We start from the raw sequence: 41,480 nt of genomic DNA, 5'->3' as shown, positions 1-41,480 counted from the left end.
GCACGCGCGAAAACCTCATGCAGGGGGCCACGCAGATCAAGCTGATGGCAGGCGGCGGCGTCACTTCAGCATATGATCCAATCCACACGATCCAGTTCACGGACGACGAATTTAAGGCCGCTGTCGAGGCGACGGAAGCCTGGGGCACCTATGTTACTACGCACGCGATCAACAATGAAGCCGTTGTTCACTCTATTGAAAACGGAGCAAAAAGCGTCGAGCACGCTCATATGTCGACGCGCGAGACGTTGCAGCTCTTCAAGGACAAGGACGTGTGGCTCAGCATGCAGCCCTTCCTTGACGACGAAGACGCACCTGCCCTGAACGAGTTCCAGAAAGCCAAGTACAAGTTCGTCACCGACGGGACCGATTTTGTCTATCGCACCGCCAAGGAACTGGGCCTCAAGATCGCCTTCGGCACCGACACGCTGTTCAGTGCGGACCTCGCGAAACGGCAGGGGGCCGTGCTTGCCAAGATGCAGCGATGGTTCACTCCCTACGAGACGCTCAAGATGGCCACCTGCGACAACGCCGAATTGCTGAAGATGTCGGGTCCGCTGACGCCGTATCCGCTCGGCCCGCTGGGCGTCATCGAGGAAGGCGCCTATGCAGACATGATCCTCGTGAACGGCAACCCGCTGGAAAATCTCGACCTGATCAGCGACGCGAAGGCGAACTTCGGCATGATCATGAAGGATGGCGTCATCTACAAGTACGACATGGAGTAGCGCCTGTTTTTTGGCCAGACTCAATCATCTTCGGATCGTTTCGGCGACTTTGGTCGCCGGAATGAAAATGCGCCGAAGCCGCTGGCTGGCTCGACGGGCCGCACTGCGGCATCCAGTGTTGCTAGTTCGGGTCGAGGACGAACGAATAGCTTCCTGCCACTTTGATTGAAACGAGAGCCATTTCAACAGGTCCAACTCAACGCCACCTCAACCGACATACGCCGTTTTTCTCCGTCGTTTGCCCCCGAAAGCCGCCCAACGTCACCCAGCGCCGAGATAGGAAATTCGCGAAATCAAAGGCTTGCCGCACAAGTGGCTGATTTTTGTAAGTTATTGGAATCTATCAATTATCGGCTCATAACCTGAAGGTCGTAGGTTCAAATCCCACCCCCGTAAGCAAAATTTATACACGTTATCAAAGACTTTAATTCGGCCTCGGCCGATCAAGTTTTTGATGTCGCGTTTTTCATCAACGCCACATCAACGTTTGACGAGTCCTCAGGGCGGAACCACGGGAGTTGTTCCTGCTTGCCCCAAATTGGACAGGCAGGAGCGCGCGGAACATATTTCTCCGAAACAGCCCGCTAGTGACCCAGAGGGCTCAGCAACCCCATTTCTAGGTCCAGCAGGACCTCAATCGGCCATCGCTATACCGGTCGCCCGTGTGACTAGCCGAGTGAATTGCCTCGTCACTGTCACGTCTTTCCCGCCAAGGTTTTCGGCTTTCAGTACCGGGCGTTCGTTCAAGAAGCCAGTCGGGAAATCAGGAACGCCTCCGTACGCTCATGCGCTTCTTCGGCCGCTTCTTCCACATAGTCCGCCGGGCGGGCATCGTTTGCGAAGGCGTGACCGGCACCTTCGTAGGTAAAGACTTCCATGTCCGGAAAAAACGCACGCGCAGCATCGAGCATTTCCGCGGGAACATGACTGTCGTTGCTGCCATAGTGTCCTTGGACCGGTGCCTTGAGCGGCGCGATTTGGTACTGGGGCAAGCGTGTGCCGTAAAACGCGACCGCCGCGCCGATATCGAGGATCTGCGCGGCGCGGATGGCCAGCCCGCCGCCCCAACAGAAGCCAATCACGCCGACCTTGCCGCCCTTGGCTTTCAACGCCTGGACCGCTGCATCCACGTCCAGCATCGTCGTTTCAAGGTTCGAAGCGAGCATCATGTCCCGGCCGCGCGGTCCCTCGGTGAAAGGGATTACGGCGTCCTTCTCGAACCTGTCGAAAAGTGCCGGAATGGCGACTTCGAATCCAAGCGCAGCGTAGCGCGCGGCAACACTCTTGAGCTGGTCAGTGACCCCGAAGATCTCCTGCAGGATCACGATCCCGCCCTTGCGCGCGCCCTGCGCTCCTTCGATCCAGCAGTCCAGTTTATGGCCGTCCGAGGCCGTTAGCTCGGTGAACATTCTTCTCATTCTCCTATTGGGAAGGCGCCTGTGCCGCGTAAACTTGCGGCACAGGCGAGCGATTACTGAGCTACCGGAACCCCGGCTTCCTCGAAGTACCGGATCGCGCCCGGGTGGTAGGGCATCGTGTTTTTCGGGGCCATGGCGCCGAAATCGGCGGCCTTGAAGGCACCGAAAGAGTTTCCGAGCGCCTCCTGGTTCTGGTGCAAAACACTGATGAGATTGTACACAAGCTCTTCGTCGACATCGGCGTTCGCGAGCAGCATCCACGGAACCCGCACGATGCTGGCGCCCCGTTGCTGCAGGCCGTTGATATTCTCGTTCTGCGGCAGGCTGACGATGATGCCGGAGGGCAGCACCGCGTCGAGGGCCGCCTCTGCGGCGTCGCTGTCGGCCGCTGAAATGTAGCACAGGCCGCCGCGGTTCTGCAGCTTGACCGCTGCTTCCTGCCCGGCACCGGAATTCAGGCTGACAAGCGCGATGTCCACGAGGCCGTCGCCGAGCGCCTTGATCCCGTCGACGAAGCTCGACACCGGAACCTGTTTGAAGGCCTCGTATTCCAGACCTTCGGTGGCGAGGATACCTTCGATGTAGAAGGGGATGATCGTGGACGAGGTGTATTGGGACGCGATCCGCAGATCCCCGGCCTTGTCTTTCAGGTCGGCCACTGTTTCCAACCCGAGATCGCACGGGGCCATGATCCCTGTGGTGAGCGAGAACATCTGACCGACAAGGCGGACATTCGTGTGCTCGCGGTCGAAATTGCCGGTAGCCGTGTAGGCGAAGGCCGCTTCGGCACCGTTCGAGAAGCCGAAATCGACCTCGCCGGAATTGAGCAGCGGCATGTAGCCCACCAGCGGTTGCGTTCGCACGGTGATACCGTTCTCGTTGGCGACGACGGCGACGGCCTGTCCGGAATTGTAGGCCAGCGAACCTTGTGCGCCGGTTGCCATAGACACGACCTGTGCCGATGCCGCCGTGCAGAACGCGATGCCGGTCAGCGCGGCTGCAGCAAGAATTTTGGATGACGTCATAGTTTCCTCCCTGTGGTCATCAGTGTGATTTGTGGATCAGATGAAGTTCCTGTTCTCCCCGGTGTTGGCAGCGGTCAGGATCAGTGCCGTGCCGAGAGCCACGACCGCGATCCCGAAGCCGATATGGAGGGCGGTAGAAACGCCGATGAAGCCAAGCGGCAGAGCGAGGGCCCCGAGCGCCACGAAGGCGAGGCGCAGGGCCATGTTGAGACGGCGGCCCCAGTAGCCCGCGATCCCCACGGTTACGCCGGCCACGCCGACAGCCGTAAGTGCTGCCGCGACGACCGTCTCTGTCATGGTGCCCTCAAACAGCAACGCCGGAGTCGCCACGAAGGCGAAGGGCAGGATGAAAGCGGCCCAGCCGACCCGCATCGCGTGCAGCCCGGTCCGAATGGCGCCGGCGCCCGAGATCGCCGCGGCGGCGAAAGCCGCGAGCGCCACGGGGGGCGTGATCATCGACATCATCCCGAAATAGAGGATGAAGAGATGCGCCGCGATCGGCGTCACGCCCGCCTCGACGAGCGACGGCGCTACGAGCGAGGCAAGCAGCACGTAGACTCCCGAAGTGGGCATGCCCATGCCGAGGATGATGCAGACAACGGCAGAGATCAGCAGCAGCAGGACGATGCTGGAGCCGACCGCGTCGACCAGCAGTAGCGTGAGCGCGAAGCCGAGCCCGGTCACGTTCAGCACGCCGATCACGAAGCCGGCGGCTGCGACGACCAAGATGAGATCGACCATCGCGATTCCGGTGCTGACGAAAACCAGACCGAGCGCTCGCAGCGACAAGCGTGTTCCCTTGTAGCCGCGTACAAGGCCTGCGAGAGCGATGGCTATGGCTGCCATGAGAGCGGAATCTTCCGGATCGAGCCTGATCCAGAACAGCCCGTACAGCAGTACCGCGAAGGGGATAAGGAAGTGCCAGCCTTCGGCCAGAACCTCTCGAACGGTCGTCGCGACTTCGTCAGGCGCGGCAATCCCGTCGCGCGCGGCGATCAGGTCTACCTGCAGAAACACGGCGATGTAGTAGAGAACGGCCGGAACGAGTGCCGCCGCAGCGACGGTCGCATAGGGAATATCAAGGAACTCGGCCATCAGGAAGGCGGCCGCTCCCATGATCGGCGGTGTGAGCTGGCCGCCGGTCGAGGCCACGGACTCGATGGCACCGGCATCTTCCTTCGAGTAGCCGCCGCGTTGCATCAACGGGATCGTGATCACCCCGGTTGTCGCTACGTTGGAGACGGCACTGCCCGAGATCGACCCGAAGAGGGCGGACCCGAAAACCGCGATCTTGGCACTGCCGCCGCGGGTGCGCCCCGTGGCGGCCATCGCGAGGTCGGTGAAGAAGGCACCACCGCCCGCGGCAAAGAGCAACTGTCCGAAGAAGACGAAGAGCAGAACCGTGATCGTACCGACCGCGAGTGGAGAGGAGAAGACTGCCGAACTGTCGAAACCGACATATTCGACCAGCCGCTGCGCCGAAAGCTCGCGCCCTACGAGGCGGCCCGGAACCTTGTCGGCGAAAAGCGCGTAGACGAGGAAAACGGCCACGATGCCAAAGAGCATGAACCCCGCGCGCCGGCGGATGCCTTCCATGACCGCGAGGACGACAACCGAGCCAACCAACGTAATCTGCCATGGCCGGTAGAACTGTTCCTCGAGCAACCAGACAAAGTCTATGGCGGCATAGAGCAGGGTTCCGAGGCAGATGAAGGCGATTGCGAGATCGACGAGACTCGGTTTGTCCACTTCCTTTCCGTCCGGTCCGAAACGGAGAAAGACGATGGTGAGCGCAAGGCCCAGGATCAGGGCCATGTATTGCTGGCGCAGAAGGGCGAAACCAAGACGGGTATGCGCCTCGAGGTTCCAAAGGATGCAGGCCATAACCATCGTCGCGGCAAGGATTGCCACGAGCCAGTCGATGCGGGTTTTCGGTGCCGCGCTGTTGCCCATCACGCCACCTCTTCCGGCCAGTAGAGCCGCATCGGGTTGTCGATGAGCAACTTCCGCTGCAACTCCTTTGTGGGGGCAATGCGCGGGATCACATCCACGAGTTTGCCGTCATCGGGCATGTGCGAGCGCATGTTCGGATGCGGCCAGTCGGTTCCCCACAGCACGCGATCCGGGAAGCGTTCCACGAGCGCGCGGCCAAAGGGAATGACGTCGTCATAGGGCGGGCCGGCGACGGTCAGCCGCTCGGGGCAGGTCGCCTTGACCCAAAACCGGTCACTTTCTTCCAGAAGTTGAAGGAAGCGCCTGAAAGACGCCGAGTCGAGGCCCTGGGCAGTGTCGGGGCGGCCCATGTGATCAACGACAATGGTACCGGGCAGGGACAGCAGGAAGGGCCTTAGATCTTCCAGTTCGGAAGATTCGAAATAGACGACGATATGCCAGCCCCGGTCCGACAGCCGTGCGGCGATCCTCTGATAGGACTCCTTCGGTGCATCGCCTACAAGCCGCTTGAGGAAGTTGAACCGGACGCCCCGAATGCCGCCGTCATGCAGTTTGTCGAGTTCCCGATCGGTCACGTCTTCGCCGATCACCGCGACGCCACGGGCGGCTCCGCTGGACTGTGCAATCGCATCGAGCAGCGCCGCGTTGTCGCGCCCGTGGCACGTGGCCTGAACGATCACATTGCGGGAAAACCCCAGCCGGTCGCGCAGCGCAAAGAGGGTTTCAGCGCTGGCATCGACGGGGGTGTACTTGCGCTCCGGGGCAAAGGGAAAACGTTCGGCGGGCCCGAAAACGTGGCAATGCGCGTCCACTGCGCCCGAAGGTACGCGGAATATCGGCACCGACGGTGACGGGTGATACGGCATGTATGCGGCCTCGGCAGCAGCTGCGCCGACAGCCGCCTGCTCAGGCTGGCTCATCTGATTTCCTCCCTTTCCAAGGAGAGTATCGATTCGACCAACATTCGGGAAATTGATATTCATGTTGTTACCAATCACTTTGAATGATGTGGAGCCGTCATGCTGCAGGCTTTCGATCTCAACCTGTTCCTCGTTCTTCACGTCCTTCTGGAAGAGCGGAGCGTGACGCGGACCGGTGAGCGCCTCGGTCGGACGCAGTCGGCGATCTCCAATTCCCTCAAGCGGCTGCGCGATCATTTCGACGACCCTTTGCTGGTCCGTACGCCCGACGGTCTCCGCCCGACGCCGCGCGCCGAGGAGCTTGCGCCGCAGGTGGCCGAGATTGTGCGGCTCTCCACCGGCTGCGTCGAACAGGAGCGTGCTTTTGACCCTACCACGGCCGAAGCCCGCTTCATGCTGGGAGCGCCGGACCGGTTCAGCCTGCCGGTGTTCCTGCCATTGCTCGAAAATATGCGAACGGTGGCGCCAGCCATCTCGGTGACCCTTCGGGCGACGGATCGGGCCTACGCCATCCGGATGATCGAGGAGGAGGAGATCGACGTGGCCATCGGCTGGTTCGACAATGTGCCGGGACATCTGAGCCAACAATTCGCCTTCGAGGACCGTTTTGTTTGCCTGTGCCGTTCGGAGCACCCGTTGCTTGCGCGCGGTCCTCAACCGGCATTGCAGGAAATCCTGGACTACCCGCATCTCGTGGTCAGTTCGTCCGGCGGCCGTCGGGCTGTTTTCGATACGATCCTCGCGCGCAACGGGTTGCAGCGCTCCATTGCCGCGACGATGACGAGTTTCACCATCGTTCCAGAGTTGCTTCAGAAGTCGAACCTCGTCGGGGTCTTTACCCACCGAACGGCGGAATATTTCGCCCGCCGGTTTGATCTCGTGACAGCACCGGTTCCGCTGGAGGTCGCGCCGATTGCAAACCAGTTGATCTGGCACAAGCGGTTCAACGCCGATGAGCCGCATGCCTGGCTGCGCGAGCAAATCCTGCTCGCCTGTGCGCAGCCCTGACGGCACGAAACCGCGTTGCGGCCTCATTGGACCGGTGGTGTTCCGTGGGTGTGGAAGCTTTCGATTGTCTTGAGCCCCCAGGCCTGGCCTTTCTTTCGGTCTGCCTCGGTCCAGCGGACCGGCTCCCAGTCCGGGTCAAGGATCAACCGCGCGCCGGCATTGGCCAGCTCCACCCGGTTGCCCGCAGGCTCCCAGACATAGAGGAAGAAGGTGTTCTGGATCGCATGCTTGTGCGGACCGGTCTCGATGAAGACGCCGTTTTCAAGGAAAATGTCGGCGGCGCGGAGGATATCCTCGCGCTGGTCGGTGGCATAGGTGACGTGATGCAGCCGACCATTGCCGCCGCCATGCTCCTCGGTGCAGGCGAGGTCATAGATCTTGTTGTTCACCGTGAACCAGCAGCCGCCGAGCCGGCCATTGTCGAGCTGGATATACTCGGTGATCCGGGAGCCGAGGCAGGTTGTCATGAACCGGCGGACTTCGGTGACATCCTCGGAGAGAAGGTTCAGGTGGTCGAGCCTGCGAGGACAGGCGCCGGTGGCGTGGAACCGCCTTGCATTGTTCTTCAGTGCGGGCGCATCCGCTTCGCTGGCGACATATTTGTTGGTCTCCCAGTAGAGCTCGAAAATATGGCCGAACGGATCCTCGAACCGGAAAGCGCGTCCGTGGCCGAGATCGCCATCGACCCAGCCATGGGTCTTGTAGCCGCTCGCCTCGATAGCGGCGACACGTCGTTCCAGCGCCTCGGGCGAGCTGGTGCGACAGCCGATATGCCCGACGCCGGTCGTATCGGACCGGGTGAGTTTCAGGGAGTGGAATTCGTAATCGTCCCAGGCGCGCAGATAGGCGCTGGTTTCGTCCTGTCCCGAAAGCGTCAGGCCGAAAACCCGGATAAAAAAGTCCAGGCTTTCCTCGAACTTGTCGGTCAGCACTTCGACATGACCCAGATGGGCGACGTCCTGGCAGGGGTCGGGCATGGTGTCCTCCACATTGGCTTCCGGCGCGATCCGGAATTCGGTCTCTTTCCTCAGGTTTGCTCGGTATGCCGGCCAGGGGTCAGCGGGGAAAGACGACCCCGTCCATCAGCTTGCGCGCCGTGCGCAGGATGGCGGCGCTCTTGACAGCACCTTCCTCGTCCAGCTCTGCCACGACGGTCATCTCACCGGTCGGATGCTCGATGGGAAGAGCCCGCTCCGCGCCCCTGCCGCGCCGTGCCAGGGCATAGGCCGGAGCGCCTTCGAGCAGGCAGGCGGTCGCGACGCTCACCGCACCCAGCACGCCGATCGTCTTGTGGCAGCGATGCGGAATGAAGGTCCGCGTTGAAATCGCGCCACCCTGGCGGGGCGCACTGACCATGGTCATCTTCGGAACGGATTTTTCGGTGACATCGCCGAGATTCATCAGCGGCCCGCAGGCCAGCCGGATCTTTTCCAACTGGAGAGTCAACGCCGTGTTCGCTTCCAGTTCCTCCGGTGTCTCTTGTCCGGTGATGCCCATGTCCGAGGCCCGCAGCACCACGCAGGGCATGCCGTTATCGATCATGGTAACTTCGACCCCCTCGACCACATCCACGACGTTGCCAGTGGGGAGCAATGCGCCACAGCTCGACCCGGCCGTGTCCCGGAATGCGACCGGGATCGCGGCGGCCTTACCCGGAACGCCGTCGATGGAGGCATCGCCCGCATAGTCGACCCGGCCACCCGGCGTCTGCACTCTGGAAACGGCGACCTGCCCGCTATTTTCCATGTAGATGGTCACCGGCGTCTCGCCGTCCCGTGCCACGACAAGCCCGCGTTCGATAGCGAAGGGGCCGACACCGGCGAGAATGTTGCCGCAGTTCTGCGCGTCCGTGACGATGGGCCGGTCGACGAAAACCTGCAAGAAAAGATAGTCGACATCGACACCCTCGCGGTCGGAAGGCGACACCACGGCGACCTTGGAGGTCAGCGGGTCCGCACCACCCATCCCGTCGATCTGCCGGATGTCGGGGGAGCCCATGATGCCGAGCAGGAGCGCGTCCCTCTCCTCCGGGCCTTCGGGCAGGTCGGAGGCGAGGAAGTACCCGCCCTTCGACGTGCCTCCCCGCATCCACATCGCCGGAATGCCGTCAGACATATTTCAGGCCCTTCTCGGCCAGCCGCTCGCGCATCTTGTAGATATCGAGCCCAAGCTCGCCGGCTTCGAACCGCGCGCGCTTGGCTGCCTCGTTGGCCTCCCGGGCGCGGGCTTTCTCCAGCACCTCCACCGCTTCCTCCCGACGGACAACGCAGACGCCGTCATCGTCGGCGACGATCACGTCCCCCGGGTTGACCAGCGCGCCCGCGCAGACAATTGGTACGTTGACCGAACCAAGCGTCTCTTTCACCGTCCCTTGCGCGAAAACCGCTTTCGACCATACGGGGAAGCCCATTTCCGTGAGGTCGCGCACGTCGCGCACGCCGGCATCGATGATCAGCCCGCGGCAGCCCCTCGCCATGGCCGATGTCGCCAGCAGATCACCGAAATAACCGGCATCGGAGGGTGAGGTGGGGGCGAGGACGAGGATGTCCCCGTCGCGGATCTGTTCGATGGCGACATGGACCATCCAATTGTCACAAGGCGCGGCCGAGATCGTCACGGCCGATGCGCCAACCCGCGCGCCGGAATAGATCGGCCGCATATAGGCTGCCACGAGTCCCTTGCGTCCCTGCGCTTCATGAACCGTCGCGACGCCGCACGCGCCGAGCCCGGCAACGACTTCCGGATCGGCCCGTTCGATATTCTGCACAACCAGGTTCGCCATCAGAGTTCATCCACGGTGCGCGGGAATACCGACTGGAAGCCTTCGGCGTATTTGGCCGCGCGCCCCCCGGCTTGTCCGCCCGAATTGCGTCGGAAATGGTTGCCGCGGTTCTCGGCCACGTTGGTGTAGAAATCCCACAGGTGGTGCTGGCCTTCCATGCACTCGATGGCGGCACGCTTCTGGTCCCAGACCTCGGTGATGTCGAGGAAGGTGTCCGGTTTCCAGCCCATCTGCTCGGTCTGGTGCGGCTCGAACAGGTAGAGCTGCGGCGCACCCAGCACTTTCTCGCCCGGATTGTGGCCCCAGGCCTGAGCGATCATGCGGCAGGTCAGCACGAACTCCGTCGTGCGCATGTGGTCGGTGTTGTAGGGGTCGTATTGCGAGTGGCTCAGCATGAAACGCGGCTGCACGGTGCGGATGATATCGACCACACGCGCCTGCGCCTCGTCGCCAAGGTCCAGCGGGTAGTCGCCTAGGTCGAGAAACTGGATGTCATGCACATCGAGTGCTACGGCAGCATTCTCCGCTTCCTTGCGGCGGATCGCCTTCACCTCGTCGAGGGTCTTGCCTTCCTTCCACAACCGCGCGCTCTCGCCACGCTCGCCATAAGACAGGCAGGCGACCGTCACTTCATAACCGAGCTTCTGATGCAAAGCGATGGCGCCGCCACAGCGCCAGACGAAATCGGCAGCGTGGGCGGAAATCACCAATGCGGTCTTGGGGTCACTCATCTCGGTCCTCCGGTGCGGAAACTTCCATTCTCAAACTGTTCATAGAGCGCGACTGCGCCGCGTGACCATTTCAAACGGATGGTATTATCATAAGTTTTCGGTATATGAGCTGCCAATTTTGTTGGAGTTGTGACCATGGACATATACAAACTTAATTTGCGCCACCTCCGCGCCTTCTGCGAAACCGCGCGCGTGGGAAGTATTTCGGCGGCGGCGTCGGAGGTGCATCTGTCTCAGCCGGCGATCACCCAGGCCCTGGCGAAGCTGGAAAAATCGCTGGACGTCGCGCTTTTCGTTCGCAACCGCGTTGGCATCTTCCTGACCGAGCCGGGTACAGGTTTTCGGGACCGGGTGGCGCGGGCACAGGAACATCTCAGGCAGGGTGCGGAGCGTTGCGGCCGGGCTGGCGGCCGAAAGCGGTCGGGTGGCTTCCAGCGCTTCGATCACCTGGTGACGAGCGCGCAATTGCGGGCTCTGCTGGCGGTGGAGGATGCGGGAAACTTCTCCTGGGCGGCACGGAGGGTCGGCATCGCCCAGCCCGCCTTGTACCGAACGGCGCGTGACCTCGAACGGCTTTCGGGCGTTTCGCTCTATGGAAAAACGGCCCAAGGAATCGAGCTGACGCCGGCTGCACAGGCCCTGGCCCTGTCCGCCCGGCTGGCCTATGCGGAGCTGAAACAGGGGATCGACGAAATCAATGCCTGGCTGGGCCATGACAGCGCTGAAGTGGTGATCGGCGCAATGCCTCTGGCCAAATCCTATGTCCTCCCCAAGGCAATCAACGATTTAACGCGCCTACGTCCGGACGTCCGGGTGCGCGTGGTTGATGGGCCTTACGCGGATCTGCTGCACGGATTGCGGCATGGTCAGATTGATCTTCTGATCGGTGCGCTGCGCGACCCGGTTCCGGCGGATGACGTAGAGCAGGCGCCCTTGTTCGATGACGCCTTGGCGATCCTCGCCCGCAGCGGCCACCCGCTCGCGGAGCGGACCTTCGTCGCTATTCGCGATCTTGCCGACTATGCCTGGGTGACGCCTCCGAAGGGCGTGCCGACGCGGGTCTTGTTTGACTCCCTGTTTTCCCAAGCAGATGTCGAGGCACCGCGTCGGATCGTGGAAACATCCTCCCAGATCGTCCTGCGCGGGTTGCTGATGGGAAGCGACAGGCTGACGATCCTTTCGCCGCACCAGGTTCGTCTGGAAATGGAGCAAGGGCTTCTGTGCCGGCTGAAGGTCGAACTCGAAGGGGCCAGTCGTATGATCGGTCTCTCGACCCGAAAGGACTGGCAGCCAACCGCAACGCAATCCCTGCTTTTGGAGCTGTTGGCAAAGGCGGCGCGCAAACGTTTCGATTGAGCATTGCCTATATCAATATTGAATGAACTTAATGAGCATTCAATTTCCTTTCTCTCCTGTTGCGGTGGTAGCGACAAAGAAACCGACACCCAGTCAGGACCTCCACCATGCCAGCCTCCGACAACCGCCAGTGCCGCGCGCTCGCCGTCGCCCTGATTGGCTTCGGCGAAGCTGCGCGGGGGCGATGTCAGAGCAAACTGGCTTGAGTGGGGCAGGGGGCTTGCAAAGCTATCTGTGATGACCAAGCGCAGCCCATTCCGCTATTTCAAGACATCACCCGAGATCATCCGCCTTGCGGTCATGATGTACATCCGCTTCCCGCTTTCGCTCCGGAACGTCGAGGACCTGCTGCACGAGCGGGGTGTCGATATAAGCCACGAAACCGTCCGCTACTGGTGGCACCGGTTTGGGCCGTTGTTCGCAGCCAAAATCCGGAAACGTCGCATCGAGGGGATGCGGTCGAGCCACTGGCGTTGGAATCTCGACGAGATGTCCGTGAAGATCAACGGCGAGCGCCATTATCTTTGGCGCGCGGTCGATCACGAGGGCGAGGTTCTCGAGAGCTTCGTGACGAAGACGCGGGACAAGAAGGCGGCATTGAAATTCCTTAGGAAAACGTTGAAGCGCCACGGCCGGGCGGATGTCTTCGTGACCGATTGCCTGCGGTCCTACGGTGCCGCGATGAAAGCGATCGGAGTGGCAGACCGCCAGGAAACTGGCCGTTGGTTGAACAACCGGGCGGAGAATTCGGACCTGCCATTCCGACGACGAGAACGAGCAATGCAACGGTTCCGGCGGATGCGAAGTTTGCAGATGTTCGTCTCCGTCCAAGCCTCGGTATTCAACCATTTCAATTCGGAACGCAGCCTCTCCTCTAGAGCAAATTTCAAGGCAAACCGCGCCGCCGCTCTCACCGAGTGGCGCGGTCTCTGTGCGGCTTAAGGGGCAGCCAGCCTGCCCATGGCGAGACTGGTTCGAACTTCTCTGACACCTCCTATCCCGCCGCTGCCGTGGTCGACTTTCTCACCGCCGTTCTCGGCCGCCAGGAGATCTGTTGTCGATTCGTTTACCTTCTCGCTATCGATATTGTCGGTGATGAATACCCGTAATCCCATGCACTCAACCAACAGATCGTCATGTGAAGCGTTGGGCGTAACCCGGACTTCGATCTGGGTTCCGGGGACCGAAAGATCTGACAGGACGCCGTGTTTCATAGTTGCAGCCTTCCGTGACGCGTCCCCATTTCTCGAAGAGATGTAATTTAAATATATCATAAAGTGGATCGTGATGCTAGCATGATGCCCGGCCGGGCCTCGGGACCGCATTGTGTAACTCAGGTGAAGTGTTCAAGCCCGAAACCTGTCCCCGTCGGTTTCAACCTGCATGCGCGTTGACAACTCCAAGTCATTAATTTCTATAGGCTTTTATGGTGGAACAATAGCTGCAAAATCTGGGAAGCCCAGTGTGGTGTCTCGGCCGGGAGGCCGGTATTCAATTTCGGAGCCTAAATCTGACTAATTCTATCCGTCCGCCGAATGTACTTGCCGACGAAATTAATACGCATGACCTACTCATAATTTATGACCATGGAAACCTGAAGACTCGCTCCGATTTCTGACAAATTCGCACAACCATTTTTTCCCACACAATTGACGAAATTGCGGAGGCATCGGTAGGATCTGCGCCTCATTTGTCGCAGTCGGCATTAAAGGGTGCTCAAAAGTTCTTGGATAAAGAGTAAGTTGCTGAATTTAAATCCAAAAAACGATAGCGATAACCTGCCTATCAGTTACACAATATCTTATTGTATACGCATTCGAATTTCTGCATGACGCAGATCAAGGACGAGGATGTTCGGGTTTGTCAAGAAGCCCACGATCCGGCCCGTAGAGCCGGAAAAACGGGATCGCAAGATTGCAGAGCATATCGAAATCAGGAGCGGACGTTGTCCAGCTCAAGGAGGCGGTAGCGAACCTTCCGACAGGAAATGCACTGCCTATCCTGGCCGAGATCCACGAGGCACTCGGCCGGTTGGTCAAGAGTGGAACGACCGCAGTGATCGACCTCGGGTCGATACCCTTCACGGGGGGAGACGAAAAACTCCTTCAAGAGGTCCTCGGCGAAGGTGAAGTCAACGCCGTTCTGAACGCGTTGGGCGAGAGCTTTGTTCAGGAGACAGAGATTCCGGGCGTGTGGCGGGTCGACCATTACGATCAACAGGGTGAGACCCAGTCGAGGTTCATCGAAGTTACGTTCATCCCCGACATCCTGAGAACGCACCGGGAAGACGCCGTGCGTGGACACGAAATGCTGGCCGAACGCCTTAACGGGAAGACTGGCGCCGACAAAAAGGGAGGGTAGTGCAGATGCCGAGTGGTCCGTTGTTGCCAAAACTGATGAAGGCACACGGGGTCAGTCGCAGGAGTTTCGTGAAGTACTGCGCGTCTCTGACCTCGCTCATGGCCCTGCCGCCCGCGATGGCGCCGCGGGTCGCTCACGCTCTGGAGACAGCTCCCCGACCGTCGGTGATCTGGCTCTCCTTCCAGGAATGCACCGGCTGCACCGAGGCGATCACCCGTTCGAGCACTCCATCGCTGGAAGAGTTGATCTTCGACGCGATCTCACTGGATTACCACCACACCCTTCAGGCGGCATCCGGCGCCGCCGCCGAGCACGCCCGCGAAGAGGCCATGCGGGAGTATCACGGCAAGTATCTAGTGATTGTCGATGGCTCGATTCCGCTGGACGAACCGGGATATTCCGCCATCGCCGGCATATCCAACCTCGATATGCTGAAAGAGACGGCCGAAGGCGCCGCCGCGATTGTAAGCGTGGGCACCTGCGCGGCCTATGGTGGCCTGCCACAGGCGAACCCGAACCCGACCGGCGCGGGGGCCGTTTCGGATATCATCAAGGACAAGCCGATCATCAACGTTCCAGGCTGTCCGCCCATTCCAATGGTGATGACGGCGGTTCTGGCCCATTACCTGACATTCGGCATCCCCGATCTGGATGAGCTTGGCCGGCCCAAGGCCTACTTCGCCGAGTCTATCCATGACCGCTGCTACCGCCGCCCGTTCTATGACAAGGGGCTCTTCGCCGAAGGGTTCGACGACGAGGGCGCGCGCGCGGGCTGGTGCCTCTACAAGCTTGGCTGCAAGGGCCCGACCACCAAGAGCGTCTGCGCCACGGTGAAATGGAACGACGGGACCAGCTTCCCGATCGAAGCCGGGCATGGATGCCTTGGCTGCACGGAGCCCGACTTCTGGGACAATGGCGGCTTCTACAAGCCGCTCTCCGCGCCCGCTGGCAACTATCGCCGCGTCGGGCAAGCCGCCGTGATTGCTGGCGTCGCTGCCGGTGCCGGTGGTGCTTATCTCGCCAGAAAAGGAAAGGCGGATGCGCTTGCCAACCACGAAACCGTCGATGCCTTCACGCTCGAGAAGGAGGAGAAGGAGTCATGAATAACCCGAACTTCGACCTTCTGATGTTCGCACGCGGACCGCTCTTTGACATCGCCTTGCTGGTCTTTGTCGCCGGTGTCCTGATCCGAGTGGTCGAGATCCTCGTCCTTGGACGGAAAAAGGATTTCTCCAAGGCCAAGGGCAAGCCTGTTCAGCAGGGGATCAAGACGATCTTCACACGGACCTTCCCACGCCCCGGCGCAATCAAGCCGAACCCGATCACCATCGTCGGTGGCTATGTCTTCCACATCGGTTTCTTCATAGCGTTCCTGTTGTTCGTGCCGCATATCGCGTTGATCGAGGAACTGATCGGGCTGAGCTGGCCGGGCGTTGGTCGGGTGATCATCGAGAGTTCGACGGTCTTGGCCGTTATCGCGGGGCTTGCGTTACTCTACACCCGCTGGCGCGATCCGGTTCGCCGAAAGCTGACGACCTGGGTGGACTACCTGGTTCTGATCCTCAGCCTGTTGCCGCTGATCACCGGTTACGTGGCCGTCAACAAGCTCTTCGGCGATCCGACCTTCATGATGGCGCTGCACATCCTGTCGGTCGACATCCTGATGATCGTCTTCCCATTCACCAAACTGATGCACGCGTTCACCTTTGCGATGGCGCGCTACTACAACGGATCGATCCAGGGCCGCAAAGGAGCTGAATCATGAGTGCGAGTGCCGAACGCGGCGTGAATGCCCTGCGCGAACAGGTCGACGCCCCGGTTGCCAGCTTCTTTTCCAGCTGCGTGAACTGTGGCCTCTGCGCCGATGCCTGCATCTTCTTCCATGAAACAGACGACCCGCAATACACGCCGATCCGAAAGGTCGAGCTTCTGCGGCGGGTCTGGGAGAACGAGTACACGCTCTTCGGGCGATTGAAGTCGATGGCGGGGCTTGGCAACAAGATCACAGACGAAGATTTCTCCGAGGCCGAAAGGCTGGTCTATGACAGCTGCACCATGTGCGGACGTTGCACCATGGTCTGCCCGGTGGGCAACGACATTACGTTGATGATACGCAAGATGCGCGAAGGCATGTCGGCCGCTGGTCACGCGCCTGTCGAGCTGATTGGGGCGGCCAAGCGGCATACGAATGGCAACAGCCCGATGGGGGATCTAAGCAAGGCTATTCAGGTGCAGGTCAAGCATGCCAGCGCCGAGACCGGGATCGAGATCGAGTTCGACAAGCCGGGCATGGACTACCTCGTCATCCTGTCGGCGCAGGAAATTGCCGAATACCCGGAAGTGATCGGCGCCATGGCGAAGATCTTCAAACAGGCCGGCGTTACCTGGACAATCTCCCTGGAGGCCTTCGAAGCAACCAATGTGGGCATCCAGATCGGCAACCGGGACGTGGCGAAATACCTCGTCACCCGCGTGGTCGAGGCTGCCGAGAGGTTGGGGGTCAAGAAGGTCATCAGCCCCGAATGCGGCCACGCCTATCAGGCGATGCGCTGGGAAGGTCCAAACCTGATCGGCCGCGAATACGACTTCGAGGTGGTTCACATCATTGAACTGCTCGACCAACTCCGCGCCGAGGGCAAGCTCAAGACCTCCGGCAAGGACAGCGACAAGATCACCTTCCACGACCCGTGCCAGATCAACCGCCGCGGTGGCATCAACAAGGAACCGCGCCGGCTGCTGAACATGGTCGCAGAGAATTTCGTCGAGACCGACGATGCCGGAACGATGAACTGGTGTTGCTCCGCTGGTGGCGGGGTTGGCGCGAATGAGCGTGCAGCAGACCTCAAGAACGCCGCCTTCCAGCTCAAGAAGCGGCAGTTCGAGAAAGTCGCGCCAGACAAGATCGTCACCATGTGCGCCTTCTGCCACCACACGCTGGAGAACGCTCTGGAAGACAACGACATGGATATCGAGGTGGCCGGCCTGACCGAGATGATGGCCGAATACCTCGTCGACGAGGATTGAGGGGAGATACGAGATGGCAGAAAGACTGGTCGTAGACCCCATCACACGGATCGAGGGGCACCTGCGCGTCGAGGCGCAGATGGACGGCAACAGGATCGCCGAGGCCTATTCGTCGGGCACGATGGTCCGCGGCATCGAGATCATCCTGCGCGACCGTGACCCGCGCGACGCCTGGGCCTTTGCCCAGCGGATCTGCGGTGTCTGTACGTTGGTTCATGGCATGGCCTCGGTCCGCGCGGTTGAAGATGCGCTGAACTGGAAGATTCCGAAGAACGCGCAGCTGATCCGCAACCTGATGATCGCCTCGCAATACGTGCATGACCACGTAATGCACTTCTATCACCTGCATGCGCTGGATTGGGTGGATGTGGTCTCGGCGCTTAAGGCCGATCCCGAGGCGACATCGGAGCTGACCGAATCGCTCAGCAGTTATCCGCGCTCCTCTCCGGGGCATTTTGCGGACGTGAAGAAGAAGCTGAAGGGCTTCGTTGAATCCGGGCAGTTGGGGATCTTCTCCGGCGGCTACTGGGGGCACCCGGGCTACAGGCTGCCGCCCGAAGCGAACCTTATGGCCGTCGCGCACTACCTCGATGCGCTCGCCTGGCAACGCGAGGTCTCCAAGCTGCACACGATCTTCGGCGGCAAGAACCCGCATCCGAACTTTGTCTGCGGCGGTGTGCCCTCCCCGATCGACCCCAATTCCGAAACCGCCATCAACATGGCGGCGCTGAGCCAGGTCTCCTCGCTCATCACCCAAATGGAAGACTTCGTGAACCAGGCCTATCTGCCGGACACGCTGGCCATCGCGTCCTTCTACAAGGATTGGGGTGCCATCGGTGAAGGCGTCGGCAACTTCATGTGCTATGGCGACTTCCCGACCGGCGAATACAACGACCCATCGACCTTCTTGGTGCCGCGCGGCGTGATCCTCGACCGGGATCTTTCCACGATCCACGACGTGGACCTGCACGAAGAAGGTCAGATCGAGGAATACGTCGATCACGCCTGGTACAAGTACCAGGGTGGCAAGGGCACCGGCCTGCACCCCTATGACGGCGAGACCGAGCTGAACTACACCGGGCCGAAACCGCCCTACACGCAGCTCGACGTCGATCAGGAGTACTCCTGGCTGAAATCGCCACGCTGGAAGGGCAAGCCGATGGAAGTTGGCCCGCTTTCACGGATGCTGATGCTCTATGCCAAGGGTCATGATCAGGCGAAGGAACTGGTCGACAGCACGCTGAGCACGCTGGACGTGCCAGTCGAGGCGCTGTTCTCGACGCTGGGCCGGACAGCGGCGCGGACGCTGGAGACCAAGATCTACCTCGACATGATGCGCGGCTGGTACAACGACCTTGTCGCCAACATCGCTGCGGGCGATCTCCAGACCCACAACGACGAATTCTGGGACCCCGCAACCTGGCCAAGCGTGGCCAAGGGCGCGGGCTACATGGAGGCCCCGCGCGGCGCACTCGGCCACTGGATCGTCATCAAGAACCGCAAGATCGACAACTACCAGGCCATTGTTCCGACAACGTGGAACGCCGGCCCGCGGGATTCCGACGGCGTCTCAGGTCCTTACGAGGCGGCGTTGAAAGGGCACGAACTGGCCAATCCGGACCAGCCGCTGGAGATCCTGCGCACCATCCACAGCTTCGATCCCTGCATCGCCTGTGCGGTGCATATGGTTGGCGAAGACGGCGACGAGAAACTCAAGATCAAGGTCCGCTGAGACCCGCGCACCGCCCCCAGCGGGGGCGGTGCCGAAGACGCGAATGGTAAAGGAAATGCCAGATGCTTGACGACAGCCAACTCGAAAAAGCCAAGAGCATGTCGATCATCGTCACCAAGGGCACGCTGGACTGGGCTTATCCTCCTTTCATCCTCGGAACGACCGCCGCTGCGATGGATGTGGAGGTGACAATGTTCTTCACCTTCTACGGTCTTGTCCTCTTGAAGAAAGACCTCAATCTCGGCTTCTCGACGCTCGGAAACGCGGCGATAGAAATCCCGATGATTGGCGGACACATGAAGATGCCCAACATGGTCTCCATGCTCCCTGGCGCCGGCGCGCTTGCCGGCACCATGATGAAGAACCTCATGGCCAAGAAGGGCGTGGCCTCTATCGAGGACCTGCGAGAGGCGGCGGTGGATCTCGAGATCCGCATGATCGCCTGCCAGATGACGCTCAACCTCTTCGAATACTCGACCGACGACCTGATCGACGGGATCGAGCTGGGGGGCGCGGCCACCTACATGGAAACCGCCCTCAAATCCGACATCAACCTGTTCATCTGAACATCACCACCACACAGGAGAAGAAACGTGGCAGATCAAACCCTCAACGCCCAAGGCCTGAACTGTCCGCTGCCGATCTTGAAGGCGAAAAAAGCGCTCAAGGGCATGGGTGCGGGCCAGGTGCTTGAAATCACCGCGACCGATCCCGGCTCCGTTGCCGACATGGCCGCCTTTTGCAACCAGACGGGCAACGAGTTGCTCAGCACGAGCAACGAAGGCGACGTCTACACCTACGAGATCAGGAAAGCCTGACAAATCGCGTGGATCGCGACCGTTCATGTCTGGTCAGCCGCTGAATCCGTGGCTGACCCGGTCCTTGCACAAGGCCGGACGATAGAACGCCTCGAGCCAAGGACCGCCACGACCACGACGCGACCGATCCCTTCCACCAAGGAAAGGATACTCCGTGAAATTCGGAATTGTCGTCAGCGAGGGCCCGTATACCCACCAGGCCGCTGACACCGCCTATCACTTCGCCAAGGCGGCGCTGGACAAGGGGCACGAGATACCTCGCGTCTTCTTCTACCATGATGGCGTGAACGTCGCGACGAACCTGTCGGTTCCGCCCCAGGACGAGCGCCATATCCAGAAAAACTGGACCGCGCTCGCCAAGGCCAATGACATCGACATGGTCGTCTGCATCGCCGCCGCTCAGCGTCGCGGCATTCTCGACGAGAACGAAGCAAAGCGGCAGGGCAAGGATGCCTCCAACCTCGCAGAGGGATTCCGCATCTCCGGACTCGGACAGCTCATCGAGATGGGCATCGAATATGACCGTACCGTCACGTTCGGCGATTGAGGAAAGCGAAGATGTCAGAAGCCAAGAAATTCCTCTACGTGAACCGCAAGGCGCCCTACGGGACGATCTACGCCCTCGAAAGCCTTGAAGTGGTGCTGATTGGTGCCGCCTTCGAGCAGGACGTGTCGCTCGCATTCCTGGATGACGGTGTGTTTCAGCTGACCAGGGACCAGAACACCGACGAGATCGGGGTGAAGAACTTCTCGCCCACCTTCCGCGCACTCGGCGACTACGAAGTCACCAAGCTTTTCGTCGAGAAGGAGTCGCTCGAGGAACGCGGGCTGGAGCCCTCCGATCTTCAGGAGATCATGTACGAGGACGAAGATGACGACTGGGAGGAGAAGCCCTCCATCCAGATCGTTTCCCGTTCTGAAATGGCCGACATCATGTCCGATCAGGACGTGGTCCTGAGTTTCTGAGGGGGGAAACATGTCCACACTTCACACAGTCAACAAGTCCCCGTTCGGTGACAGCGCATTCAACAGTTGCCTCGCGCATTGCAAACCCGGCGATGCCGTCTTGCTGATCGAGGACGGCGTCTATGGCGCGGTGGCCGGCTCGGCAGTGGCCGCGAATGTCGAGGCACGCGCTGGCGATGTCAACTTCTACGTCCTTGACGGCGATGCAAAGGCACGCGGATTGGCCGCCGGGAAACTGATCCAACAGGTGAAGCCCGTTGGCTACGACGCTTTTGTCGATCTGGTCGCGGAACACGATCGCACCCAATCCTGGCTTTGAAACGACGCCCGCGGACGCGGGACACAAGATGAGAAGAGAGAAGGAACACCAATATGTCCTATCAAGTAAACGGCGCGGCCATTGAGGCCGACGAAGACGGCTACATCGTCAACCTTGACGAGTGGTCGAAAGAACTGGCCGAAGAGATTGCCAAGGCCGAAGGCCTCGAGATGACCGACGACCACTGGAAGGTGATCGACTTCTTGCGGAACTACTACGACGAGTTCCAGATTGCCCCCGCCATTCGCGTCCTCGTCAAGAACGCAAAGAAGAAGCTTGGTCCGGACATCGGCAACAACAAGACGCTTGAAGCGATGTTCCCGGACGGCGCTGCCAAGCAGGGCTGCAAGATTGCCGGGCTTCCCAAGCCGACCGGCTGCGTCTGACCTCCGAAACGCGGCGCCCCGCCCCGAAGAGAACGCAACAGAACGACGAGCGCACGGGACGGGGCGCCGAACGGAGGAACCGGAAGACGAAAGGTCTGTCTTCCGATCGATTGCAGGCCGCAAGGGACACATCCTGTCGAAGCGCCGAAAAATCCGACATCGGCAGGACAGTGGGTGGAGAGACCCGGCAGGGCTCCACATTTGCGGCACAGAGAAATGCCTGCCGAGCACGTGATTGCAAACCCACGGAGGTCAATCATGAAAGCCACTCTAACTTGCCTGTTCGCCGCATCGGCGATGCTGATCCTGCCTGCGCTGCCCAGCTCTGCCGAAGGCGACGGCAACTGGAAGCGGGGCCGGATTTACTACCGAGCCGCCTGCACGTCCTGCCACACGGCGGAAATCGGCGAGTCCATTTCACCCGCCTCCAAGAAGATTGCCGAATGGGAGGAATGGATCGAGACCCCTGAAGGCGCCGAGCACCTGGCCGAATATGTGAGCCAGGACTACCGGGCCAAGATCGCACCCGACAACAAGGTCGCCGAGAAATTCGCTCCCATCGCCAATGACGACCTCTGGGCCGATATCCGCGCCTTCGTCGTCTATGGCGCCGCGGATTCCGCCACCCCGGCCACCTGCAACTGAAGAGGTCCCCAGTCACCGCCTGCAAGCGACTGACCGGGGAAGAGGACACCAAATGGCTACGAACGAAACTGCCGCCGGCGCGCCACCGCAAGAAAATCGGTCGTTGCCCGAATGGGCCGAGGGTTTCGCCGAGGACTACAAGAAGATCTTCATCGACGAATGGTCGCCCTACCTGGGGTTCATGCTGCTCGTCAGCCTTGCCATGATGCTCATGGCCAGCGGCGTGTTCTGGGGCGTCTTCGGCGGGTTGAAGCTCTGGGGAGACTACATCAACAACGCCATCGGACTGGGCCCGATGCTGGGTATCAGCGAAGATCTGAAGAGTCCGCTGGAGCACCAGATGTCGGTGATGAACATCGCGCTGCTGCTTGGCGCCTTCACCGCCGCGCTGATGTCCATGCAATTCGCGATCCGGAAGGCTCCCCTTAGCGAATACGCCTATGGAGCCGTTGGCGGCTCGCTGATGGGGATCGGCGCAACCATCGCCGGTGGCTGCACCACCGGTGGCTTCTTCATCCCGCTGACCTTCAGTGCGCCCGCCGGTTGGGCCATGTGGATCGGCCTGTTGGCCGGTGCCTTCATCGGGCTCAAACTGCTGCTCTGGGGGATGGAGAACATCACCTGGGGCACCAGGGCGCCCAAGAACAGGACACCGGCGCTCAAGCCCTACTTCCCCTATCTCGGATTGGTGATCGCGCTCGGCGTGCTCTGGTGGGGTGTCACCTGGCTGCGCAGCGAAAGCAACTACACCTCGATCCTTGCGTTGATGATGCTTGCCGGGTTCGGCATCGGCTTCGTGATGCACCGCTCGCGGCTTTGCTTCGCGCGGGCCATCCGTGAACCGTTCATGACCGCCGAAGGCATGATGACCAAGGCGATGATCCTCGCGATCTTTGTCGGCTGCCTGTTCGGTTCGATCCTGATCCAGAAGGGCAATATCGACCCCTACGTGGCGCTGTCCACGCGCTTCTGGCTTGGGTCGCTGATTGGCGGCCTGATCTTTGGCATCGGCATGGTACTGGCGGGCGGCTGCGCCTCGGGTACGCTCTGGCGGATCGGCGAAGGGCATCTGAAACTCGTCGTCGTGCTGTTCTTCTTCGCCTGGGTCGGCTCCATCGCCAGTGTAGCTTTTGGCAACCTTGGCGTGACCACGGGCGAGATCGACCTCGATTTCATGGACGGCATGGTCGAGTTCAGCGCGCTCGGTTATCAGGCCTTCCTGCCTGACATGCTGGGCGGATGGGGGCCGACCTACATGGTCATGATCACCATCCTCGCGATCTGGTGGTGCCTCGTTCGCTACAACGAGACCACCGAGAAGTTCACCGTCATCTAGGAAATACGCCCCTCGGAAGGACCGGGGGTTCACACGCTATCCAATACAGCAAACAGGAGGAAAAAATGAGCGCCAGGACCAAGTTGACAAGACTTGCCATGGCCGTTGCGGTGGCTTTCGCACCGGTATCCATCGCATGGGCCGAGCAAGCCGCGCCGACCGCAGAAGACAAGGCGGGCTGGTATCACGAGGAGCATGTGGTCGACTACGACTTCATCGCACCCTATGCCGTGCTGCCGCAGCGCGACGACGTGATGATCGTCGATTCCCGCCCCGAGCGCATGTTCGGCCCGGGCCACATCCCGACCTCGGTGCTGATCCCCGACAGCAAGTTCGCGGAAATGACCGACATGCTTCCCGAAGCCAAGGACCAGATGCTGATCTTCTATTGCGGCGGATATGCCTGCAAGCTCAGCCACAAGTCGGCCTTCAAGGCGGAGGAACTAGGTTATACCAACGTCAAGGTTTATGCGGCCGGTTTCCCGGACTGGAAGGAAAAGGGCGGCTCGGTCTCGATCAACACGGCTTACGTGCAGCAACTGATGGCCGGCGAAGAACCGGTGCTGATCGTCGACTCGCGCCCCAAGGGCAGCAAGTATGACAAGGGCTACATCCCCGGCGCGATCAGCCTTCCTGACAGCAAGTTCGACGCCATGTCTGGCCTGCTTCCGGCAAACAAGGACACCGCGCTTGTGTTCTACTGCGGCGGATACATCTGCAAACTGTCGGACAACTCCGCTCAGGCGGCAATGAAAATGGGCTACACCAAGGTCTTCACCTATCCCGCCGGTTACCCCGAGTGGAAGAAGCTTGTCGGTGTGGTCGCTATGCTTGTTTCCCCCGACACCAACGCAGCTGCCTCAATGGCCACGCCAGACATGCCCGCACCGGGTGAAGGTGTGATGGGTATCGAGGAGTTCAACAAGATCGTTGCCGAACGTCCGGCCGATGTTCTGATCGTCGATGTGCGCGATGCCGACGAGTATGCTGCAGGCGCGCTTGCGGACACGATCAACATTCCGGTCGGTGAGCTGGAAGACAAGGTGTTCGACCTGCCCGACGACAAGCGGATCGTCTTCATCTGTACGTCCGGCGGGCGCAGCGGGGAATCCTACGACCTTGCCAAGCTGCTGAACCCGGGCCTGAACGTCGCGTTCCTCGACGCCGTGGTGAAGTACAACAAGGACGGCACGATCGAAGTCACGCCCCATAGCTGACCGATTGCGTGCAAATGACCCGGAGCCGGCCCTCGAATGCGGGCCGGTTTCGCCCTTCGGCAGGGCTGTTCGAGCTTGCTAGGCCTTCCAGCCGTCAAGGGTTTCCTTCGCAAGCGCGACGGCCTTGGGAATGGCTGCTGCAACCTTGGGGCTCAACTCGAGCCCCCAGCCAAGCGTTTCGGGTTCGATCCCGACAAGAACACGACGCTCGGGAAGATCGCCGCTCAAACGGGACATGTCGAAGAGATCTGCCAGTCCGACCTCGTGCACGCTGAGTTTTCCGGAACGGACGAAGGCGTCCATCTCCTCGCCCTCCAGACGCCGCACGGTGCCGGCGCCGGAATGGAACTGTGCAGCATCGAACACCACGAGTTGATCGCTGGCGCCAATTGGTTCGGAAAGGGTGAAGCTGAGCGTGCCGCCATCGATGCAGGTCACGTCGCCGTCCGATCCGTGCAGTTCTTCGAACAGTTCAACGGCCCGGATCCCGGCCGCCTCGTCGGACATGATCGAATTGCCGATCCCCAGAATGAGTATGCGCACTACCCGTTTCTCCGATCTTGTTCTTGGCTTCTCTGCCGTGTCTTTTTTGTAGGTGCGAGACAAAACGCCAGCGTGAAACCGGAATGAAAACGTATTAAACATCACGAATATAAGAGCAACAAAAAAGGGATGCGACCCATGTGCCTTGCAGTGCCGATGCGTATAAGTTCGATTGATGGATTTGTTGCAACCTGTGAGGCCAGCGGGATCGAGCGGGACGTCAACCTGTTCATGATGCAGGGCGAGGATCTGGCCGTCGGGGATCACGTTCTGATCCACGTCGGGTATGCGATCAAGAAGGTGTCGGAAGAGGAAGCCCGGTTGAGCTGGGAAGCCTTCGACGAGATCCTTCAATCAGATGCATGAACTCGTGATCTGCCAGGCCCTGATCGACCAGGTCACAACAGTCGCACGGGACAACAACGCCTCGCGCGTGAGCGGCATCACCCTTGAGGTCGGCCCGTTATCCGGCGTCGTGCCGGAGTTGCTGTCGAATGCCTTTTCCATTGCTGCGGCCGGGTCCGTGGCCGATGGCGCCAGCCTGACAATCGAGCTGTCGCCGGTGCGTGTCTGGTGCAAGGCCTGTCAGGCCGAGAGCGACGCGAAGATCAACCGCCTGGTCTGCGCCCAGTGCGGCGACTGGCGAACGGAGCTGCGCTCCGGAGATGAAATGCTGTTAAGGTCGGTGGTGCTGGAGGATGCTGAATCCGACCTGCCTGCGAGGCAATCCGAGGAGGAAGGCAATGTGTGATACCTGTGGCTGCAACGTGACCCCCGGCAACCGGGACCTCGCCGAGGGCAGGCAAGCGACGCAGGTTCTCGGCAATCTGCTCCAGGTCAACGACTCTCAGGCCATGCACAACCGGACCCATTTCAACCAGCACGGGGTGTTTTCGGTCAATCTCATGTCCTCCCCCGGCGCCGGCAAGACAGCGCTTCTGGAAGCGACGGTAGAGCTTGTGAAGTCCGGCCTGCGGATCGGCGTGATCGAGGGCGACCTGGAGACCGAGAATGACGCCGACCGCATTCGCGCCTGTGGCGTTCCGGTCGTTCAGATCTGCACTGGCACAGCCTGTCATCTGGACGCGCATATGGTGCATGACGCGCTGCATGAACTGGAACTGGCCAGTCTGGACGTGCTCTTTGTCGAGAATGTCGGCAACCTTGTCTGCCCGGCCAGCTTCGATCTCGGCCAGCATCGGAACGTGGCGCTGCTGTCGACGCCGGAAGGGGACGACAAGCCCGCAAAATACCCGGTCATGTTCCGGTCGGCCGACATGGTGCTCCTGACCAAGCGTGACCTCGCCCCCTATATGCCGGAGTTCGACACGACGCGGGCTGTGAACTTCGTCCGCCAGTTGGGCAATGCCGCGCCCATTCTCGAGGTCTCTGCCAAGTCCGGCGACGGGCTGGATGGCTGGGTCGACTGGTTGAAGCGCAGGGTCGCCGAGCTTCGCTCGAACCTCTCCTTTCCCACCACAGCGGCAGGAGGCTGACCATGAGCCTAGGCGCCGCGGAGTTGCTGGAGCGGATCAGGGCATTGGACCTGCCGGAAAAAGTGCGGATCATGAACGTGTGTGGCGGGCATGAACGGTCCATCACCCAGGCCGGTCTGCGCAACGCCTTGCCGCCCGCTATCGAGTTGATCCCCGGGCCGGGCTGTCCGGTTTGCGTCTGCCCCGAGGAGGATGTCTACCAGGCTATCCAGCTGGCGATGAACGAAGACCTGACGCTGGCCACCTTCGGGGACATGTTGCGGGTGCCGGTGAACGTCCGCAAGACCGAGATCCGTTCCTTGGAGCAGGCAAAGGCTGCCGGTGCAGATGTCGTTCCCGTCGCCAGCCCGCAGGAGATCGTCGCGTTGGCCCGCGCCAATCCGGATCGCCGGGTGGTGTTCTTTGCCGCGGGGTTCGAGACGACAACGGCGCCGGTCGCTGCGATGATGGCGCAGGGCGTTCCCGATAACCTGCTCCTGTTGCTTTCCGGGCGGCTCACCTGGCCTGCAGTTTCCATGCTGCTGAACTCCGGAGAGGTCGGGTTCGACGCGCTGATCGCGCCCGGGCATGTCGGCACAGTGATGGGGCCGGAGGAGTGGGAATTCGTGGTCGAAGATCACAATGTGCCGGCCGCAATCGCCGGTTTCGACAGCGACAGCCTGCTCGCCGCGATCTATTCCGTGCTGCGCCAGCTTCAGTCGGGCAAACCCGCTCTCGACAATTGTTATACCCGGGTTGTCCAATCGGGAGGCAACCCGACGGCACGCCGATTCCTGTCGCAAGTCATGGAAGTGACCGATGCCACCTGGCGCGGGATCGGCACGATCCCCGCATCCGGCTTTTCGCTGCGCGACGTGTACGCGGCCCATGACGCCCGAAAACTGCTCCCGGATTATGGCGACGACGCACGCCGACGTGTCGGGGAGATGCCGGCCGGTTGCGACTGCGCCCAAGTGGTGCTGGGTCGTATCTATCCCGACCAGTGCCGGATCTTTGGTGCGGCCTGCACCCCGCGCACGCCGGTTGGTCCCTGCATGGTCTCCGACGAGGGCGCCTGCCGGATTTGGTGGTCCAGTGGGAAACGCACACGCGTGGAACAGGCTGCGGAGTGATCATGGCGCCGGACGCTGAAAACGATCCTGCTTCCACTGACTCCACAATCGTCTCCCGACGGCTCGTGCTGACCGGTCACGTGCAGGGCGTCGGGTTTCGCCCGCACGTTTATCGCGTCGCGACAGGACTGGGTTTGAAAGGCTGGGTGCAGAACCAGATGGGCGAGGTCTACGCCCATGCGCAAGGGCCGGAAGTTGACGTACAGGCGTTCCTGCGCGAGGTGATCGAGACGGCGCCCCCCCTCTCTGCCCCCACTCTTCGAGATGTGACAGCGGTTGCCGTCGAACCCTTCGAAGGGTTTGAGATCCTTGACAGCAACAAGGGCACCGGAGCGTCGATTTTCGTGCCCGTCGATACCTGTGTCTGCCAGGCGTGTTTGCGGGAATTGCGTGACCCGGCAGATCGGCGCCATCGCTACCCGTTCATCAATTGCACCCAATGTGGACCTCGCTACACGCTGATCGAGGCGATGCCCTATGATCGGCCAAACACGACCATGGCAGGGTTTCCACTCTGCGAGGCGTGCCGCGCGGAGTACCAGGATCCGGCGAACCGTCGGTTCCACGCAGAGCCTGTCGCCTGCCCGAGATGCGGCCCGTCCCTCCGGTTCGTTCGCGAGGGTCACAGCGAGGTTGCCGATACCGAGGCCGCGCTGACCGAGGCTGTTCATATCCTTGTCTCTGGCGGAATTCTCGCGATGCGTGGGATTGGGGGCTACCACCTTATGTGCGACGCCCGCAACGAGGCCGCAGTTTCGCAACTGCGGGCAAGGAAACGCCGCCCGGCCAAACCCTTCGCAATCATGGTTCCACAGGCAGGCGATGACGGGCTGGATGCTGTCCGCAGCTTCGTCACGCTGTCCGATGTTGCCGGGGAGGAACTGGTCACGCCGCGCCGCCCGATCGTCCTTCTGCCACGACTGCCCGAGGCTGACCTGGCACCGTCGGTTGCGCCGGGATGCGGCGAGCTCGGCCTCTTTCTGCCCTACAGCCCATTGCACACGCTCCTGCTCGGCGCCTTCGACGGTCCGCTCGTTGCGACTTCGGCGAATCTCAGTGGAGAGCCGGTGCTGACCAACCCAGATGAGATCGACGCCCGGCTTGTCGGCGTTGCGGATGCGGCGCTGCATCACAACCGGCCGATTGCGCGCCCGGCGGACGATCCTGTCATGCGCGAGATCGCCGGAGCGATCGTTCCTTTCCGCCTCGGGCGCGGCACGGCGCCGGTCGAGCTGTCGCTTCGTCGGCCAACCCCGAAGCCCGCGCTTGCGCTTGGCTCGCACATGAAGGCCACGGTCGCGCTGGCCTTCGAGAACCGGGCGGTTGTCTCCCCCCATATCGGCGAGATGGATGCCCCGCGGAGCCTCGAGATATTGAAGCGTGTCTCGCAAAGCCTTCAGGATCTTTACGATCAGCGCGCAGAAGTTCTGCTTTGCGATGCGCATTCGGGCTACACGACTCATCGATGGGCCCGGACGCAGGATCTGCCGATTGTGCCGATCCTGCATCACCACGCCCATGCCTCTGCGCTGGCCGGTGAGTACCCGGAGGCGGAAGGGACCTGGTTGACCTTCACCTGGGATGGCGTCGGTTTGGGTCAGGACGGGACGCTCTGGGGCGGCGATACCCTATTGGGTCGCCCGGGCAACTGGCAGCGGGTCGCCCATTTCCGCAGCTTCCGGCTGACGGGCGGGGACCGCGCCGGGCGAGAGCCGTGGCGCAGCGCGGCAGCCCTTTGCTGGGACGCCGGGCGGGATGTGCCGATCTTGCCCGATGGCGCGGAGATCGCCCGGCAAGCTTGGGAGAAAGGCATCAACACGCATGAGACCACTGCAGCAGGACGGCTGTTCGACGCGGCCGCCTGCCTTGTCAGCGAAATGACCCATGTGAGTTTCGAAGCTCAAGGGCCCATGCAACTGGAAGCATGGGCAAGGGGAGAAACCGGGCACGCGATCCCTGTGCCGATCCATGAGACCGAGAGCGGGATGGCAATTGCCGACTGGGCTCCCCTGCTCGATACGTTGACGGACAGCTCCCGCAGCCAGGGGCAGCGCGCGGCGGATTTTCATGCAAGCATGGCGCAGGGTCTGGTCGATCTTTCGACCTGGCTTTCCGAGCGCCATGCCATCTCGAATATCGGCCTGACAGGAGGCGTCTTCCAGAATGCGCGCCTCGTCCACGAGATACAGCGACGGATGACGCACGCTCCGGATCTGCTGCGGCTGCATCGAAAAGTGCCCTGTAACGACGCCTCCATCTCCTTCGGGCAGGTGGTCGAGTATGCCGCTTTGGCAGGAGGATCCCTCGAATGACGCTTCAGGACAGCCACATCTCGCTTGCCCACGGCAATGGAGGGCGGTTCATGCGCGAGTTGATCGACGAAGTCTTCGCGCGCCATCTCGCAAGCGACACACTGGACACCACTGCCGATGCCGTGCGCCTTTCGCTGCCCGGGGAAGAGATCCGGTTCACGACCGACGGTTTCACGGTTCAGCCGTTGGAATTTCCCGGCGGCTCCATCGGCTCTCTCGCCGTGCATGGCACGACGAACGACCTCGCTGTCGCCGGTGCAGACCCGCTCTATCTGAGCCTGAACGCCTTCATCGAAGAGGGGTTCGACGTGGCACAGCTCGAACGCATTGTTGCCGATCTCGGTCGTGCTGCATCCGAGATCGGCGTCTCGGTCGCGGCGGGCGACACCAAGGTTCTGCCGCGCGGCCAGGGCGGCGGGATTTACCTTGCGACGACAGGTATCGGAGTTCTGCGGCATCCGACCCCGCTGGGGATGAAGCAGATCCGGGACGGCGATGCGATCCTTGTGAGCGGTCCGCTCGGGGACCACGGAATCTCGGTCATGCTCGCACGAGAGCAGTTCGGGCTTCGAGGGGATATCATCTCCGATGCGTCAAGCGTTCTGGGTATCACCTGCGCGATGCGCGAGGTTCCCGGCATCCGATTCATGCGTGATCCGACCCGGGGCGGGCTTGTTTCTGTCGCCCATGAAATCGCCCGAGCCACCGGTCTCACCGTCGCCCTGGATGAGCCAGCGATCCCGGTGAGGCCGGCGGTCCGCACTGTCTGCGATATGCTCGGCTACGATCCATATTATCTCGCCTGCGAAGGTCGGGTCGTAGCGGTGGTCGATCCCGGCTCGGCACAGGATGCCCTCTCCGCCATGAGGCGCCAGTCCGGCGGCGAACTGGCCGAGGTGATCGGTTGCGTCCGTCAACAATCCGGCGAAGCCTGTGTGTCCCTGAAAACGGAAGTTGGTGGACTTCGCTTCCTGCAGGAACTGGAAGACGATCCCCTCCCACGTATCTGTTGATCGGGGCGTGGCCCGCGCGGGCAAGTGGGCTCCCTCGCCTGTCAGCGCGGAGCGTTGCGCACTGACCCTTGCCCCCGTTCGGATGGGTGCAGCCGCGCGTAGCGCCACCGGATACCACCGGCGGTTTGAGCTAGGAGTAGACCGCTGCACAAGCCAGCCGGCGCCCGGGACACACATGCCGCCGCCCATGCATCCGGCCAGTTGAGAGACTTGGCCGCATTCTTTTTTCGGAATGTCTGAGATACCGTGGGCACTGAACCGCTTCAGCCGTGGAGAAACACGCATGGGCGCACATTCTCGCGATAACACACTCGACTTCCTGCAAGTCGCCAAGGATCTGCTCCCCAGCGGCGCCAGCTATAACGCCTGCGTGGGCTGCGGCATTTGCGCCTCGGGCTGCCCGGCCTCCGGGCTCTTCGGGATGGATCCGCGCCGCTTCATCAACATGGCCATGCTGGGCATGAACGAGGAGCTCTCGACCACTCCATGGGTCTGGGCCTGCACGCAGTGCAAACGCTGCGCCTATCTCTGCCCGATGGGGATCGACGTCTCCCTGCTTGTCGGCGCTGCACGCGGCGCTTGGCCGACCGAGGACAAGCCGAGCGGGATCGTACGCTCCTGCGCGGCGCAACGGCTTGACGAGAGCACCAGCGCCATGGGGCTGATGTCGGAGGATTTCGTCGAGATCGTCGAGGAGACGGTCGAGGAGTTGAAGGAAAACGACTCCCGCTTCGCGGAACTCAAGGTGCCGATCGACAAGAAGGGCGCGAAATTCGTCATCAATCAGAACTCGCGGGAGCCCGCCACGGAGCCCGAGGAAATGGCGCCGCTCTGGAAAATCCTCGACTATGTCGGCGCAGACTGGACCTATGCCTCCAAAGGCTGGGCAGCCGAGAATTTCTGCATGTTCACCGGCGATCTCGATGCCTGGAAGGACATGGTCGAAACCCGCGTCAACGCCATCAACGCGCTCGAATGCGAAACCTGGATCAACACCGAGTGTGGGCACTCCTTCTTCACCCTCTGGGCGGGGGTCGAGAAATTCGGGTTGGAAGCCAATTTCGAGGCGGAAAGCCTTGTCACCTACTACGCCCGGTGGATCCGCGAAGGGAGGCTGCCGGTCAATTCGGACTGGAACAAGGACAACATCAAATTCACCGTGCAGGACCCTTGCCAACTGGTCCGCAAGTCCATCGGCGATCAGGCGGCGGACGACCTGCGCTTCGTGGTCAAGACGCTGGTGGGCGAAGAGAATTTCATCGACATGCAGCCCTGTCGAAGCGCGAATTACTGCTGTGGCGGCGGTGGCGGCTTCCTGCAGGCGGGCATGTCCAAGGAACGCCGCGCCTATGGCAAGCGCAAGTTCGACCAGATCATCGCCACCGAGGCGGACTACGTGCTGACCCCCTGCCACAACTGCCATTCGCAGATCGATGACGTGGGCGAGCACTTTGGCGGCGCCTATACGGTCACGCATCTGTGGACCCTGATCTGCCTGTCCCTCGGCATACTTGGGCCGGGCGAACGCAAGTATCTTGGCCCCGACCTGGCGGATATCAATCTTCCGGAGGGAACATGAACGCCATGTCCAAACGGGTTCACGAAGCCGACGTTCTTGTCATCGGTGGCGGCGCCACCGGGTCAGGGATCATGCGCGATCTTGCGCTGCGGGGGATCACCTGCCTGTTGATCGATCGCAAGGACCTGAATGCCGGGGCGTCCGGCGGCAATCACGGGTTGCTCCATAGCGGTGGTCGCTACGCCGCCGCGGACGCCGAGACAGCCGCGGAATGCATGCGCGAAGGTGAGATACTCAAACGGCTCGCACCGGAATGCATCGACGATTGCGGCGGATTGTTCGTTGCGGTCGAAGGCGATGACGTGGACTTTGCAGCTCGTTTCCCAGAGCACTGCCGCGTCGCCGGCATCCCCTGCGAGCCCCTAACCGCGGCTGAGGCGCGCGAGCGGGAACCGGCCCTGCCGCAGGGGATCATCGCAGCCTATGCGGTGCCCGATGCCACGATCGACCCGTTCCGGGTGGTACTGGAAAATGTCGGCCATGCGGAGCGACAGAACGACAGCAGCTATCTCCCGCACACCGAGGTCGAGGCATTCGAGATTGTCGACGGCAAGGTCATCAGCGCGCAGTGCCGCGATCGCAGAAGTGGCGACCCGATCGAGATCCGTGCCCGGCAGTTTATCAATGCCAGCGGCGCCTGGGCAGAGAAAGTCGCACGCCTCGCTGGTTGCAACGATGTCAGCCTTCTCTACTCCAAAGGCACCTTGCTGATCAGCAATACTCGGGTGACCAATGGCGTGGTCAACCGGCTGCGCCTTCCCGATGACGGAGACATCCTTGTGCCGGGCGGAACGGTCTCGCTGCTTGGGACCTCTTCGGTCACCGTCGAGGATCCTGATGGCATTGCGCCGACGATTCCGGAGGTGGACCGCATTCTTGCCGAGGGCGCCGCGATGCTGCCGGTTCTGAACGAAACCCGGTTTGTGCGGGCCTTCTCGGGGGTCCGGCCGCTGCTGAAATCCGCCGGGAGCGAGGCGGACGGACGCAAGGCCAACCGCGGTTTCGCGCTGTTCGACCACGAGGACCAGGGCCTCACGAATTTCGCCACGGTGGCCGGCGGCAAGTTCACGACCTTCCGGCTGATGGCCGAAAAGGCGGGCGACCTAGTGGCACAGCGGCTTGGCAATGCCGAGTCCTGCAAGACAAATGTCGAGCCCCTGCCTTCGGGCGACGCGCTGCGCTGGACCCAACCCGGGGCCGCCGCGCGCGACTGGTACAAGAGGTCTGATCCAACCGACATGATCCTATGCGAATGTGAGATGGTGGCCCGTTCCGCTGTCGACACCATCATGCAGGACGCGCCGGGCGCCGAGGACCACATGAGCCTAAAGGCAATCGCGCTGCGCAGCCGGATCGGCAAGGGCGCCTGCCAGGGGGCGTTCTGTTCTATGCGGGTCACGTCCTACCTCTATGATCGCGGCGTCTATGACAGCCCGGACGGGCTTCGCCTGATGCGTGAGTTCGTCCAGGAACGCTACAAGGGCGTCCGACCGGTTCTCTGGGGCGCACAGATGCCCCAGGCAGAACTTGCGGAGATCCTGCATTGCGGACTGGCCGGCATGGACCTGACGGCGGATGAAGACGGGGGCACAAGCAAATGAAACGAGGAACCCGCCGGATCGAGACGCAACTGGCCGTCATCGGCACCGGAATCGCCGGATTTGCCGCGAGCATCTTCGCCTTGCGGCGCCGGCTGGATGTTGCGCAGTTCGGCCATAGCGGCGCGATGGCCTATACCACCGGGTATCTCGACCTGCTTGGCGTACACGACCAACGCGTCCGGACCGACCCGTGGGCTGCGCTGGACGACCTGCGCCGGGACGAGCCTCACCATCCGATGAGCGGGCTCGCAAATCAGACCATCCGCACTGCCTTCGACGGATTCACCGATACGCTCGGTGAAATGGGGATCGGCTATACAAGGGCCGGCGAGCGCAACCTGTCGGCGCTGCTACCCAACGGCATCGCCAAGCCGACGCTTTCTGTTCCGGACACCATGCTGGCAGGCGTTACGGCATTGGAAACCGGCGCAAGTACGCTGATGATCGATTTCGACGGGTTGCAGGGGTTTAGTGCCAAGGCTTTCGAGGTCAATTTCGCCGAGCGATGGCCGGCCCTGCGCTCGGCGCGGCTGACCTTCCCGGGTATGGAAAACCGCCAGATCTTCCCCGAGGTTCTGGCACGGTCGCTGGAGACACGGACGACACAGGACGCGCTGGCAGTAGCAATCCAGCCGCTGCTGAATGGCGCGGAATATGTCGGACTTCCAGCGATCCTCGGCATGCACGCCCCCGACGCGGTTCTGGCACGGATTCAAGAGGCGATCGGTGTGAAGCTCTTCGAGATCCCGACCATTCCGCCAGCCGTACCGGGGATCCGGCTGCGCGAATGCTTCGAGCGGGCCTTCCCGGAGATGGGCGCAAAGCTGGAGCCGCAGCTCAAGGTCGCAAATGTCGAGTTCGGCGCCTCCGGAGCGACCTTGCACTTGCACGGACCAATGGAGGACCTACAGGTCGAGGCCTCCGCGGTCCTGCTCGCAACGGGTCGGTTCCTGTCCGGCGGGTTGCAATCCGATCAGCATCGCCTATCGGAGACCTTGCTTGACTTGCCGATCCGCCAGCCCGAGGGGCGGCAGGGGTGGTTTCGCCGGGAATTTCTCGATCCGCGGGGGCATCCGGTCAACCGGCTCGGGGTGGAGGTCGACAGTGCTTTCCGGCCCGTCGGGCCGGATGGCGACCCGGTGCATGAAAAACTCTTCGCGGCCGGGGCAATCCTTGCGCATCAGGACTGGGCACGGCAGCGCTGCGGCGCCGGCTTGGCGATCGCGACCGCCTACAGCGCGACCGAGGCCGCCACGGCTGCGCTTGGTTGACTGGGCAAGGCTCATTGTTTTGCGGCTGAGGGAGGTGTCATGTTTGGGTGGCTCCTTTTTCGCAAGGATTGATTTGAGCTTCTGACGAGGCTTTGTCAGAAGAACTCGGCTTGCGACGGGGCAGGGGGCTGACTAGCGTCTCGGCATGACGAAACGCGACCCGTTCAAGTACTTTAAGACCAGCCGGGAAATCATACGCCTGGCGGTGACGCTCTATGTGCGCTTTCCGCTCTCGCTGCGCAACGTCGAGGATCTGCTGCACGAGCGCGGCATTGATGTCAGCCACGAGTCCGTCCGGTTTTGGTGGCAGCGTTTCGCGCCGATGTTCGCCGCCGAGATCCGCAAGAAACGGGCCGAGCGTCTGCGTTCCGGGCCGCAGTGGCAGTGGAATCTCGACGAGATGTTCGTGAAGATCAACGGTGAGCGGCTCTACCTCTGGCGGGCCGTCGACCACGAGGGCGAGGTTCTCGAGAGCTTCGCGACGAAGTCGCGGGACAAGAAGGCCGCATTGAAATTCCTCAGGAAATCAATGAAGCGCTATGGTCGGCCGCATGTTTTTGGCACAGACAAGCTCCGCTCCTACGGCGCCGCGCTGAAGGAACTCGGCGCGGCAGACCGTCAGGAAACTGGCCGTTGGTTAAACAACCGGGCAGAGAATTCGCACCTGCCGTTTCGACGACGGGAGCGGGCGATGCAGCGGTTCCGGCGGATGCGAAGTTTACAGATGTTCGCATCCGTCCACGCCTCGGTCTTCAACCATTTCAATTCGGAGCGCAGCCTCTCCTCCAGAGCCAACTTCAAGAAGAACCGAGCCGCCGCTCTTGCCGAGTGGCGCGGCCTTTGCGCGGCATAAGGGACAGCCATCCTGTCCTTGGTGAGACTGGTTCGAATTTGTCGGACACCTCCCGGGACGATGTTCGCCTACGAGATCCGGAAACGCCGTATCGAGGGCATGCGATCCAGCCGGTGGCGATGGCACCTCGACGAGATTTTCGTGAGGATCAACGGTGATCGACACTACCTCTGGCGCGCCGTTGACCACGAATACGAGGGGCCGATCGCGCTGCAGCAAGTCGCCTGGGAGATCGAGCCGGCCGACGTGACAGGTCGTGTCTTGATCGTGCCCTACATGAACTATCCCGCCTTCAGGGCCGGCACGCGGGTCAGTCCGATCGACAACATCAACCTGAACAGGGCCTTTCCAGGCCGTGCGGATGGCACGGTCTCCCAGAAGATCGCCAACTTTTTCAACAATGTGCTGGTTCCGATGCCGGACGTGGTGCTGGACTATCACTCAGGCGGAAAGACCCTGGATTTCCTGCCCTACGCGGCGACGCACTACCTCGACGCCGCCGCGCAGCAGGCGGCCTGCGTCGACGGCGTCGAGGCATTCGGCGCGCCCTACAGCACGATGATGCTGGAGATCGACGCCGTCGGCATGTTCGACACCGCGGTCGAGTCCTAGGGCAAGGTCTTTGTGATGACCGAGCTTGGTGGCGGCGGAACAGCGACGGCGCGCTCGGCCGCCATCGCCATCCGCGGCGGCAAGAACCTGCTGCGTCACAACGGGATCCTGGCGGGGGAGGTGGAGACCGACGGCGGCAGCCAGATGCTCGCGATGCAGGATGACGCCTGCTTTCATTTCGCCACCGTCGAGGGGCTGATCCATCCGCTTTGCGATCTCGGCGACGAGGTTGTCGCCGGCCGGCCGATTGCGCAGGTCTGGCCGGTCGACCGGACCGGAGTGGCGCTGGTCGAGAGTGCCGCCAACCGCGACGGCCTGCTTGCCGCCCGGCATTTCCCCGGACTCGTGCAGTGCGGTGATTGCGTTGCCGTGATCGCGTCCGGGGTGGACATCGACGATACCGGGGCTGTTTCCGCGGGATGATGGGCTCGCCAGGCGATCCCGGAGCAACCCTAGTTGACGTCACGACGCGCGTGGCAGGGGCACCCCGGATGCCGTGGGCGGCACCTTCGGCGCGACCAATCGGGCGTGAGGATCCATGCCGTCATGCATTATCTCGCGTGACACTCGATCGGATTTCCGGTCTTGTTCGGTCAGTAGACAGAGGAGGTGAACATGAACCATCTTGCGCGCGCGCTCGTAGTCGGTTTGGCCGGTTCCGGGTTTGCGGCGGTCGCCGCAGAAGCAACGGAATGGCGTTTCAACAACCCCCTGCCGGAAACCCGGCCGGAGACCGCCGAACTGAACCAGTGGGCCGAAGACATCGCCGCAGCGACGGACGGTGAGTTCACGGTCAAGGTTTTCAGCGGCGGTTCGCTGGGCCTGGAGAACACCGACGCCCTTCGGTTTCTTCCGAACGGAGTTGTCGACATGAGCCTCGTCTGGGCCAACTACCTCGGCCGCGACGCGCCGGCACTGAGTTCCGTGCTGGTGCAAGGCTCCATCGGTGACCTGGAGGAACTGGAGGCCGCCCTGCCGGTCGTTCGGGACATCTACACCGAGGAGTTCGCGGATTGGGGCGTCGTATCGACCGGCTTCGTTGCGCTTCCGATGCTTGAAGCGTCGATCTGGTGTGCGAACGAGCCGATCCGAACACTGGAAGACCTGCGGGGCAAGAAGCTCCGGGTCTGGGCGCGCGATCAGGTCGAGACCTTCACCCGGCTCGGTATCTCGGCACAGATCATTCCCCAGGAAGAGATGTATGTCGCACTGAAAACCGGAGTGGTGGATTGCGCCGTCTATCCGGCGCTCTACGCACATACGGTCTCGCTCCAGGAAGTGGCAAAATACGGCGCCTATCTCTACCCGATGGCGACCAGCCCGTATGTGCTTGGTGTGTCGGAGGAAAAGTGGAACGCATTGCCTGAAGAACACCGGGCGGCGATTACCGCCGCTGGTGAGGCGATCTGGGATCGCACCAATTCCTACGAGGATGACCACCAGAGCGAACTCGAGGCCCGGGCAAAGGCAGTGGAGGCCGGTGTGACCTGGCTGGAGGACTTCCCCGAAGAAGACCGTGCGGTCTTCCTCGAAGCGGTCTCGGAAACCTGGAAGATGCTGGCCGAGGAGGCCGGCGGTTCTGCGCCCGAGTACCGCCAGCGCGTTCTCGACGCCATCGGGCGGTAGGCGGTCCGGCGCACCAGATGAAAACCGGACGCGGAATCGTGAGGCGGGGGCTGGAATACCTGGCACTCGCCTGTGCCGGATTGTCGGCCCTCGGCCTTGCGGCCATTGTCGGACTGATCGTCGTCAGCGTCCTCATGCGCCGGCTGGTGAATGCGCCACTGCATTTCACCGAGGAGGTCGTGGGGCTGCTGATGAGCGCCTGCCTCTTTCTCGGCCTGCCGCTCGTGACCCTTCAGGCCCGGCATGTGCGGGTCTCGATACTGGCCAATTTCCTCGAGGATCGCCACACGACCGCCGACGCCGTCCTGTCCATCCTCGCCGCGGGCGTCGGCCTAACCTGCTGCATCTGGCTCTTCGTGGAAGCCATTCCCTGGATCGAGTTCGCCCTGAAGCGGAATCTCAGGACCGAGACGTCGAGGGTTCTGCTCGCGCCGTGGTTGATGTCGCTTCCGGTTTCCATCGGCCTGACCGGCTTGATTTTCCTGTGGCAACTCATGGATCGCATCGCGGGGCTCTGGGGGCGGCGGTCTTCGGCGGGAGAGACCTGAACGATGTTCTGGACAACCCTGATCGGAATCCTCGTCGGCACCGCTGCCACCGGCGTTGCGCTGGGGGCGGCGCTCGGCCTCACGGGGTTGGTCATACTGCAGGTCTACGGTGGCGGCGCGACATCGCTGGCCGTGGACGCGATCTGGAATGTCTTCAAGTCCTTCACCTTGAGCGCCGTGCCGATGTTCATCCTGTTGGGCGAGATCCTGCTGCGCAGCGGTGTCAGCGAGCGTGCCTATTCGGCATTCCGTCCGGTCTTCGACAAGGTTCCGGGCGGCCTCCTGCACACCAATATTGCAGTCTGCACGCTGTTCGGCGCGGTGAGCGGCTCGTCGATGTCCACCGCCGCCGCGGTTGGCGCGGTGGCCTATCCGGAAATGGTGAAGCGCGGGTATGACAAGGACGTGGTGGTCGGCAGCCTGGCCGGCGGCGGCACCTTGGGTCTTCTGATCCCTCCAAGCCTGTCTCTGTTGATTTTCGGGGCGCTCACGGAGACCTCGATCGGCCGCCTGTTCCTGTCCGGGATCGTTCCCGGGCTGATGGTCAGCGTCCTGTTCATGATCTACATCTTCGGTCTCAGCCTCTGGCGCCCCGGGATCGCTCCGCGGTCCGGAGAAAGCTTCCGGCCAGCACAGGTTCTTTTGGGATTGTTCCAGGTCTGGCCGATCCTTCTTCTTCTCTTTGCCGTCATGGGAAGCATTGTCTTCGGCTGGGCCACGCCGACGGAGGCCGCGGGCGTCGGCGTGGTCGTGGCGATCGTGATCTCCTGGTTCTGGGGGAACCTGAGCCTGCAGTCCCTTGCGTCGAGCGTGTTTCATTCCGCCCTGATGTTTGCTGCCATCGGATTCGTGGTTCTGGGGGCGACGATCCTGGCGAAATCGGTCAGCATTCTCGGTGTTCCGCAGGCGATCCTCGAAACCACCCGTGACAGCGGCCTCGGAAAATACTCCATATTCTTTCTCATCGTCGCCATCTATGTACTGCTGGGCTGCGTCTTCGACGGGCTGTCCCTGATGATCATGACGCTGCCCATCGTCTTTCCGCTGCTCACCGGTTTTGGCTTCGATCCCATCTGGATCGGCGTCATCATCACCATCATGATCGAGATCGGGCAGGTCACGCCGCCGGTAGGGCTCAACCTCTCGGTGCTGGCGGCGATCACCGAGAACGAGGTGAGCCTGGGGCGGGCTGCAATCGCCACCGTACCTTATTGGCTGCTGCTGCTGCTTGCAGTGGTGATCCTCACCCTGTTCCCGCAGGTTGCCTTGTTCCTGCCGGACCTGGTTTTCTGAAGATGTTTGAGCAAAGGGCGCGCTGAACCCATGGCAATCAGAATGAAACCCGCAACATACGGGCCTGTTTTCGTGAGAATGGCCGATGACGGAGCACTGCGCTTCGGTGTCGGCAGCGGGGCCATCGATCAGCTTCATCCTCCGTCGGAGAAGCCCGCGGAGACACTTCTGGCCGCGATCGGGAGTTGCATGGTCCTGTCGATCGGGATCGTCGCCGGTCGGGACAACTTCCATCCCGGCGCCTTCCACGTCGAAGTGAGGGCTACCAAGGCGGCGGAGCCGCCGAGCCATTTCGGCGCCTACGAGATCCGGGTCAGTGAAGGACTGGCGGAGGATCCGGATCTTCGGGCGGATATCGCGAAGCGCGCGAAATCCATCTGTACCATCAGCAACTCCGTGAACGGCGACATCGTGCTCCTGACCACGCCCTGAGCCACGCTGACATCCCGCGCGGGCGTTGCATGCCGCGAGCGAGTCGGTTGCAGAAGAGTTGAAATCAGGCCGGGCGGTGCCCCAAGTCTTCGACGGCACGAACCGGACCCTGCCCGAGAAAACCGGACGGGCCTGTAGTGCACCCGCGTCAAAGGTGTGCAGACATAAGCTTGCCCGCAGGTCCCTTGCGGATGCCTCTAAAGGAATTCGCCACCGTCGATGACAAAGGCCTGACCGGTCATGAACGCGGATTCATCGCAGGCGAGGTAGACGATGCCCATTGCGATCTCCTCGACCGAAGCCCAGCGTCCCATGGGGATCGCGGTCCGCACGTAACGTTCCAGTTCCTCTCGTCCGCCCATCTGTTTCTCGAACCCGGCGTTGAAGGGCGTGTCGACGAAACCGGGGCAGAGTGCATTGAACCGGATGGCGTGCGCCGCGTAATCGGCCGCCATCTGTCGCAC

At 61.7% G+C, this 41,480-nt stretch carries 44 protein-coding genes and 2 pseudogenes (1 of these 46 running past the window's edge); 35 read left to right on the top strand and 11 right to left on the bottom strand.

Annotated features, from left to right (window positions below; translation table 11 throughout):
- On the top strand, positions 1-728 hold a 728-nt coding region (locus ACFQ2S_RS15965; protein WP_386075948.1), incomplete at its 5' end, for an amidohydrolase family protein.
- 743 nt (positions 729-1,471) lie between these two features.
- Here the strand turns inward: ACFQ2S_RS15965 and ACFQ2S_RS15960 are convergent.
- The 4 genes from ACFQ2S_RS15960 to ACFQ2S_RS15945 form a co-directional block, all read right to left on the bottom strand.
- Positions 1,472-2,137: a dienelactone hydrolase family protein gene (locus ACFQ2S_RS15960; protein ID WP_386075946.1), complete on the bottom strand. Its 666-nt coding sequence runs from the start codon at positions 2,135-2,137 to the stop codon at positions 1,472-1,474.
- 62 nt (positions 2,138-2,199) lie between these two features.
- Positions 2,200-3,171, bottom strand: coding sequence for a TAXI family TRAP transporter solute-binding subunit (locus ACFQ2S_RS15955; RefSeq protein ID WP_386075944.1), 972 nt, complete (start codon positions 3,169-3,171; stop codon positions 2,200-2,202).
- 36 nt (positions 3,172-3,207) lie between these two features.
- On the bottom strand, positions 3,208-5,124 hold the full coding sequence (locus tag ACFQ2S_RS15950) for a TRAP transporter permease (RefSeq protein WP_386075943.1): 1,917 nt from the start codon (positions 5,122-5,124) through the stop codon (positions 3,208-3,210).
- Positions 5,124-6,185 carry an amidohydrolase family protein gene (locus ACFQ2S_RS15945; RefSeq protein ID WP_386075941.1) on the bottom strand — a complete coding sequence of 354 codons (1,062 nt, stop codon included), beginning with the start codon at positions 6,183-6,185 and terminating at the stop codon, positions 5,124-5,126. Before ACFQ2S_RS15945 ends, ACFQ2S_RS15950 begins: the two co-directional genes overlap by 1 nt.
- Between ACFQ2S_RS15945 and ACFQ2S_RS15940 the strand changes: the two genes are divergently transcribed.
- Positions 6,144-7,052, top strand: coding sequence for a LysR family transcriptional regulator (locus ACFQ2S_RS15940; protein ID WP_386075939.1), 909 nt, complete (start codon positions 6,144-6,146; stop codon positions 7,050-7,052). The two genes, ACFQ2S_RS15945 and ACFQ2S_RS15940, sit on opposite strands and share 42 nt — an antisense overlap.
- A 23-nt stretch (positions 7,053-7,075) precedes the next feature.
- Here ACFQ2S_RS15940 and ACFQ2S_RS15935 read toward each other — a convergent pair whose 3' ends face one another.
- The 4 genes from ACFQ2S_RS15935 to ACFQ2S_RS15920 all read right to left on the bottom strand — a co-directional run bounded on the left by ACFQ2S_RS15935 (position 7,076) and on the right by ACFQ2S_RS15920 (position 10,565).
- Positions 7,076-8,029, bottom strand: a complete 954-nt coding sequence (locus ACFQ2S_RS15935) for a VOC family protein (RefSeq protein ID WP_386075937.1) — start codon at positions 8,027-8,029, stop codon at positions 7,076-7,078.
- 79 nt (positions 8,030-8,108) lie between these two features.
- Complete coding sequence (locus ACFQ2S_RS15930; protein WP_386075935.1) at positions 8,109-9,167, bottom strand: 4-oxalomesaconate tautomerase; 1,059 nt, start codon at positions 9,165-9,167, stop codon at positions 8,109-8,111.
- Positions 9,160-9,834 (bottom strand): 4-carboxy-4-hydroxy-2-oxoadipate aldolase/oxaloacetate decarboxylase, encoded by a 675-nt coding sequence (gene ligK / locus ACFQ2S_RS15925; RefSeq protein ID WP_386075933.1) that lies wholly within the window; start codon positions 9,832-9,834, stop codon positions 9,160-9,162. The genes ACFQ2S_RS15930 and ligK overlap by 8 nt, the downstream gene beginning before the upstream one ends.
- A complete protein-coding gene (locus tag ACFQ2S_RS15920; RefSeq protein WP_386075932.1) occupies positions 9,834-10,565 on the bottom strand; it encodes a PIG-L deacetylase family protein in 732 nt (243 codons plus the stop codon). The genes ligK and ACFQ2S_RS15920 overlap by 1 nt, the downstream gene beginning before the upstream one ends.
- Before the next feature lie 135 nt (positions 10,566-10,700).
- Here ACFQ2S_RS15920 and ACFQ2S_RS15915 point away from each other — a divergent pair, with 135 nt between their 5' ends.
- Positions 10,701-11,921, top strand: coding sequence for a LysR family transcriptional regulator (locus ACFQ2S_RS15915; protein ID WP_386075930.1), 1,221 nt, complete (start codon positions 10,701-10,703; stop codon positions 11,919-11,921).
- 237 nt (positions 11,922-12,158) lie between these two features.
- A complete protein-coding gene (locus ACFQ2S_RS15910) occupies positions 12,159-12,863 on the top strand; it encodes an IS6 family transposase (RefSeq protein ID WP_386075952.1) in 705 nt (234 codons plus the stop codon).
- Here ACFQ2S_RS15910 and ACFQ2S_RS15905 read toward each other — a convergent pair.
- On the bottom strand, positions 12,860-13,135 hold the full coding sequence (locus ACFQ2S_RS15905; RefSeq protein WP_386075929.1) for a DUF167 domain-containing protein: 276 nt from the start codon (positions 13,133-13,135) through the stop codon (positions 12,860-12,862). The two genes, ACFQ2S_RS15910 and ACFQ2S_RS15905, sit on opposite strands and share 4 nt — an antisense overlap.
- 700 nt (positions 13,136-13,835) lie before the next feature.
- Here ACFQ2S_RS15905 and ACFQ2S_RS15900 point away from each other — a divergent pair.
- The 14 genes from ACFQ2S_RS15900 to ACFQ2S_RS15835 all read left to right on the top strand — a co-directional run bounded on the left by ACFQ2S_RS15900 (position 13,836) and on the right by ACFQ2S_RS15835 (position 24,725).
- Positions 13,836-14,282, top strand: coding sequence for a hydrogenase expression/formation C-terminal domain-containing protein (locus ACFQ2S_RS15900; protein ID WP_386075927.1), 447 nt, complete (start codon positions 13,836-13,838; stop codon positions 14,280-14,282).
- A 5-nt stretch (positions 14,283-14,287) separates the two neighbouring features.
- A complete protein-coding gene (locus ACFQ2S_RS15895; RefSeq protein WP_386075925.1) occupies positions 14,288-15,385 on the top strand; it encodes a hydrogenase small subunit in 1,098 nt (365 codons plus the stop codon).
- Positions 15,382-16,047 carry a hypothetical protein gene (locus tag ACFQ2S_RS15890; RefSeq protein ID WP_386075923.1) on the top strand — a complete coding sequence of 222 codons (666 nt, stop codon included), beginning with the start codon at positions 15,382-15,384 and terminating at the stop codon, positions 16,045-16,047. Before ACFQ2S_RS15895 ends, ACFQ2S_RS15890 begins: the two co-directional genes overlap by 4 nt.
- On the top strand, positions 16,044-17,306 hold the full coding sequence (locus ACFQ2S_RS15885) for a (Fe-S)-binding protein (protein WP_386075921.1): 1,263 nt from the start codon (positions 16,044-16,046) through the stop codon (positions 17,304-17,306). Before ACFQ2S_RS15890 ends, ACFQ2S_RS15885 begins: the two co-directional genes overlap by 4 nt.
- Before the next feature lie 13 nt (positions 17,307-17,319).
- Positions 17,320-19,038: a nickel-dependent hydrogenase large subunit gene (locus ACFQ2S_RS15880; RefSeq protein WP_386075919.1), complete on the top strand. Its 1,719-nt coding sequence runs from the start codon at positions 17,320-17,322 to the stop codon at positions 19,036-19,038.
- Positions 19,039-19,100: 62 nt separating this feature from the next.
- Complete coding sequence (locus ACFQ2S_RS15875; protein ID WP_386075918.1) at positions 19,101-19,604, top strand: DsrE/DsrF/DrsH-like family protein; 504 nt, start codon at positions 19,101-19,103, stop codon at positions 19,602-19,604.
- 27 nt (positions 19,605-19,631) lie between these two features.
- Positions 19,632-19,856, top strand: coding sequence for a sulfurtransferase TusA family protein (locus ACFQ2S_RS15870; protein WP_068315297.1), 225 nt, complete (start codon positions 19,632-19,634; stop codon positions 19,854-19,856).
- 154 nt (positions 19,857-20,010) lie between these two features.
- Positions 20,011-20,403 carry a sulfurtransferase complex subunit TusD gene (tusD, locus tag ACFQ2S_RS15865; RefSeq protein WP_386075916.1) on the top strand — a complete coding sequence of 131 codons (393 nt, stop codon included), beginning with the start codon at positions 20,011-20,013 and terminating at the stop codon, positions 20,401-20,403.
- Positions 20,404-20,414: 11 nt separating this feature from the next.
- Positions 20,415-20,822 carry a sulfurtransferase complex subunit TusC gene (gene tusC, locus ACFQ2S_RS15860; RefSeq protein WP_068315303.1) on the top strand — a complete coding sequence of 136 codons (408 nt, stop codon included), beginning with the start codon at positions 20,415-20,417 and terminating at the stop codon, positions 20,820-20,822.
- 10 nt (positions 20,823-20,832) lie between these two features.
- A complete protein-coding gene (gene tusB, locus ACFQ2S_RS15855; protein WP_386075915.1) occupies positions 20,833-21,141 on the top strand; it encodes a sulfurtransferase complex subunit TusB in 309 nt (102 codons plus the stop codon).
- Between the two features lie 53 nt (positions 21,142-21,194).
- Complete coding sequence (locus tag ACFQ2S_RS15850) at positions 21,195-21,527, top strand: TusE/DsrC/DsvC family sulfur relay protein (protein ID WP_386075913.1); 333 nt, start codon at positions 21,195-21,197, stop codon at positions 21,525-21,527.
- Between the two features lie 258 nt (positions 21,528-21,785).
- On the top strand, positions 21,786-22,172 hold the full coding sequence (locus ACFQ2S_RS15845; protein WP_386075911.1) for a hypothetical protein: 387 nt from the start codon (positions 21,786-21,788) through the stop codon (positions 22,170-22,172).
- A 52-nt stretch (positions 22,173-22,224) separates the two neighbouring features.
- The gene (locus tag ACFQ2S_RS15840; RefSeq protein WP_386075909.1) at positions 22,225-23,508 is read left to right on the top strand and encodes a YeeE/YedE thiosulfate transporter family protein; all 1,284 of its coding nucleotides are present in this window, start codon (positions 22,225-22,227) and stop codon (positions 23,506-23,508) included.
- 65 nt (positions 23,509-23,573) lie between these two features.
- Positions 23,574-24,725 (top strand): rhodanese-like domain-containing protein, encoded by a 1,152-nt coding sequence (locus tag ACFQ2S_RS15835; RefSeq protein WP_386075908.1) that lies wholly within the window; start codon positions 23,574-23,576, stop codon positions 24,723-24,725.
- A gap of 78 nt (positions 24,726-24,803) precedes the next feature.
- Here ACFQ2S_RS15835 and ACFQ2S_RS15830 read toward each other — a convergent pair whose 3' ends face one another.
- Positions 24,804-25,268 (bottom strand): HyaD/HybD family hydrogenase maturation endopeptidase, encoded by a 465-nt coding sequence (locus ACFQ2S_RS15830; protein ID WP_386075906.1) that lies wholly within the window; start codon positions 25,266-25,268, stop codon positions 24,804-24,806.
- A gap of 138 nt (positions 25,269-25,406) precedes the next feature.
- Here ACFQ2S_RS15830 and ACFQ2S_RS15825 point away from each other — a divergent pair, with 138 nt between their 5' ends.
- The 17 genes and pseudogenes from ACFQ2S_RS15825 to ACFQ2S_RS15750 all read left to right on the top strand — a co-directional run bounded on the left by ACFQ2S_RS15825 (position 25,407) and on the right by ACFQ2S_RS15750 (position 41,016).
- Positions 25,407-25,634, top strand: a complete 228-nt coding sequence (locus ACFQ2S_RS15825) for a HypC/HybG/HupF family hydrogenase formation chaperone (RefSeq protein WP_386075905.1) — start codon at positions 25,407-25,409, stop codon at positions 25,632-25,634.
- Positions 25,627-26,019 carry a hydrogenase maturation nickel metallochaperone HypA gene (hypA, locus tag ACFQ2S_RS15820; RefSeq protein ID WP_386075903.1) on the top strand — a complete coding sequence of 131 codons (393 nt, stop codon included), beginning with the start codon at positions 25,627-25,629 and terminating at the stop codon, positions 26,017-26,019. Before ACFQ2S_RS15825 ends, hypA begins: the two co-directional genes overlap by 8 nt.
- Positions 26,012-26,764, top strand: a complete 753-nt coding sequence (gene hypB, locus ACFQ2S_RS15815; protein WP_386075901.1) for a hydrogenase nickel incorporation protein HypB — start codon at positions 26,012-26,014, stop codon at positions 26,762-26,764. The genes hypA and hypB overlap by 8 nt, the downstream gene beginning before the upstream one ends.
- A gap of 2 nt (positions 26,765-26,766) precedes the next feature.
- Positions 26,767-27,876, top strand: a complete 1,110-nt coding sequence (gene hypD / locus ACFQ2S_RS15810; RefSeq protein WP_386075900.1) for a hydrogenase formation protein HypD — start codon at positions 26,767-26,769, stop codon at positions 27,874-27,876.
- Positions 27,877-27,878: 2 nt separating this feature from the next.
- Entirely contained in the window at positions 27,879-30,188 is a 2,310-nt protein-coding gene (gene hypF, locus ACFQ2S_RS15805; RefSeq protein WP_386075898.1) for a carbamoyltransferase HypF, read from the top strand.
- Positions 30,185-31,201, top strand: a complete 1,017-nt coding sequence (gene hypE, locus ACFQ2S_RS15800; protein ID WP_386075896.1) for a hydrogenase expression/formation protein HypE — start codon at positions 30,185-30,187, stop codon at positions 31,199-31,201. Before hypF ends, hypE begins: the two co-directional genes overlap by 4 nt.
- A 283-nt stretch (positions 31,202-31,484) precedes the next feature.
- Complete coding sequence (locus ACFQ2S_RS15795; RefSeq protein WP_386075894.1) at positions 31,485-32,780, top strand: (Fe-S)-binding protein; 1,296 nt, start codon at positions 31,485-31,487, stop codon at positions 32,778-32,780.
- Positions 32,777-34,381 carry an anaerobic glycerol-3-phosphate dehydrogenase subunit A gene (glpA, locus tag ACFQ2S_RS15790; RefSeq protein WP_386075892.1) on the top strand — a complete coding sequence of 535 codons (1,605 nt, stop codon included), beginning with the start codon at positions 32,777-32,779 and terminating at the stop codon, positions 34,379-34,381. The genes ACFQ2S_RS15795 and glpA overlap by 4 nt, the downstream gene beginning before the upstream one ends.
- Positions 34,378-35,652, top strand: coding sequence for a glycerol-3-phosphate dehydrogenase subunit GlpB (gene glpB, locus ACFQ2S_RS15785; RefSeq protein ID WP_386075891.1), 1,275 nt, complete (start codon positions 34,378-34,380; stop codon positions 35,650-35,652). The genes glpA and glpB overlap by 4 nt, the downstream gene beginning before the upstream one ends.
- A gap of 145 nt (positions 35,653-35,797) precedes the next feature.
- Positions 35,798-36,505 carry an IS6 family transposase gene (locus ACFQ2S_RS15780; protein ID WP_386075889.1) on the top strand — a complete coding sequence of 236 codons (708 nt, stop codon included), beginning with the start codon at positions 35,798-35,800 and terminating at the stop codon, positions 36,503-36,505.
- Between the two features lie 54 nt (positions 36,506-36,559).
- Positions 36,560-36,703: pseudogene (locus tag ACFQ2S_RS15775) on the top strand (DDE-type integrase/transposase/recombinase); the annotation flags it as partial.
- 3 nt (positions 36,704-36,706) lie between these two features.
- Positions 36,707-37,117 (top strand): annotated as a pseudogene (locus ACFQ2S_RS24830) (N-alpha-acetyl diaminobutyric acid deacetylase DoeB); the annotation flags it as partial.
- Positions 37,118-37,132: 15 nt separating this feature from the next.
- The gene (locus ACFQ2S_RS24825) at positions 37,133-37,540 is read left to right on the top strand and encodes a hypothetical protein (protein ID WP_449369418.1); all 408 of its coding nucleotides are present in this window, start codon (positions 37,133-37,135) and stop codon (positions 37,538-37,540) included.
- A 192-nt stretch (positions 37,541-37,732) separates the two neighbouring features.
- The gene (dctP, locus tag ACFQ2S_RS15765) at positions 37,733-38,743 is read left to right on the top strand and encodes a TRAP transporter substrate-binding protein DctP (RefSeq protein ID WP_386075888.1); all 1,011 of its coding nucleotides are present in this window, start codon (positions 37,733-37,735) and stop codon (positions 38,741-38,743) included.
- Between the two features lie 17 nt (positions 38,744-38,760).
- On the top strand, positions 38,761-39,291 hold the full coding sequence (locus ACFQ2S_RS15760) for a TRAP transporter small permease (protein ID WP_386075886.1): 531 nt from the start codon (positions 38,761-38,763) through the stop codon (positions 39,289-39,291).
- A gap of 3 nt (positions 39,292-39,294) precedes the next feature.
- Entirely contained in the window at positions 39,295-40,584 is a 1,290-nt protein-coding gene (locus ACFQ2S_RS15755; RefSeq protein WP_386075884.1) for a TRAP transporter large permease, read from the top strand.
- A gap of 42 nt (positions 40,585-40,626) precedes the next feature.
- Positions 40,627-41,016, top strand: coding sequence for an OsmC family protein (locus ACFQ2S_RS15750; RefSeq protein ID WP_386075883.1), 390 nt, complete (start codon positions 40,627-40,629; stop codon positions 41,014-41,016).
- Between the two features lie 197 nt (positions 41,017-41,213).
- Here the strand turns inward: ACFQ2S_RS15750 and ACFQ2S_RS15745 are convergent, their stop codons facing one another.
- Positions 41,214-41,480: the 3' end of an SDR family NAD(P)-dependent oxidoreductase gene (locus tag ACFQ2S_RS15745; RefSeq protein ID WP_386075882.1), read on the bottom strand. The gene runs 492 nt beyond the window's last position; only the last 267 of its 759 coding nucleotides appear in the window; its start codon lies beyond the right edge, outside the window; the stop codon is at positions 41,214-41,216.

Origin of the sequence: Tropicimonas aquimaris (assembly GCF_042676185.1) — a bacterium.
GTDB lineage: Bacteria > Pseudomonadota > Alphaproteobacteria > Rhodobacterales > Rhodobacteraceae > Tropicimonas > Tropicimonas aquimaris.
The sequence above is the reverse complement of the archived record's forward strand: the minus strand, read 5'-3'. Positions and strand labels throughout refer to the sequence as shown.

Excerpts from the sequence above, each read along its gene's own strand:
- ACFQ2S_RS15960 (WP_386075946.1), bottom strand. The coding sequence starts at position 2,137 with ATGTTCACCGAGCTAACGGCCTCGGACGGCCATAAACTGGACTGCTGG.
- ACFQ2S_RS15955 (WP_386075944.1), bottom strand. The coding sequence starts at position 3,171 with ATGACGTCATCCAAAATTCTTGCTGCAGCCGCGCTGACCGGCATCGCG.
- ACFQ2S_RS15950 (WP_386075943.1), bottom strand. The coding sequence starts at position 5,124 with ATGGGCAACAGCGCGGCACCGAAAACCCGCATCGACTGGCTCGTGGCA.
- ACFQ2S_RS15940 (WP_386075939.1), top strand. The coding sequence starts at position 6,144 with ATGCTGCAGGCTTTCGATCTCAACCTGTTCCTCGTTCTTCACGTCCTT.
- ACFQ2S_RS15935 (WP_386075937.1), bottom strand. The coding sequence starts at position 8,029 with ATGCCCGACCCCTGCCAGGACGTCGCCCATCTGGGTCATGTCGAAGTG.
- ACFQ2S_RS15930 (WP_386075935.1), bottom strand. The coding sequence starts at position 9,167 with ATGTCTGACGGCATTCCGGCGATGTGGATGCGGGGAGGCACGTCGAAG.
- ligK (WP_386075933.1), bottom strand. The coding sequence starts at position 9,834 with ATGGCGAACCTGGTTGTGCAGAATATCGAACGGGCCGATCCGGAAGTC.
- ACFQ2S_RS15920 (WP_386075932.1), bottom strand. The coding sequence starts at position 10,565 with ATGAGTGACCCCAAGACCGCATTGGTGATTTCCGCCCACGCTGCCGAT.
- ACFQ2S_RS15915 (WP_386075930.1), top strand. The coding sequence starts at position 10,701 with ATGGACATATACAAACTTAATTTGCGCCACCTCCGCGCCTTCTGCGAA.
- ACFQ2S_RS15910 (WP_386075952.1), top strand. The coding sequence starts at position 12,159 with ATGACCAAGCGCAGCCCATTCCGCTATTTCAAGACATCACCCGAGATC.
- ACFQ2S_RS15905 (WP_386075929.1), bottom strand. The coding sequence starts at position 13,135 with ATGAAACACGGCGTCCTGTCAGATCTTTCGGTCCCCGGAACCCAGATC.
- ACFQ2S_RS15895 (WP_386075925.1), top strand. The coding sequence starts at position 14,288 with ATGCCGAGTGGTCCGTTGTTGCCAAAACTGATGAAGGCACACGGGGTC.
- ACFQ2S_RS15890 (WP_386075923.1), top strand. The coding sequence starts at position 15,382 with ATGAATAACCCGAACTTCGACCTTCTGATGTTCGCACGCGGACCGCTC.
- ACFQ2S_RS15885 (WP_386075921.1), top strand. The coding sequence starts at position 16,044 with ATGAGTGCGAGTGCCGAACGCGGCGTGAATGCCCTGCGCGAACAGGTC.
- ACFQ2S_RS15880 (WP_386075919.1), top strand. The coding sequence starts at position 17,320 with ATGGCAGAAAGACTGGTCGTAGACCCCATCACACGGATCGAGGGGCAC.
- ACFQ2S_RS15875 (WP_386075918.1), top strand. The coding sequence starts at position 19,101 with ATGCTTGACGACAGCCAACTCGAAAAAGCCAAGAGCATGTCGATCATC.
- tusC (WP_068315303.1), top strand. The coding sequence starts at position 20,415 with ATGTCAGAAGCCAAGAAATTCCTCTACGTGAACCGCAAGGCGCCCTAC.
- tusB (WP_386075915.1), top strand. The coding sequence starts at position 20,833 with ATGTCCACACTTCACACAGTCAACAAGTCCCCGTTCGGTGACAGCGCA.
- ACFQ2S_RS15850 (WP_386075913.1), top strand. The coding sequence starts at position 21,195 with ATGTCCTATCAAGTAAACGGCGCGGCCATTGAGGCCGACGAAGACGGC.
- ACFQ2S_RS15845 (WP_386075911.1), top strand. The coding sequence starts at position 21,786 with ATGAAAGCCACTCTAACTTGCCTGTTCGCCGCATCGGCGATGCTGATC.
- ACFQ2S_RS15840 (WP_386075909.1), top strand. The coding sequence starts at position 22,225 with ATGGCTACGAACGAAACTGCCGCCGGCGCGCCACCGCAAGAAAATCGG.
- ACFQ2S_RS15835 (WP_386075908.1), top strand. The coding sequence starts at position 23,574 with ATGAGCGCCAGGACCAAGTTGACAAGACTTGCCATGGCCGTTGCGGTG.
- ACFQ2S_RS15825 (WP_386075905.1), top strand. The coding sequence starts at position 25,407 with ATGTGCCTTGCAGTGCCGATGCGTATAAGTTCGATTGATGGATTTGTT.
- hypA (WP_386075903.1), top strand. The coding sequence starts at position 25,627 with ATGCATGAACTCGTGATCTGCCAGGCCCTGATCGACCAGGTCACAACA.
- hypB (WP_386075901.1), top strand. The coding sequence starts at position 26,012 with ATGTGTGATACCTGTGGCTGCAACGTGACCCCCGGCAACCGGGACCTC.
- hypD (WP_386075900.1), top strand. The coding sequence starts at position 26,767 with ATGAGCCTAGGCGCCGCGGAGTTGCTGGAGCGGATCAGGGCATTGGAC.
- hypF (WP_386075898.1), top strand. The coding sequence starts at position 27,879 with ATGGCGCCGGACGCTGAAAACGATCCTGCTTCCACTGACTCCACAATC.
- hypE (WP_386075896.1), top strand. The coding sequence starts at position 30,185 with ATGACGCTTCAGGACAGCCACATCTCGCTTGCCCACGGCAATGGAGGG.
- ACFQ2S_RS15795 (WP_386075894.1), top strand. The coding sequence starts at position 31,485 with ATGGGCGCACATTCTCGCGATAACACACTCGACTTCCTGCAAGTCGCC.
- glpA (WP_386075892.1), top strand. The coding sequence starts at position 32,777 with ATGAACGCCATGTCCAAACGGGTTCACGAAGCCGACGTTCTTGTCATC.
- glpB (WP_386075891.1), top strand. The coding sequence starts at position 34,378 with ATGAAACGAGGAACCCGCCGGATCGAGACGCAACTGGCCGTCATCGGC.
- ACFQ2S_RS15780 (WP_386075889.1), top strand. The coding sequence starts at position 35,798 with ATGACGAAACGCGACCCGTTCAAGTACTTTAAGACCAGCCGGGAAATC.
- ACFQ2S_RS24825 (WP_449369418.1), top strand. The coding sequence starts at position 37,133 with ATGACCGAGCTTGGTGGCGGCGGAACAGCGACGGCGCGCTCGGCCGCC.
- dctP (WP_386075888.1), top strand. The coding sequence starts at position 37,733 with ATGAACCATCTTGCGCGCGCGCTCGTAGTCGGTTTGGCCGGTTCCGGG.
- ACFQ2S_RS15760 (WP_386075886.1), top strand. The coding sequence starts at position 38,761 with ATGAAAACCGGACGCGGAATCGTGAGGCGGGGGCTGGAATACCTGGCA.
- ACFQ2S_RS15755 (WP_386075884.1), top strand. The coding sequence starts at position 39,295 with ATGTTCTGGACAACCCTGATCGGAATCCTCGTCGGCACCGCTGCCACC.
- ACFQ2S_RS15750 (WP_386075883.1), top strand. The coding sequence starts at position 40,627 with ATGAAACCCGCAACATACGGGCCTGTTTTCGTGAGAATGGCCGATGAC.